Below are 57,671 nucleotides of genomic sequence, written 5' to 3' on the forward strand. Positions count from 1 at the left end.
TAAGCATTCGCCGAGGACCGCAGTTTCAGGCCTTCTTTCGAGACCGGCGCTTCCATTTCGCAGCCAGAGCCTCGACGTTTTTGCCGAGATTTCTGGCATCGACCTGGCTGGGGTCGTAGTCTGAACTTCCCCACCATTCCAGCAGTTCTTGATGTCGCTCATGGTTGACGTCGGCAATAGCCTCACGGAACTGTTCATAGCCCCAAGGGCCGCCAACATCCTCAGGCGGGCACCTTCCGACAGCCTCGAGAAGGAACGGATCATCAAAGCCGGGGGTAGCCGGAAAGGTCTTTTCGATTTTCACTGTGTGCGTCCAGCCGTCGCCGAAGTCATAGAGATACTTGAATGACTTCGCGCCGATATCTTCGATGGCGGCAAGAAGCGTTTCCTTGCGAGCATCGATGGGGTCATCAAAGCCGCCATCAGGCACGCCGAATCCGATGTCACGGATCCTGAACTCATAGAGATGACTGTTGGTCCAGCCGAAAGCTTCCTGGAGAACATCATGAAGCCGGTCGAGCCGAATGCGGAACGGCACGACAACGCGCCGCATCACCAAGGGGTCGACATCGTCAAGCGTAATTTTCAGGCGAACGAGAGGACCAGCCATCAGGCCGCCTGTTGCAGAGATTTTGTTGCGGGATTCCGCCAATTCCAGGGGAGAAGTTCATCGAGCCGGCTGGCAGGATGATCGGCGATGCGGGCGAGAACATCTGCAAGCCAGGTCTGTGGATCAATGCGGTTCATTTTCGCAGTGACGATCAGGCTGTAGATTGCTGCCGCCCGTTGTCCCCCTCGATCGGAACCGGCAAATAGCCAGGCTTTTCGTCCGAGAGCGACACCGCGCAGCGATCGCTCCGCGCAATTGTTCGACAAGCAGATACGGCCATCGTCGAGGAAGCGGGTGAAGGATTCCCAGCGGTTCAGCATATAGTCAAATGCCTTTGCCAGGTCGTTGTCGCGCGGCAACCTGGCGCGGTGTTCGCGTATCCATATTTCCATGTCGTCGATCAACGGCTTTGATAATTGCTGGCGGATTGCCTTCCGCTCATCGGCAGTGTGGCCATTGATCTGGCGTTCGATGTCGAACAGCGCGTCGATCCGCTGCACCATGTTCAAGGCGATTGGTGAGATAACGGCGGCACTTTTACCCTGCGCTTTTCGGCGCGCATTGGCCTCCAGATCGGCTTGCGCAAAGAATGGCCGCCTGGCATGTGCCCAACACGCCGCCTCATAAATCGGGCCCGGACTTCGATCAGGAAGATAGAGCTGGCCATAGCCCGTATAGGCGTCCGCCTGAAGGATACCGCTATAATTGGCCAGATGTGCCTGTGGATGTTCGCCGGCCCGGTCCCGGGAATAATAGAACATCACCGATGGTGGGGCCGTTCCGCCAAACGGACTATCGTCCCTGACATAGCTCCATATTCGACCGGTGACGGTTTTGCCGAGAGAAAGAACCGGCACGGTCGTGTCATCACCGTGGATCCGTTCAGACGCGAACGTATGGCTTTCAATCCGCCGCACCAGCGGGTCGAGAACCTGGCAGCACGCGCCAATCGCGTCTGCTGCAGTCGACAGACTGATCGGCACACCTTCCAGGGCAAAACGTTCGACCTGGCGATTGAGGGGAATGTGCTGGCCGAACTTGTCGCAGAGCATCATCGCCAAAAGCCCCGGACCAGCCCACCCTCTCGGTATGACATGGAAGGGTGCAGGTGCCTGGCTGATCTTCTCGCAGTCACGGCAGGTGAACTTTTCCCGCACCGTCTGAATGACCTTCCAGCTCCGCGGTACGCTCTCCATCGTTTCGGTGATGTCTTCGCCGAGCTTGCGAAGCCGTTCACCGCCACAGCAACTGCAGGCAACCGGCCCTGGCACCACGACACGCTCACGCGGCAGATGCTCCGGAAAGGGCTTCTTGACCGGCCGCTTGCGCGTAAAGCCGGTGACCGCAATCGCAGATGCTGCAGCAACGGCCATTTCAGCGGCAAGCTCATCTTCGGTTGCCGTCGCTTCGGCGTCCTCAAGCATCAGTTCCATCTGCGCAACCAGCCGTGCCGTCCGTTCCGACTTCTGACCGCGCAGTTCCCGTTGCAGCTTTTCGATATAGACTTTCTGGCGAAGAATGATGGCCTGATCGTCGGCCTCCCTGGCCTTGGCAACAGCCAATTCGGCCAAAGCAGCAGCACGCTCCGCCCGCGCTGTCGCCAATTCTGCTTCAAGAGCAGCAGCATGATCGCGGTGATTTTCGAGGCCGGGTTCCATGCTCGAAGTGAATCACAAAACCCCTGATTTGCATAGCTTTTCTTGATGCCAATCGCGGCAAATCCCGGCCAAAAATCGCTATCCAGCGCTCGTCGGACGCCATGTCTGCTGCGGGTTTCGCCAGTCAATTCCCTCAAGCAAATAGGACATCTGGCCAGCCGTCAGCGCAATCGCTCCGCCCTCAGTCACCGGCCAAATAAAACGGCCGCGCTCGAGCCGCTTTGCATATAGCGAAAGCCCAATTCCGTCATGCCAAAGAGCCTTGATCAGTCGACCACTTTTCCCGCGGAAAACAAAAACGTCCCCCTTGAACGGATCACGACCAAGACCCTCCTGCACGATCAGAGAAAGCCCCTGCATTCCCTTGCGCATATCGCAATGGCCGCTCGCAATCCAAACCCGCACGCTCGAACTGATCGGGATCATTTGAGCGCGCGCATCACTGCTGCGGCAAGATCACAAGGCGCCCCGGACGCAATCCTCACATTGATACCGTTCGCAAAGTCCACAACGATGGTCGCCGCACTACCATCGCCGCTGCCAGGCACGTCCAACACAGTCGCCGGCAGGAAAGCCGGCCCATCTTTCACAGTCAGCGCTTGGCGCCGCCACGTGTACAGCAGCCCTGTCGAAACATCAAAACGACGCGCTACCTCCGAGACATTTGCCCCTGGAGCAAATGCTGTCTCCAGAATTTCCAGCCGTTGGTCCGGTGACCAACGACGACGCCGTTCTTGACCCGTCAGCAAAATGGCCTGTGCCATAGTTCCTCATTGCGCTCTTAAATCCACTCTCAAGAGCGCAAAATCACGGTATCGCCAAAAACTCGCAAGGCGGTCCACGCCGGAGGGATACAAAGCTTCGCGTTTCCGCCGGTTGCTCCCACCACGCCATTTGGCTTATCAAAAACAGCCGAGGCTCTAATCGCAGCCGGATGAAACTTCAGTGGCAGGTCAGCTCGCAATCCATAGCGCTGCGCAACTTCATTGACTGTCGTCCCAGGCCTCAAGCTTTCCGAAACGATCTTCGCCTTGACCTCGTTCGGCCAATGTCGGTGAACCTCACGTCCAGGCTTCCTGGTTGTGAGAAACTCCAATGTAGTCTCCATGGAGAAACTCCCGTTCTTCATCCATGGAAAGTCGATCACAGATCAGACGGCGGCTGCCAATGTGAGGTCAGACCACCGATTACGTTTGAAGGGTTCAGATCACTGCCAAAAGACCATGAACCGAACCTCAGATCCGGATGACTGGTGGTATCAGCTCGCCAGGATTTTAATCAAATCTTCCGCGACGTTGTCCCAGCTTCTCAAATTGCTGGTTTTAATTTTTTCTTCGAGGGCGACTCTAACCTCAGGCTGACAAATAAGCTCTTTACATGCTGCCTCGATACTATCGATCGAATTCGGATCGCAGTATTTTACCAAGTCGCCACCTACCTCGGGTAAGGATGTCGTGTTGGATATGACCGCGGTCTTTCCGTAAGCAAGGGATTCACCAACCGGTAACCCCCAACCTTCATAAATGCTGGCCATAATAGTAAAGGAGCAATTGCGGTAGAGAAAGGCTAGTTCGGTATCCGACGGCCGATCTACCACTTGAACCCAGCCATGCAGATTTCCTGTTCCCTTGAGAAATGTGTCGAATTCGTATCTCAACCAGCCGGATCCGCCTGCGAATACCAGACGAGGGACTTCTATTCCCTTCAATTCGGACAATCTGGCCCATGCGTTGGCAATTCTCCAGCCATTTTTGCGTGGTTCAATGGAGCCTACGCAAAGGACAAAGGGGATTGTAGCGACACTGCGAATTTCGTCCCGTAAAGCACCGACTTCTTCAATATGAGCATAATCAGCGTATCGTTCGTTGACGATATGATCATCCGCGCCGCTCGGGAGCCCGGTTATTTTCGCAGGCAAACCTTCCTGAGCCAATGGCAGGGATCGACTTGGTATGTTGATGCCTTTGCTTTGCAGGAACTTGTCAAGATCGGTCTTCGTCGAATCCGATATTGTAATGTAACAGGTTGTATAGTCGAAGCTTTCAACAAGCGCATTGTAGAACATATTTGGCATATTTCCCGCCGTTACATGCGGCATGACGACAGGAACCAGATCGTATACGAAAGTGTGGACTTTGAGACCTAGCGTTTTCGCTTTCCGGAATATTTCGGAATGTTTTGGAAGCCAGGAACTGTCGATGACAATTAAGTGATCTCCCGGCCGGGCCAAGTCAAAGAAATCCAAAAACTCGACACTTTCTACAGGTTTCGGGGTCGGGCGCCGCAATTCTTTCCAAGTTTTAGCGGTCAGACTATATTTCGTAAAGCGTCGGTCCATGTTCATCACGGCGAAAAAATCAAACTTCAAACGATGGAATAGATACTTGTGTTTCTTCGACTTGTATTTCTCTATCGGTGCAAGATACGACCCAGCGACGCCCTTTTTGCCCATCGCCGCAGCAAGAGATGCGGGTGATCGGAAGCAAAGTGGGTCAATATCGGTCAGTTTTATGCACTTATACTTTCCGAACCCTCTTTCCAGAAACGAGATGTGCGCATTTTCGCCGCCGAGAATGCGCAGATATTTCTCAATTACCGTTGCGACAACCCGCTGAATTCCCGAGTAGCGTTCAAAAGCTCTAACATACTCGTGTAGAGCGGATACATCAAAAAAGTATCTCGTAGTGTCTTTTTCTTGATGATTTGAATTCATGTTTAGGTTCTCTTTGAGGGCGGCGTTGGCTTCAGAGGTGTGCAATCTCGAAAGTCGAGAATTTGAATTTGATGGAGTAGAGAAGCATGCCGTCAATTGCTCAGAATATTTGTGACAACATAATCTCACTTTTCTCGGTTAGAGATTGGCAGAGTTATGCCACATGTCTGGCAGTTTCGTGCAGACCATATCGACATGATTTGCTGGCGCATTTCCCCAATGGCGAATGAACCGTTCAACCATACTCTCCCACACATCCGGTCTGTCAACATGATGCAACTCTGGGGACACCTGACACAATTTCAAACCGGCTGCTTTGAGCACGTTGATTGTTTCCTGAGGCAACGGATTGCCAGTAAATGAATCCAACCAAACCCAATCGATCTTCTTGTCCTGTTGGCGGAGATGAGACACCAAATTCAAAGCAGTCTCGACGCTTTCAATCTCGGACACGCGAACAGCAAATTTTGACAACCCATTGAGGGCGAATTTTCGGATGTAAGGAAGGCTCTCATCGAGGATAAAGTATTCTTTGACGTTATGTTTTTCCAAAATTGGTATTAACTTGGGCTCCAGGCCTTCCTCTTTCACATTTGCAATGAGGAATGAATGCTTGTACTCTCTGAGCCACTCGTCCAATGTTACGGCGTCGTTATTGAAAGGATCATGGAATACAACAATCTTGTCCCCATGGTTACGTAGATCAATTTCTACACCATATGTATTTGGTGTAGCAACGAGTTCTTGGATCAGATTTTGACGATGCTTTATTATAATCATACCCGGTCATCCCGTTTTAATATTAATGATCTGCGCAGGTCGAAAATATATGCTACCGTTCGGCGAATTAGCTTCATTTTGGTTTTCCAGCTGCCACCGCCTTTGGCAACGCCATGTATCCGTTCTGCGAAAATAACCGGAACTTCCACAATAGAATATTCGTTCACTTGGGCCTGATAGAGCAGAAACAGGTCTAGGGAGAAGTCGTGAGGCGCCTTTTCACTGATGAAATTTTGGTAGAAGCTACGAGGGAAAATCTTGGGTTGGGCGTTTACATCGCTAAGCCGGACCCGCAGAGCGAACTCTGCTAGAACCTGCATGCCGAACGTGAAGAAGGCTTCCAGAAAGCGTCTGTTCTTTCGTCGGCCTTTTACAATGACCTTCGGGTTTTCATATTGACGCAGTCGGTCAAAGCCAACCAGAACATCATTGGGGTCGGTTTGCATATCCGCGTGAGTCCAGGCAAGAACATCTGCATCTGTAGAAGCCAGTCCAAAGAGGATCCCGTAACCATATCCCTGATTTTTGGGGACCTTTACAGAGCGAATTGGCGAACCAGCTTCAAGTGTGTTTGCGAGCACGGCATCGGACCCATCGGTGGAGCCGTTGTCGACCAAGATGACGTCTACATCGTTTCGTTCCCCAATCGTTTCCCTCAAGCGGGAGATAATCAGAGGAATATTGTCTCGCTCGTTGTAACAGGGAATTATAATCGCGAGCTTCATCGTGTCCAAGGCTCCCTTGCCGTGAACTCCGTCCAGTAGGACAAAGTATTCTCATAGGCCTTATAGTCCTCTGGCGTACCCCAACAAATGTACCGCGATATTTCTGTTACACGGACGTCTGCATTGGCGTTCACCATATATTTGAATACCTGATCGACATAAAATTCATTGTTGATGCGGTCATTTGCAGCAATCATCTCATCGGCAGTTTTCACAAAATCGCTGCCTCGACGAAACCAGAAAGTCCCCACCACGGCATGGTCGTTTACCGGGTTGCCGCTAATTGGCTGTTTTATTGAAACCCCCGTAACCTTGTCTCCTTGCACCCTGATCCAGCCATAGGATTTCGGATTTTGAAGAACGGCTTCATTATTACGAAAGGTGAATATAAGGGCATCGGCTGATTGGGCTTGCTCTTCGAAATATTCCCGCGACACGTCCATGCCGTTGTCGCATGCGGCGATTAGCAGGGGTTCATCATTGTCAATCACTTCGCGCGCTAGGAGGCAGGTGCTCGCCTGCCCCTCGGTGAGCCTCTCGATCGAAATGAATTGAGCGTGGGGAAACCTTTTTTTCAAAATGACATCGACGCCATCTTGAAGGTGGAAGTCGCGGACAATGAAAATCAGCTTTGTATCTCTTCCGGCAGAATTGACAGGCAAATCGTCAACGGCCGCGACCACCATCGGGACTGTTTCGTTGCGCAACCTGCTGGATACAGGAATGACGGGTTTATGCTGGGTGTATCCAGCAACGGAGAAGCGCGAACCGGCGCCAGCCATGGGGATGAGGATGTTCACGGCAAACGCCTCCGTGCGACGGAATTCCAATAGAGATATTCATCTAGATCCTCAGGCGTTCCCCACTGGCAAAAATAGTCGATGTTCGCCGGCACTCCTACACGCAGCCCGTCTCTTACAAGGTGATTGTAGATCATGCTGACGTAATATTCTCCATTGAGTGAGTCGTCCGCGGCCATCAGGCGATTTCCATAGTCCTTCAAAAGTCGCCCCGAACCGAAGAAATAAACGCCTGGCGAATGAAGGGTTTTGGTTTTGTCGGCTTCGAAGGAGTGTTTTTCCCTGATTTCAGATAAAAGTCCGCTATCGTTGATACGACAACTCGCATAAAGATTTTTTGCTGGCAGAAGGTGAGGGTGGAAACCGGTGTAGCATGGTATCGCGCCGGCGAAGTTTCCGGCGTCGAGGTATTGCAGAAACGCAGCATAATCCCAACTCATGTAATAGTCGCAATAACTGACCAAAACTGGGGAATTATCATCTATTTTATCCGCAGCGGCCATCAACGCTGCCACCGGACCGAGTTTTTCGCCCTTGATAGTCGCAATCTCACCCTTCGGCTTCAATTCTTTCAGAACGGACGCCATGCGCGTCTGTTCAATATGTTCCTCCCTGCAGATGAAGAGTGGAGTTTCTTCACCTGGAAACATGCGTAGGACCCATTCTATCATAGGTCTTCCGTGAACCTTAATCAGGGGTTTTGGGTCCGTGTACCCAACCCTTGCAAACCTGGACCCAAGACCAGACATGGGGATCACTAACTGTAATTTCATTCGGTTATCAGCCTCTGCCTATACTTTTCCGTCTCAAGGTTCAGCAACACGTCTTTCTCTGAGCTTCTAATGAAATTGACCGTTAATCCCAATTTTATAATATTATGAAGTATAAAATCGCAGGCGAGCATTGTTTGTCGTCCGGCGCGACTATGCGCCAAGTCTATATTACTCTGATAAACCGCTTGATCGGGGAAAAGAAGCCCGTAGCGAAACGAGGGAGGAACCGCGACATCCGCAGCCGGGAACTGAAGTCCTCCATTGAAATGTTCTCGTATCTTATCGTTTACTGATTGATGCAGGATCGATGCATTTTTTTCATCGTCGGCCCATACGATCAGCCCATGATTTTGCAAAAATAGAATCTGCTGATCCAATTTGTTGGTGCGCGCCATTATGGCCTTCGTCAAATGCAAACCTGGTGTTTCGTACTCAATCCATAAGGCATGTGGGAAGAGCTTGCCAATGATCGCTGGACCTTCCTCCGAACAATTGAGGATGTTCGACCATACAGAATGGCTGTGTACCACACATCGACCGAGAAGCGCGTGAAAGCCGGTCTCAATGGATGGCCTCACCGTCTTGTCGGCGCTGAAAGAGCTTTCGGCTAGCAGTTCACTATAGGCTCCTTCAGTTTCGCATGTCGACAAGCCCGCCTTCACCTGGCGCCAATTGACTGCCAAAAAGCCGCTTTCTGCGTCCACTTCGGCAAGCGAGCGACCAGACGCCTTGATGTACATTTCATCATCATTCACCTTCAGTGACGTGTTTCCGCCGCCACCTTGAATATATCCGACCTCGCTTCCTAATTGGCGAGAAATTGTTACCAGCGTTTGAAGGTCAGCTACCATATTCTGATTCCCAGCCGTGAAAGATGCAATAACCAATCAAAAGTTGCATTAGGCCCTGCCAGCCGCCACGCCACTTCGGATCGTAGATACCGAACTGCTGTAGACCCTCAACATATTTTTCGCCGAGCGCGAGAATATCCTCGACTTCCGGAGGGCGATCAAAGTCCAGAACTTGCAAGTCGTTCTCGTCATAATAGTGGCTGACTGCGCCTGGCAGCATTTCCAGGAGATCTGTGATGATGGGGTCAAGGAAATATTTATTGGACAGCGTGACGCGCAGCCATTCGTCAGCCGCGATCTCAGGGTTTCCTATGTCCTCTGCCGCTATGGCTTGGCGCAACATGTGGGAAACGATTATGTCTGCATACCGCTCCTGAGTGACGATATATTTCTCGGAATCCTTCCTTCTCTCTTCAATGGATCGGATAACTTTTTCCTTGGTGTAGTTCCGCTTTTTCATGTCGCGAACGACTTTGCGATGGAGAAGCAAAGTGGGATCCGGCTTTACGAATATTTTCAGGTCAAATAAGTCTCGGGCAGGTTTTAGATAAAACGAGTGAAGCCCTTCCATGACCATCACCGGACGAGGGCTTATCGGCAACTCGTTGGTGAATTTTCCGGTATTGTGGTCGTAGTGCCTGCGCCAGATCAGCTTGTTTTCGCGAAGAAGCTTCAGGTATTGAAGTTCGTTGTGAAGCTCGTTTGCACGTGGGTCCAAATGCGTCAGTTCATGCCATTGGGAATGTCCGCGTTGCCATTTATGCATGTCGTCGCCGCAGATGACGGCAAGCTGCGAGACCCCAAACAAATCTTGGATACAGGAGGAGATGGTTGACTTTCCAGCTCCGGAGTCGCCTGCAATACCAAGCATAAACGGGCGCGCCATGATGCTGCGGCGCTGAGGGATATAGACGCCCTGATAAAAGACGACGACACAATTGACAAGCAGCAGGGTCTGCAAGCCTGTGAATGCGGAATTGAGTGCGATGGGCGCATCAATTCCCAGGCGGGATAAAGTCGCGTACAGAGATTCGCGAGTGACAAAATCTCCAACCTGCAAGAGTGTCGTGAAATCCGAATCGATAATGAGAGCGAAATATAAAAAGTACGCAGCCTGCAAGGCAATTATAACCGGAAAGTATGATCTTGGTGATCTTACGTAAAAATAGATGAAAAACGGCAGTACCCAGTAATACCATCCCTGAGACGGCGGGATGAACAAGAGTATTATTCCAAATGAAAATCCAATAAATATCAGGAATACATCTCGATTCCTTATCTGGATGTGTGTGGCATATATGATGAGCGCCATAAGAAGGGCGGGGATGAGGTAGAATTCGACTCCATTGCTCAGTGAAAATGCGGCAAGCCCAACCTTGTTTTGCTGAGCGTTCATAAAAACCATATGAATGAAGCCATCGCTTAACAAATATGGTGCGTTTATAATCAAGAAGGAGAGACACATGGTCACGCCATATTTGAGTACCGGTGCAAATCGTGTGTGATCTTGCCAAAGATAAACCAGCACGAACGGGGCCATGAGCAGCATGTGCATTTTTGTGGAGATGGCCAACCCGAGAATGAGTGCTGAAATGAATGAGCGGTTTGAAAACAGAAAATAGGTGGACAGAATAGCGAGAGCCACCGGCACTGCATCGAGTTGGCCATGTAGATAGTTAATATAAAATAATAAAGGTGATGCCCAGTACAGCCATAAGACCAATTCAACCCGTCGCCGATGCCAGCGGCTCAGGGTTATAAATATAGCTATATCTGCCAACAGAATTGGAATTCGATATATAAAAAGTTCAATATTTAGCAGATTGTAATTTAAGCCGATTTGGCTCAGTAGCCAATGCGGAAATGCCATAATGTATAGCATAGCTGCGGGGTACGGAAAATTGGTAGTGTTTCCTGAACTCCAAAATAAATCATAGGGATTTACTGATGGAGATGAGGCGAAACTGCCAAGAAATGGAATAAATAGCTTTGTCAGGTATTCAGAGCCAAACAAACACGACGCAATAATTTTCAAGGCTAGTATGAACCAGAAAGCCTTTGAATGAGTGATGGTAGCTGTCCATCCTAACACTCGAATTCTCAGATTATCCCCGGTTTTCTGGATATGACTAATCATCGGAACACCAAATAGCGTAGGCCCACGAAATTAGTGCATGTCGTCAATACGATGGTAAAGAAATTTGCAATTAAAGGATGAACCTGCATTCCTGTTACAAGAAACTTCAAAACCAAAATTCCCGCTATCATTGATAGTGCATAAACGACAAAATAGCTCAGCACCAATCGAAGGCTGGACGCCTCCTGCTTTCCGAAAGCCCACCTTTTGTTAAAATAGTATCCAAATGCTACACCGGAGAGGAATCCAGCTACGAAGGCAATGGAATACGTGTAGCCAAAAACAGTGAACAGAAGGACGTAGACGGAGTAGTTAACGAGAGTTGAGATGCCGCCAACGATCAGGAACTTGAAAACAGGGCTATTGGTTATTCGGTTCGAAATCATCGCGCTCATTGGTCTTGCAGCTTGATCAATCGAGCCTGGATGCCTGCTGCAAGAGCTCCCTGGACGTCTTTACTAAAACTATCACCCAACATGATAGTGTGCTTAGTGGAAGTCCCCAACTTTTCCAATCCTTTAAGGAACATCCTTGGATCCGGTTTTTCGGCTCCGATTTCTTCAGACGTTACGAGTGAAGAAATTGCTCCATCTATTCCGAGTGCATGCAACTTTTTAATTTGAACATGCGCGGTCATATCTGTGACGACACACACAGGCAAATTTCTTGCGGCACAACGAATGAGAAACGCGTCCGCAGACGCATCAATCTTCATGTTGGATAGAAATGTCGTCCAATAGACTTCATCGAGGTCGAGGGCTGCCGAAAACGGTCGTGGAACCTTCGCATCTTCGCACATCATCTGGAAGGCGAAGAGACGTGAACGGCATACACCCTGTGGATATAGTCGAGCTGTTACGAGGTTCCTCGCTTCACGATACGTTTGATTATAGGCTAGCTCCGAGAGGCCTAAGCTATTTCTGGCAAAACATTGAGCGAGAGCTGCTTGATGGCACGGCTCATAGCGATACAGCGTATCATCCAGATCGAGCAACACGCCTTGATACCGATCGATATCGATATCCGCGTATTCCACAGGCTGTTTCAAGATATGCTCTATTGTTTCCGACTGTGGAGCAGAGGTGTTCATTGATTTTTTCGCGCAGTTAGAGTCTTGAAGAGGGTGTATCAGCTTAGTTTTTTAAGAAAAAGGTGGACTGATACTCGGTTCAATAACTTGGATATCTCCATTATACGCTCCTGCCATGGAGTTGTGCTGATCGTGTAACGGTTACATGAAGTTTTAAACTACACGTCATTCAATGCATCAAAGGTAGCGTTCTCACCTTTTACCACCTAGACCATTCGCCGAACAACATCTAGAAAATTTTTATATATGCCGTGCTCAATGAAAATCACACCCGCTTATGCGGCCTGATAGACGTCCGCAGTTCCACCAGCCGCTCCAGCGTCTCAAGGCTTCGTTCAGGGCAGGCGGCGGAAAGGGCAAGGGCCATGGTTTCCATGGCGATGAAGGTGGGGGCGTGGAGCGCCACGCCTTCGTTTTTGGCGCGGGGCAGGAAGAGACTGGCGTTGGCGTGTTTTTTGAGCACGCTGTCTTCCTGGCCGAGCAGCATGATGATCGGGATGTCGAGGCGGCCGGCCTCGGCTATGGCGGTCTGGGCTTCGCGGTGGGCGCGGCCGTGCAGGAGCATGATGAGGACGTGGCCGTTTTCAAGCTCGAGCAACTGTTCGGCAAGCGCGATGCCGGTGGCGTTGAGCGCATAGGAATGGACGCCCGAGCGTTGGAATAGCCTTGCCGCATAGGTGGCGATGATGCCGGAGGCGCCGATGCCGAGAACGCCGATGCCGCGCGCTTGCGAGAGGAGCCGCACGGCCGCCGCCATGGCTTCGCGGTTTTCTGCGCTTGAAAGCATCTCCAGCGTGTTTTTCTGATTGTCGAGCACGAAATCTATCGCGGCATCGCAGTTGCCGGATATGGATTTTGTCGTCGCCGCCATTTTTTCGACGGGCGAATCCGTCACGCCCAGATAGGCCTCCAGCGTTTCCTTGAGATCGACCAGCCCCTGGAAGCCAAGCGCCTGTATGGCGCGGATGACGGTCGCATCGGATGTATTGGTCTCGAAGCCGATTTCCAGCGCCGATTTGGCGAGAACCGCATGGCGGTGGCCGTCAATATATTCGGCAACGGCAAGCAGGCCCGGCGACAGGCGGTCGCGGCGCTTGCGCAGCTGCTCGCCGAAACGGTCGGTGCGCCGAAGCCTTGATGTATGGGTTTCGCCAGCCGGCATGAATTCTTCCGTGAAGCTGAGTTTTCTACTCTTCTTCACGAATTAGCAGCGCGCCACGCCGGCAGGCAAGCGCTTTTGTCCGTAGTGGTGGTTGCTGTCACTTTTCCTGCGCTGGCCGCACCGTCAAATGGGACTGGACGGCGGAGACCATGAGGCTGAGTGCGGCATAGGAGTTGGAAATCGCTTCTTCGCGCGGCAGGAGGATGTACCGACCGTTGCGGCAGGCCTCAAGAAAATTGCAGAAGCCCGGCATCACGGCTTCCATCATGTCGATTTCCGCCTGCGGCGAAGCGCCGGTATCGGAGCGATAGGGATCGAAGATGATATCGGCATCGAGTTCCGGCAGGCGTTCGGCGCTGATCTCGATACGGTCGCCATCCGGAATGGCGTCGATGATGGCGGGGAAACGAAACCCCGCATCCCGCAGCACCCGCCCGAGCGCGCGATAGGTGTGGTAGACGCTGATCTTGCCGTTGAGCGGCTGGAACACCGAAACGGTAATGGCGCCGGTATCGACAGATGCCTTCAGCGCCTCGATCTGTGCCCGATAGCGCCGGTCCAGCACGGCAAGACGCGCCTGCGTGCCCGTCAGCTCGGCCAGCACTTTGTAAATATGCGGTGCGCCGTCTTTGGTATTGTCGATGGCGACGGTGGGTGCGATCTGCGTCAGTTTTTCAACGGGAGTGGCGCGATCAGGTTCGGTCAGGATGAGATCGGGCTTGAGGGCGATAATCGCCTCCAGATCGGCATTGATGGAGCCGATATAGGCGATGTCGCTATTGTCGAAATCAACACCGGTCAGAATGGCGCTGGAGCGCAGATAGGGTTTGCCGTCCGCCCCCATGCGGCCATGGCTGCCCACAGGCGTCACGCCCAGCTCGATCAGCGGAATGGTGAGGTCGATATCGTGCAGCGTCACGATACGTTTCGGCTTTGCCGGAATGGAAACGCTGCGGCCGAGGTCGTCGGTAAAGCTTCGGCTGGTCTCCTCGGCTTGAGCGGTGACTGTGCCGAGGAGAAAAGCGGCGGCAGGGAGAAGGGCGAGAAGTGTTTTGCGCATGGGGGGACCTATAGGCGATGCCGATGAAACCAGAGAAGGGCAAGCAGCGTGGGTGCGCCGACGGCGGAAAGAACGAGGCCGGTCGGCAGCTCCAGCGGTGAAAAGGCGGTTCGCGCGATGGTATCGGACGCTGCGACCAGAATTGCGCCTGTCAGGCCTGCACCCATGACAACCCCGGGATAGGAGCCACCGGGCAACAGAAGCCGGGCGATATGCGGCCCGATCAGGCCGACAAAACCGATGCTGCCGGTGAAGGAAACGCAGGCTGCGGTGAGGGTGACGGCAAGCGTGACATGAAGCATCGAAAGGAGACGGCCATGGACGCCAAGCGCCGTCGCCGCGTGATCGCCGAGCGCCTGCACCTCGGCGGCGCGCGCTGTCAGGAGCAGAAGGCCAAGGGCGATGACGAGGACGACGGAGAGGATTGAAACGGCGGACCAGCTTGCGCCCTGCAGATTGCCGGCCATCCAGATCATCGCTGTCTGCAAATTGCGAATATCGAGCGATGCCATGAGGATAAGCAGCAAAGCTGATAAAAACCATGAAAAGCCGATGCCGGTCAGCACGAAGCGCAGGCGCGAGGTGGCGCCGGAGAGCGTGAGAACGATTATGGCACTTGCCATGCCGCCGGCAATGCCCGCAACGGGGCGCAACATGACCGGCAGGGAAGGCAGCAGGAACAGGCAGCCCAGCACGGCAAGGGACGCACCTTCGCGCACGCCGAGCAGGCCGGGATCGGCAAGGCCGTTGCGGGTCGTGGCCTGCATGATGGCGCCGGCAATGCCGAGCATGGCGCCGGCCACCATCGCAAGCGCCAGACGCGAGAGCCGGAAGTCGAGAACCACGACCGCGTCGGTCATGGCGGGATCGGTGTTGGTTGCGGAGACAAGCGACCACAGGGCGGCGGTGGGGATATGCTGGCTGCCGGCGGTGAGCGACCACAGGGCGACAAGCATGAGGCAGAGGAAAAGCGCCAGCAGAATGGCGAGCCGCGACGGCATGACGCGGACGGAAAAGCGCCCCAGTCGGAGAACCCGGTAACGGTTCATTTCAGCACCCTGCGCACCAGCCAGAGAAAGACCGGCGCGCCGACAAGGCCGGTCATCGCGCCCGTCGGTAGTTCTTTGGGCAGGAGAATGAGGCGGGCGGCGAGATCGGCGGCGATCAGGAGAACCGCGCCGCCGAGTGCTGCGATGGGTATCGCAAGCAGAAGCCGCCCCGTTTTCAGGCGCGCGACGAGCGGCGGCACCACCAGGCCGACGAAGCCGATGGGGCCGACGACGGCGATGGCCGCGCCGCAGAACAGCGATATGGAGACAAGCGCCAGAATCCGGGTCGAACGGACCGGCACGCCGAGCGCTGCAGCCGCGCTGTCGCCCAACCCCAGAAGATCGAGCCGGGGAGCGACGGCGAAAGCGAGGATAAGCGCGATCGCGGCCGCGGGCAGGGCGGGGGCGATGGTTGTCATGGAAACGCCGGCGGTGTCGCCCACCAGCCAGAAACGCATCTGCTGCAATGTTTCTTCATTGAGAATGAGGATGGCGGAGGTGAGGGTTGCGGCAAGCGTGGAAAGCGCAATGCCGCAAAAGACGAGTTTTGCCGGTGTCAGCCCCTGCCGCCCGGCGGAAGCAAGGAGAAGTACGAGCGAGAAGCTGATCCCCGCGCCCGTCGCCGCCAGCAATGGGCGGAACAGCGGCGTTGCAATCAGCCCGAGCGGCATCACTGTCGCGAGAACGACAGCGAGGCTTGCCCCGGCATTCAACCCCAGAATATGCGGCTCGCCGAGCGGATTTCGAAGCAGGGTTTGCAGCAGAAGCCCCGCTGTTCCAAGGCAGGCCCCGGCCTGCATCGCAGCCAGCAAACGCGGCAGGCGCAGGCGCATCAAAACCTGCTGGTCGAAATTGCGGGCGTCATAAGCAAATATCAGGTCTTGCAGAACGTGCGGCGCAATGGGGCGCGGGCCGGTGGCCATATGCGCCAGCACCAGAAGCAACAGGGCAAGCAGCAGGAGAAGTGCTGCCGCAAGTGTGCGGCTATATGCCCGCTCTCGAAGGGCAAGGGTGCTTGCGCTGCTGGTGCCGGTAAGGTTCATGCCGCGCCGGCCCGTCCGGGCAGGGGAAGAAATACCGGCCGCGCCGTCACCGGATGCGTGAGTTGGGCAGCTGCCATATCGAAGACATCGGCAATGATGCCGGCATCGCAGGCCGCCGCCGTTTCCAGCCGGTGTCGCAGCCGCCCGTCTTTCAGGAAAATCAGGTGATCGGCATATTGCAGGGCGAGATTGATGTCGTGCAGCACCGCGACGATCGTGCGGTTGTGGCGGATGACGAGGCCCGCCAGCATGTCCAGCACCTCTATCTGGTGGTGCAGATCGAGAAAGGTCGTAGGCTCGTCGAGAAGAATTATATCCGTCTGCTGCGCCAGCGCCATGGCGATCCAGGCGCGCTGGCGCTGGCCGCCTGAGAGGCTGTCGACTGCTCTTTCCGCCAGTCCGGACATGCCCGTCACGGAAAGCGCCTCTTCCACAGCGCGGGCGTCTTCCTCGCTCCATTGCTTCAGAAATCCCTGATGCGGGTAACGGCCGCGGGAGACGAGATCGAAAACCGAAAGCCCCTCCGGCGCATGGTTCTGCTGCGCCAGCATGCCGAGCTTTTTCGCCACCTCCTTGGTCGGGTGGCGGAAGATATCGCTGCCGTTGAGAAGAATATGGCCCCGTGCGGGCCGGTGCAGGCGGGCAAGCGCGCTGAGAAGCGTGGATTTTCCAGAGCCGTTCGGGCCAAGCAGAACGGTGAAGCGGTTCGGTGTGACATCGATGGACATATCCGCAAGCACCGGCGTGTCGCCATAGGCAAGCTCGATTGCCTGCGCCGCAAGGCCTGTATCCGTGCTTATGGGTCTCATGCCGTCGTTCAAATTCGTCACCGTCTGAATGCGTTGCCACCAGAATTATTGATGACTGTAGTAGTCAAGTATATAGCGTTCGAAAAAGCGGTTTTTGCCGGTCGATTTGAACAAAAAGCGGCTGTCATGGGCTGAAATGACACGCCAGGAAGCGCGAATGCACCCTTCGGTACCGACGTTTTGCCCCGCTGAAGCGGAAATAAAGTTGACTACTACATTCATCAATTGAAAGAGCGATGCATCGTCGCGATGACGATTTGGGACAGCCGGGGACAAGACACGATGCATGACGGTTCGATGATCATTGGGATGCGCTCGCGGGCACTGCTGGCATTTCTTCTGGCCGGGGTCGCCCTGCCTGCTTTCGCGCAGGAGAGTGCGACGCCGAAGAAAAATGCTGATGGAACGACGGTGCTCGAAACCATAACCGTCAATGCGGATGTCAAAAAAGGTGCGCGCGGTTATCAGCCGGTGACGACGGGCACGGCGACGCGCACCGAAACGCCGCTCCTCGATATTCCGCAATCGGTCAATGTGGTGACGGCTGAGGTGCTGCGCGACCAGCAGGCGCGCTCGCTGGACGATGCGCTGGCCAATGTCAGCGGCGTCACCCAGGCAAATACGCTCGGCGGCACGCAGGATGCCGTCATCCGCCGTGGTTTCGGCGATAATCGCGACGGGTCCATCCTCGTCAACGGGCTGAAGACGGCGCTGCCGCATTCCTTCAACGATACGGTCGAGCGGGTGGAAGTGCTGAAAGGCCCGGCCTCCACGCTTTACGGCATTCTCGATCCCGGCGGCATGGTGAATGTCGTGACGAAGAAGCCGGAAGACACGTTCACGGGGCAGGCCTATTCGCGCTTTTCCGCTTATGGGGCGGGCAAGTATGGCACATCGGGCGGTTTCGATGTCACCGGCCCGATTGCGGGCACGGATTTTTCCTATCGCCTGATCGGCGAAGGGGAAAACAGCGATTACTGGCGTAATTTCGGTGAGAAAAAGAACTGGCTGATCGCACCTTCGCTGAAATGGAGCGGCGAGGACACCGATATTACGGTTTCCTACATGCATGAGGACTACAGCGTGCCGTTCGATCGCGGCACGATCTTCAATCCGGCGACCGGCAAAGCGATCAATGTCAGCCGCCGCCTGCGCCTCGATGAAGCCTATAACATCACCGATGGTAAATCCGATCTAGCGAGCATCGCCATAGACCGCCAACTCTCCGATGACTGGAAGCTGTCGCTGAATTACGCCTATAGCCGCAACGAATATTCGGACAATCAGGCGCGCGTGATGGGTTATAATTCCCGCACCGGGCAGGTGACGCGACGGGCCGATGCGACGCAATATTCGACGATCTACAATCACGCGCTGCGAGCGGATCTGACGGGCGAGGCCGAAATCGGTGGGCTGCGCAACGATCTGCTGTTCGGCGCGTCTTACGATTACAGCGATACCCTGCGCACCGACATGCTGCGATGCGCGAATTCCACGAATTTCAACATCAACAATCCGGTTTATGGCCGCCTGCCGGTCTGCACCACGGTAAGGGCGGTCGACAGCGACCAGACGGAACAGCTTTCCACCGCCTCGATCTATATGCAGGACGCCCTGCATCTTAACGATCAATGGATCGCGGTCGGCGGTTTGCGTTACCAGTATTACGACATCTATGCCGGCAAGGGTCGTCCTTTCGTCGTCAATACCGAGAAGGATGGCGGCGAGCTCATTCCCAATGCCGGTCTGGTTTACAAGCTCACTCCGGATGCCTCGCTCTATGCCAATGTGGCCAAGACCTTCCGTCCGCAATCATCCATCGGCGCCTATTATGGCGGGCTCGATCCGGAAGAGGGCATTTCCTACGAAGTGGGCGCGAAGTTCGATCTTTTCGCCGGGCTGAACGCCAATATCGCCCTGTTCAATGCCCGCAAGCGCAATGTCGCCTATTCGGAAGATGTCGGCGGCGTCTCGACGGTGAAGGCCGCCGGCCTCGTCCGTTCGCGCGGTGTGGAGGTCGATATTGCCGGCAGCCTGACCGACGATCTCGATCTCATCGCAAGCTATGCCTATACGGATGCGCTCGTGCTCGAAGATCCCATCTATGCCGGCAAGCGCCTGCCGAATGTGGCGCGCCACACCGGCTCGCTCTTCCTTGCCTATGATGTCGGCGAGGTCGGTCCGAACGGCAATACGCTGCGCATCGGCGGCGGTGTGCGGGCGGTGGGTGAGCGCGCCGGCATCAACGACAATTCCTATAATCTGCCGGGCTATGCGGTCTTCGACGCCTTCGCCACCTACACGCTTCAGTTCGAAAAGCCGGTGACGCTGCAGCTCAATCTGAAGAATATCTTCGACAAGACCTATTACACCTCGTCCATCGGCTCCACCAGCTATGCCAATGCCGTAGGAGAGCCCTTCAATGTCAGCCTCACGGCCAGCGTGAAGTTCTGACATCGCCAGTCATGAGAGCGGGGTGAACGCCCCGCTTTTTACTTCCACATGGCGCGCATCCGCGCACCCACATCGATGCGGATCTGCTGCGCGCTGCGCTCCGAAGCGGCGGCCGACACCAGTGGCCAGGTTGCCGTTTCAAAGAATTGCAGCAATGTCGCCGGGATGAAGCGGGTTCTTGCGGCGTAAACATGCCGGTCGCCCTGCTGGTTCTGCCCGCCGGTGAAGAAACGTTGCGGCGTGATCAGCGACAGGCTGTCCTTGGCGCGCGTCATGGCGACATAAAGCAGCCGGCGTTCTTCCTCCAGTTCCTGCGTGGTGCCGACCCCGAGATCAGAGGGAATGCAGCCGTCGACCACATTCAGAATGAAGACGGAGCGCCATTCCTGGCCTTTTGCCGAATGGATGGTGGAGAGGCTGAGATAATCCTCGTCAAGCAGCGGCACGCCGGCCTGATCGCTGGTGGCGTCGGGCGGATCGAGCGTCAGCTCGGTCAGGAAGCGCTCGCGTGAGGGGTAGCCGCCGGCGATCTGCTCGAGCTGGAGCAAATCGGCCTTGCGGGTGTCCGCATCCTCATGGATGCGTTCCAGATGCGGTTCGTACCACAGTCGCGCCTGCCCGATCTGGCCCGGCCAGTCGTTCGGCGCCTGTAGCAGGCCCACCAGCATTTGCGTGAAGGTCGTCCAGTCGTCGCCGGTCTTCGGCGGCGGCGGAATTTCGGCAAGGGCAAGCAGCGGTTCGGGGTCTTTCGCAATCGCATCGAGAATATTGCCGGCCTTCTTCGGGCCGATGCCGGGCAGCATCTGTAGCAAGCGAAAACCGGCGACGCGGTCGCGCGGGTTCTGCGCGAAGCGCAGCACGGCCAGCATGTCCTTCACATGGGCGCTGTCGAGGAATTTCAGGCCGCCGAATTTGACGAAGGGGATGTTGCGGCGGGTCAGTTCCACCTCGAGCGGGCCGCTATGGCTGGAGGTCCGGAACAGCACGGCCTGCTGTTTCAGCGTCATGCCGGTTTCGCGATTAGCGAGAATCTGGTCGATGATGAAATTCGCCTGCTCGGTTTCGTCCTTCACCGTCACAAGCTTCGGGCGCTCCAGCGACTGCCGCTCGGTCCAGAGGTTCTTGGTGAACCGCTCGCGCGCCAGATCGATGACGCCGTTGGCGGCCGCCAGGATCGGCTGCGTCGAGCGATAATTGCGGTCAAGCGTGATGATGTCGGCAGCAGGGCTGAAGGACGCCGGAAAATCGAGGATGTTTCGCACCGTCGCCGCCCGGAAGGAATAGATCGATTGCGCATCGTCACCCACCACGGTCAGTCCGCGGCCACCGGGTTTCATCGCCATCAGCACCGATGCCTGAAGCCGGTTGGTATCCTGATATTCGTCGACCATCACGTGGTCGAAGCGGTTGCCGATATCGTCCGCAAGAACGGGGTCGCTGACCATCTGGGCCCAGTAGAGCAGGAGATCGTCGTAATCGAGCACGTTCTGGACCTGCTTGGCCTCGACATAGGCTGCAAACAGTTCCTTAAGTTCGCTCTCCCAGTTGGCGACCCAGGGATAATGCTGGCGCAATATCTCCTTGAGCGGCGTCTGGGAATTCACCACGCGCGAATAGATCGCGAGACACGTACCCTTCGTTGGAAAGCGGCTTTCGGTTTTGGAAAAGCCCAGCTCGTGCCGGGCGAGGTTCATCAGGTCGGCGCTATCCTCGCGGTCGTGGATGGTGAAATCGATGTTAAGCCCGATCTGCTCGGCATAGATGCGCAACAGGCGCGCGCCGATGCCGTGAAACGTACCGGACCAGGCCAGCGCGTCTGTCATGATTGCCGAATTCGCCCCGATAACGTGTTTGCAGATACGCTCGACCCGTCGCGACATTTCCGTGGCGGCACGTCTGGAAAACGTCATCAGCAGGATGCGGCGGGGATCGGCGCCATTCACAATCAGATGCGCAACACGGTGGGCGAGCGTATTGGTCTTGCCCGAACCGGCCCCGGCGATGATCAGCAGCGGCCCAGCCGTGTGCCCGTCTGCCAGCCCAACGCCATGCTCCACCGCCCTGCGCTGCTGTTCGTTGAGCTTTTCCAGATAGGCAACCGCCATGCCAGCAATCCTTAGATAACCTGCCTGTCCTCACCGGTGAGAACCTTCTTGTTCAGAGGCAGTCGTCGGAATGTCCGGCCATTGTCTGCCCTGTCGTCGCAATGATTAGCAAAGACTCAAACAGCAATCCAGAACAAATGCTGAACGCATTGTTCCGGTGGTTTGCGCGCAGTCGGTGGTGAGATTTGTCGGCCCAAAAGGTCGCCCGTCCCCTGCCTGCGATTGGCCGCTGCCGGGCAGGCAAAATCCCCGAAATTGCGCCACGGGAGAAGGCGGGGCGGCCGTGGATGGGCCGCCCGGTGTTGCCGTCGGGCGGTGATCGTTACAGGAAACTGCTTTCGAACAGCTCGCCTGAATAGGCCGAATGGGTAACGCCTGCTTCAAGGTCGGCCTTGGTCAGCTCATCGACAAAATCGCCGTTCTGCATGACCAGCACCCGGTCGCACATATGGGCGATCACCGCGAGGTCGTGGCTGACGAGAACAAAGGTGAGGTCGCGTTCTTCGCGCTGGTCGGCAAGCAGGTTCAGGATTTCCGCCTGGATGGAGACGTCGAGCGCGGATGTCGGCTCGTCGAGCAGCAGGATCGGCGGTTCGAGGATCAGCGCGCGGGCGATTGCCACGCGCTGGCGCTGGCCGCCGGAAAGTTCATGCGGGAAGCGCTCGGCGAAATGTGCGGGCAAGCCCACCTGTTGCAGGGCGGCAGGCACTTTCGACCAGCCATCGCCAAGTCCCATGGCGCGGATCGGTTCGGCGAGCGCCCGGCCGATGCGGTGGCGCGGGTGCAGCGAACCGTAGGGGTCCTGGAACACCATCTGCGCCAGTTTCAGTTCGTCGCGACTGCGGGTCTTGCCGACCGGTTTACCGTTAAAGCTGATGGAGCCGGTCCAGCCGGCCTCCAGCCCCGCCAGCGACCGCAGCAAGGTCGACTTGCCGCAGCCGCTTTCGCCGACGATGCCGAGCGTTTCACCCCTGTTGACCGTGAGGCTGACGCCGCGCACGACGTGATTGCGGTTTTCCTTTGCGCCATAGACGACGTCGAGCTTGTCTACCGTGATCATCGCATCACCTCCGCATCGATGGCCTGACGGTCCAGCACCTTGAGACGCCGCACCGGATTGCGGGGATCGGGCATCGCCGCGATCAGGCCCCGCGTATAGGGATGTTGCGCATCCTCCAGCTTCGTCAGCGTTTCCACGACGCGCCCGCCATACATGACCAGCACGCGCTCGCAGAAGGCCGCGACCATGCGGATGTCATGGCTGATGAGGATCAGGCCGGAATTATTCTCCCGCACCATCTCGTCCAGAAGCAAAAGCACATCCTTGCGGACGCTGACATCGAGGGCCGAGGTCGGTTCGTCGGCAATGACCAGCTTGGGCTTTGCGAGCAGCATCATGGCGATCATCACGCGCTGTCCCATGCCGCCCGATATCTGGTGCGGATAAAGCGCCATCACGCGGTCGGGATCGTTGATGCGCACGCGCAGCAACATGTCGCGTGCTGCACCTCTCGCTGCCTTTCCGGTCAGCGCCAGATGCAGTTCGGCGGCCTCCGCCACCTGCTTTCCGATGGGCAGCACCGGGTTCAGCGAATAACGCGGGTCCTGCATGATAAGCGCCATGTCGCTGCCGCGGATTGCGCCCATCTGCCGCTCGGATTTTTCGAGCAGCGGCTCGGACAGGAAATCCATCCGCTCCGCCGTCACCGTGGCGCTTTTCGGCAGGAGCCGCATGGCGGCCCGGCCGGTGGTGGATTTTCCCGAGCCGGACTCACCGACGATGCCGACCCTTTCGCGCCCGACATCGAAATTGACGTTGGACACGGCTGGAATGGTGTTGCGGCCGAAACGGACATTGAGGTCGCGGACCGAAAGGATGGGGGAGCTATCAGGAACGGGCATGACGCGGATCCAGAAGGTCGCGCAGCGTATCGCCGGCGATGTTGAAGGCAAGGCTCGTCAGCAGGATGGCGATACCGGGCATGACGGCGACCCACCAGTAGTCGAGCATGAACTTGCGGCCGCTGGAGATCATCGCGCCCCATTCCGGCAGCGGCGGCTGGGCTCCGAGACCAAGGAAGCCGAGTGAAGCGGCCGTCAGGATGATGCCGGCCATGTTCAGCGTCAGGCGAACGATGACCGAGGGAATGCACATCGGCGCAATGTACAGAAACAGGATGCGCAGCGGCGAGGCGCCATAGAGGCGGGCGGCGGCGACGTAGTCGGTATTGCGCACGACAAGCGCTTCCGCACGGGCAAGACGCGCAATCGGCGGCCATGCCGTCAACGAGATCGCAATGATCGCCGTGCCGAGGCCGGCGCCCATGGCGGCCGCAAAGGCAAGCGCCAGCACGAGCGAGGGGAAGGACAGGACGATATCGGTCGCGCGCATCAGGATCGCGTCGGTTCGTCCGCCGAAGAAACCGGCCATCACGCCAATGGCAAGGCCGATAGGACCGACGATGACCGAGACCGACAGTACGGTCTGGATGGTGATGCGGGTGCCGTATACGAGGCGGCTGAAAATATCGCGGCCGAATTCGTCGGTTCCGGCCAGATGTGTCCAGCTGGGAGGCTGAAGCGCGTTTTCCAGAGCCTGGCGCGCAGGATCGTAAGGCGCAATGAGCGGTGCGAAAATGGCGACCAGAACCAGAATGGCCAGAATGGCGAAGCCGAACATTCCAAGCGGTTCGTCCGCGAGCTTTCGAAGTGTCCGCGCGGTGGTGGTCGAGATGCGCGACAGGGCGCTGGGACGATCAACGGTATTGTTATGCGCGATATCGGTCATCGTGCGGCCTCCCGTGTACGGGGATCGAGCGTGGTGTAGGCCAGATCGGCGAGGAAGTTGAGCAACATGAAAATGAAGCCGATGACGATCGTGGCGGCCAGAATCGCATTCATGTCGCCGATGAGCAGCGCATTCGTCATGTATTGGCCGATACCGGGCCAGGAGAAGACGATCTCCGTGACAACGGCGCCTTCCAGCAGGTTGCCATAGGAGATCGCCAGCACGGTGATGAGCTGCACGGCGATGTTGGGCAGCACATGGCGGGTGATGGTGCGTGCGGGGCTGACACCCTTGGCCCTTGCGGCGATGACATAATCCTGGCTGAGCTGTTCGAGGGTAAAGGCTCTCGTCATGCGGGTAATATAGGCCATGGCCATATAGGCGAGGATGATCGCCGGCAGGATGATGTGTCCAAGCGCATTCCAGAAGATTTCCGTCTCGCCCGCAAGGAGGGTGTCGACGAGCATCAATCCCGTCTTCGGCTCAACGAGGCCTTCGTAAAAGACATCGACCCGGCCGGGGCCTGCGACAAGGTTGAGATTCGCGTAGAAAATCACCAGCCCGACGATGCCGAACCAGAAGACCGGTATCGAATGTCCCACCAGCGCAAACACGCGCGCGAACTTGTCGATGAAGGTGTCGCGGAAGAGGGCGGCGGCGAGACCGAGTGGGACGCCGACGACCGTCGAGATGATGATCGCCAGCGTGGCGAGTTCGAAGGTGGCGGGGAAAGCCTGCGCCAGATCGCGGGTAACGGGGTTGCCGGTCAGGATTGCAATGCCGAAATCGCCATGCAGCAGCCCGCGCAGATAGATGAAGAATTGCTGGTAAAGCGGCAGGTCGAGCCCCAGCCGCGCTCGCATGGCCTCATAGGCCTTGGGGTCGGCAAGTTCGCCGACGATTGCCCCGACCGGATCGCTCGGCATGACCCGGCCGATGATGAAGGTGATGCAGAGCAGGATGAAGAGGCTGACGATCAGTTGCAGAAAACGATGTCCAAGCCCGCGCAGTGAGATTTCCGTCATTGCTGGCCGCACTTCCATGTGAGAACGCTGTCGGCAGTGGAGCCTTTGCACGCTGCTCGCCGCAGACGCGCAATTCTCCTTTGCAAAAACTCTTGATGGTACTTCATCCCAACTCCTCCCTGAGCTAACATGAAAACATATGATGTGCGGCTATGTCATAATATGAGTAGCGAAGGGATTCGCATTCTGCAAGAGGGAAGAGTGGCATGATGGGCGACAAAACGAGGCCGCGGGAGAGGCGGGCACAACAGATCATCGATAATCTCAGCGCAGAAATTCGCAGTGGAAAACTGAAAAACGGTGATCAACTTCCCACCGAACCGGAGCTTGAGCGCAGCTACGGCGTGAGCCGCACCGTGGTTCGCGAGGCGATCGCGGATTTGCGTTCCGCCGGCTATGTCGTTCCCATCCAGGGCAAGGGGGTTTTCGTCAGCAATGCCAGTGAATGGGCCGGCGTGAAACTGACGCAATCCGAAGTCGGAACCATTGCGGAAACGCTGGAAATGCTGGAGTTCCGGCTTGCGACGGAAGGGGAGGCAGCGGCAATCGCCGCCTATCGCCGCACCGCCCAGCAGGAGGCCGCAATCTCTGCGGCGCACCGGAAAATGGCCCGCGCCATCGATGCGCGTGAAACCACCGTCGATGCCGATTACGAGTTTCACACGGCCATCGCGATCGCCACGAACAACCGCTTTTATCTGGAGGCTCTGCGTCAGTTCGGTTCGCGCTCGATACCGCGCGGGCAGTTCCCGACGCTGCCGGAAACCGGTGATGCGAATTATCTTCGCAAAGTGCAGGCCGAGCACGAGGCAATCCTGCGCGCCATCGTCGAACAGGATCCGGAAGCGGCGCGAAAAGCCATGCGCGAACATATGCTTGCGAGCCAGCGCCGATACAGGTTGCTGTCAGAAGCGCAATAGCATCTCGACACTCATCTTATTTCATGCGATGTCATATGATGACTTGCATGGAGAGAGGAGAGAATCGATGTATGTCGGCACCCAGGTTGCTGCGCGCGATGACGAGGATTTTAAGGTTTGGGCGCAGCTCGGCGTCAAAAATATCAACGCGGATCCACCCGGAAAGCCCGCGAGCTGGACTTTCGAGGACTTTGAGCGCCACCGTGACAAGGTCGAAAGCTTTGGCCTTGTTCTCGACATGGTGCAATTGCCGCTGCCGTCGCGGCCCATCGAGCAGGCGTCGTATCCCGATATCCTGCTTGCGGGCCCTGATCGCGACCGGCAGATCGATGCCGTCTGCACGATGATAGAGAATATCGCCAGGGCCGGTATCCCTGCCGCGAAATACAATCTCAACCTCATCGGCATTCCGCGCACAGAAATGGAGCGCGGCCGCGGCGGCTCGCTCAACGAGGCCTGGCGTTGGGACAAGGCGGACCATGATGCAGCGCCGGGTCTCGCGGGCGTTCTTTCCGAAGACGAGAACTGGGAACGCATCGACTATTTCCTCGAGCGTGTGGTGCCGGTGGCCGAAAGCAACCGCGTGCGCCTGGCATGCCATCCGCATGATCCCTATACGCCGCCGGGCTACAGGGGCGTCACCCGTGTTCTCGGCACGGTCGACGGGCTGAAGAAATTCGTGCAGATGCGCGAGAGCCCCTATCATGGCCTTAATTTCTGCCAGGGGTCGATCGGCGAGATGCTCGACAATCCGCGTGAAGAAATCGACGACATCATCAGGTGGTTCGGCAGCCGCGACAAGATCTTCAACGTCCATTTCCGCAATATCAGCGGCGGCAAACTCTCCTTCATGGAGACATTCCCCGATGAGGGCGACATGGACATGGTGCGTTCGCTGAAACTCTATCACGAACTCGGCTATCGCTACATGATCATGCCGGACCATGTGCCGACGATTGCCGGGCGCGATGCCGTCGGTGTCGCTTTCGCCTTCTGCTACGGCTACATCGCCGCCTTGATAGAAGCGCTTGATAACAAACATCTTTGACCATTCTGGCCCGCGACGCCCCGCTGCGTCGCGGGCTTTTTTCCCAAACGTGAATTACCGATCTGTAGGAGGAGCAGGTATGAGAAAATCATTGATCCGTCTCGCACTCACCACGGCCCTTGGCGCCATGCTGGTGCAGGCAGCGCCGGCCGTGGCCAAAACACCGAATGACCAGCTTGTCATCGGAACCTCGCTGGCTCAGGTGCTGTCGCTTGATCCGCATCAGGCCACCGAAGGAAAAGCCAACGAAATCATGTCCAACCTCTATGACCGTCTGATTTCGGTCGATGGTTCGGGCAAGGTTTCACCGCAGCTTGCCGAGCGCTGGGAGATAGATGACAAAGGCATCACCTTCCATCTTCGCGAGGCCAATTTCGCCTCGGGCAATCCGGTAACCTCGGCAGATGTCGTCTATTCGCTCAGCCGGCTGTTGAAGATGAACCAGGCGGCCGCAGCCAACCTCAAGCGCGTTGGTTATAATGCCGATAATGTCGACAAGCTGGTGAGCGCGCCTGATGAAAAAACGGTACGCATCGATCTTTCCGGCGAAACGACGTCCGAGCTGCTTCTTTACCGTCTGGCCATGGTCATCGCCAGCGTCGTCGACAGCAAGGAACTCAAGTCGCATGAAAGCAGTGGCGACTGGGGCAATGGCTGGCTGAGAACCAATTCCGCCGGTTCCGGTCCCTTTACGCTCAATCGCTGGTCGCCGAATGAGATCATCATTCTCGAGGCCAACAAGAATTATGTGGCCGGCAGCCCGAAAATGCGCCGCGTCATCGTGCGGCATGTGCCGGAAAGCCAGGTGGAGCGCCTGATGCTGGAGCGCGGCGATATCGACATCGCCAGTGCGCTGACGGCTGCCGACCTTGCAACCTTCAACAACAAGGAAGGCTTCCAGATCCAGCGCGTGCCGACGGGCGGTTTTTACGTCCTGTCCATGAATGCCGGCAAGGAACCTTTGTCCAACCCCAAGGTCCGCGAAGCGATTGCCTATGGCATCGACTACAAGGGCATGGAAAAGACCATCATGGGTCCCTATGGCCGGGCGCGCACGGTGCCGGTGCCGGAAAACTTCGAATACGCCATTCCGAGCCCGGACTGGAAGCTCGATGTGGAGAAGGCGAAGGCGCTCCTCAAGGAGGCCGGTTATGAGAACGGCTTCACGCTTAATCTGAAGACGATTGCGCAAACGCCGCGTATCGATCTCGCCACCGCGATCCAGGCCTCACTCAGCCAGATCGGCATCAAGGTCAATATCCAGCAGGGTAACGGTTCGGACGTGATTGCCGCCCACCGTGCGCGGGATTTCGATCTGCTCATTCCGCAGACCGGCGCCTATATGCCGAATGTGCTGGGCTCGATGGAGCAATTCTCCAGCAACCCCGACAATTCGCTGGCCGCCAACAACGCCGGCAATTTCGTCTGGCGCTCGGCCTGGGACATTCCGGAACTGACGGCGCTCACGGCAAAGGCTTCGCTGGAACCGGACGCCAAGAAGCGTGGGGAAATCTACACCCAGATGCAGGAAATGTTCGTCGCCCAGAAGCCGGCGGTGCTGCCGATGTTCGAGAGGTTCGAGCCGATCGTGCTGAATGCGCGCGTGAAGGATTATGTGGGCCACCCCAGCCAGACGACCCGGCTGGAAAAGGTTACGAAGGATTAAGGGCAAACTATAGTCTTTGGAACCTGCGACGGGCGGTTTTACCGCCCGTTTTTTTATTGGCGGTTAGGTCCGTACCCCTGAAAGCGTCCTCCATGACGCGCCTCCGGCTCTTCGCGGACACGAAACTAGTCGCAGCAGGTGGTTGTCGCACGCCATCCAGTAATTTCAGGGGGTTTTCTCAAGGACTTCATCGGTTTAGACCGACCGATGACTATTCCTTCCATCGGGCGAGAGTCGTGAACTCCGCTCACCCACCTCCCGAAGAATGCGTTGATGACCATGAACCTTGCACAGATAAAACTTCCGTCTCGGCCGCTGAGCCTCAAACGTGGCGTCATTTCAGTGCCGGCAGCCTATTATTTTTCCATTCCGGTGCTTCTGGTCATCACGGCCGTCATGCTCGTCGCCGAAGGTCCGGGCATATTGCGCGACTATCAGATCAGCAAAGATCCGCTGGAGATTGAAAACGGCGATATCAGCGGTAGCTGCAAGACGCGCAAGGCAATCTTCACGACCTGTGAGGCGGATCTTTCCTATGACCATGCGGGCGTGAGCTACAAGAAGGATGTCGAGGTCATGTTCGTCGATTTCCATTCCGGCGATTATGAAACCGGACTGGTCATCTCCGCGAAGAACCCGGAACTCGCTACGATTTCGCTGGGCCTCGACATGCTCTGGAACCGCATCATCACACTTGGGGTGTTCGTTGCCCTGCTCGGCTTCGGCAGTTTGGCGATGCTGTTCACGCTTATCCGGGTCCTGCGGGTTCGCCTGCAGCTGCGCAAACCCGCACCGTTGACCGTCATTCCGGTGGCGCTGACGGCGGTTGCCGAAAAGCGCAGCCGTCTCTTTGTCACCTATGCCGATACGGTCAGAGAAGACAAGACCAAGCGGCAGTCCTTCACCCATCTGGAGAGGGGGCGAATTCCGGTCGTCGTTGGCCATAACGGAAAACACGATGTTGCGTTGGCAGTCTGGCACGGCAAGACCGCGCTGCCGGTTCTGCTCGACGACCGGCTGGAGCGGATCGAGCTATCGGAGCAGGAAAGGGCGGAGGCTCTCGCATCGCTTGCCCCGATGCTTGCGAACCAGACACCGGAGGGCGCCTCGGCTCCGGGTGCGACGAGTGCGAAAGGGCCGAGCCTCCTGCGCAGACTGGGGACTTTCGTTGCCATCGTGGCCGTCATCGTCGTCGCGGTTATCGGTTACTGGCTGTGGTACGTCACCAGCGCCCCGTCGCAGTTCAACTCGCCCGGCATGGACCTCAACAACATGATGCCCGCAGCAATTAACGAGTGGGGATGCGCCCGTCTGCAGGAGCGTTTCTCCGATGGCCCGGCGCCTTTCGGATGCGCCGCAGCCGATTATCGAAGCTGGAAATAAACGGCTTTTCCTATAGTCCCGGCCGGGCCGCGCGCGAAAAAGCTTACGGGCTGCCGCGTGCGGCCCGTTCCTTTCTGTACGTTGCAGGACAGATCGTTCCATTTATCAATAGTTGCATTAGAGATTTATAAATAAACCACTCCCATAGTGCCACCGTGAGCGGTTCTTCAGAGGCTGGGAGAGTGCGTCATGTTCACGGTTCTGGAATGCGTTGTCGTACAACACGACCGGGCGGTCGTGCTTCTTGCGGCTGTTATCTGCCTGCTTGGCATGTTTGCTTTTTTTCATCTTTTATTGCGCGCGGAGGAAAGTCCGGCTGGCCGCAAGCCCTATTGGGTGCTGGTTGCCGCCTTTGCCGGAGGGCTCAGCGTCTGGGCCACGCATTTCGTCGCCATGCTCGCCTATAAGGGCGCGGTCCCGATCGGTTATGATTTCGCCTTCACGGCGTTTTCGGCGGTTCTTGCGGTTTTCGGTTTCTGGCTGGCGCTCACCAGCCGTTCGCAGGCCGCTTACAGCCCGGCGATCGTCGGCACGCTGGTCACGCTCTCGGTTGCCGTCATGCATTTCGTCGGCATGGCGGGAATGGATGTCGCCGCCACGATCAGCTATCGGTGGGGGCCGGTGCTGGGTGGTTTTGCGGTTGCCTGGGCGTTTTTTCTCCTCGCCTTTTTCCTTTTTCGCCGCCTCGGCTCCTGGCAGCGCATCGCCGCGCCGGCTGGATCGGCGATTTTCGCGATCTGCGCGCTGCATTTCACGGCCATGTCGGCCACGGTGCTTTCGCCGGATCCGTCCGTATCCGGGCCTGATCCCGACAATGTCGCCCGGCTGATCATGATCTGCGCCATCTCCGGCGTCACGTTCCTGATCCTGTCCACCACCGCCGCCGCTGCTCTTGTGGATCGTTACCTTGTCGATCTCAAGGGTCTTGTGGATGCGACGCTCGATGGTCTCGCCGTCGTTCGCGATGGGCGGATCGTGGAGCTTAACACCCGTTTTGCCGGCCTTCTGGGCCGGGAGGAAGCGTCGCTGGTCGGACAAAACCCCGACGATCTCTTCAAGGCCATCGACGGACAACCCGCCTATCTGCCGCGCCATGCACCGGTGGAGGCGGTGCACGAGCGCGCCGGGCAGGCGCAGATATTCGAACTCGGCGTACGAACGATCGAATATCGCGGCCGCCCCTGCGAGGTGATGGCCATTCGCGACCTGACGGAAAAGCGCGAAGCGCAGCGGGAAATCGAATATCTCGCCCGCCACGACGTCCTGACGGGCCTTTCCAACCGCACCATGTTCCAGACCCGTCTTCACCAGCAGATCGAGCATTGCGACGAGGAGGACGAATTCGCGCTGCTGGCGCTCGACCTCGACCGGTTCAAGGCGGTCAACGACATATTCGGCCATGCCGAGGGGGATCGCGTTCTGAAAAAGGTCGCCGCCATTCTCGATGAATGCGCAAGGGCAGGGGATGTGGTCGCCCGTCTCGGCGGCGATGAATTCGTCATCCTGACTACCCGGCATACAAGGGCGGAAGAGGCGCGCCTGCTGGCCGAGACGATACTTGGCATGTTCGCATTGAAGATGAATGTTGCCAACGATCCGACCTCCGTTGGCGTCAGCATCGGCATCGCCGTCTTCCCGCGGGACGGAAAGGACGATGAAAGCATCATGCACGCCGCCGATCTGGCGCTTTACCGCGCCAAGATGGGCGGGCGTGGCATATTGGCTTTCTACGATCCGGTAATGGATCAGGAGGCGCGCGAACGCCGCCAGCTCGAAACGGATCTGCGGCTTGCCATCAATCGCAACGAGTTGCTGTTGAATTATCAGCCGGTGCTGTCAGTCGAATGCGGCCAGGTCGTGGGTTACGAGGCGCTGGTTCGCTGGCAGCACCCGACACGGGGCGTGGTGCCGCCGGATGTTTTTATTCCGATTGCCGAAGAGAGCGGTATCATCATCTCGCTCGGCGAATGGGTGCTGCGCGAGGCCTGCCGTCAGGCGGCCGGCTGGGCACCGCACCTGAAGATCGCGGTGAACGTTTCGCCATTGCAGTTTTCGCTGGCCAATCTCGGTCATGTCGTCTGCACCGTGCTGATGCAGACCGGACTTTCGCCCAACCGGCTGGAACTGGAAATCACCGAAGCCGCGCTTCTGAAAGACCGAAGGGCGACATTGATCATCCTCAACCAGTTGAAGGCGCTCGGCGTCGCCATCGTCATGGACGATTTCGGCACCGGTTATTCCTCGCTCAGCAACCTGCAGAGCTTCCCCTTCGACAAGATCAAGATCGACCGCAGCTTCATCGCCGCCATGAGCGACGATGACAATGCCCGCGCCATCGTGCGCGCGGTGATCGGCCTCGGCCGCAGCCTCGATCTGCCGGTGACGGCGGAGGGAATTGAAACGGATGCGCAATACCGCATGGTGGTCGACGAGGGCTGCGCGCAGGCGCAGGGTTATCTCTTCGGCAAACCGGATGTCGCGCCCGCTCAGGTCGTCAGCGCCACCACACGGAAGAAACATTCCGTTTGATAAGAGATGCGGCGGCACAATGGTGTCGTCGCCCTCCTTTCCCATCTCCGATGGAACGAGAGCCAAGGCAGATCGTTAGGTTAGCGTGTGGCGCGTCCATGCCGCTGTCAGCCCGACCGGGCGATATGCCTGCTGTGTCAGCGAATGCGCCACGGATGGACATCTATCTATGGGAGAGACCGCGATGACAGACCGCCTCGAGCCACAGGACCCGCGCAGCCAGTATCCGCGCCCGCCTTTTTCGACCCCGACCCAGGAAATGCCGGGTCTGGTGACGAATATGACGCCTTTCCCGGACCACGGTGAAAAGACCTATCGCGGCACCGGCAAGCTTGCAGGGCGCAAGGCGCTGATAACCGGCGGCGATTCAGGCATTGGCCGTGCGGTCGCCATCGCTTTTGCGCGGGAAGGCGCGGATGTGGCGATCTCCTATCTTCCGGAAGAAGAATCCGACGCCGAGGAGGTCGTGGCGCTCATCGAGGCGGAAGGCCGCGTGGCGGTCGCGCTGCCTGGCGATATTACCGACGAGGCCTGGTGCCGCGAACTGGTCGAGAAAGCGGCCGGTGATCTCGACGGGCTGGATATTCTGGTTATCAACGCGGCAAGGCAGCAATATCGCGACGATATAGAGGAACTGTCGACCGACGATTTCGACCGCACCATGAAGACCAATCTTTATGCGCTGCACTGGATTGCGCAGGCGGCGGTTCCTCACCTCAAGCCGGGGTCATCGGTAATTACCACGGCGTCGATCCAGGCCTATGAGCCCTCCGCCATCCTGCTGGACTACGCCACCACCAAAGCCGGTATCGTCGCCTATACGAAAGCGCTTGCAAAGCAGCTTATCGAAAAGGGTGTGCGCGCCAATTCCGTCGCTCCCGGCCCGTTCTGGACGGTTCTTCAGCCGAGCGGCGGCCAGCCGGACGAGAAGGTGAAGAATTTCGGCAAGGACAGCGATTTCGGCCGCCCCGGACAGCCGGTGGAACTGGCGCCCGTCTATGTGCTGCTGGCATCGCAGGATGCGAGCTTCATCAATGGCGAGGTTTATGGCGTGACCGGCGGCAGGGGCATTGCCTGAGGCGATGCCCGCCAATGCCGGATGGGCCTTTGAGGATTTCGAGATGAAACGGCAGGCAGAACGTTCAGACAGAAGTTTGAAGAGCTTCGATGTTCGCGACCGGCTGATACTGGCGCTTTATGCGCAGTTGAAAGCGGAGCGGCAGACCCGGGAGGCCATGGAATGGGTTATCCGCAATGGCGGGCTGTCGCCGGAGGTGCTGGAAGCCATGGCGTCCGACCCGGTGCCGGTTCTGGCGGAGGCGGATGTGCCCGCCATCGAGCGCATTCTGGCCAAGGGCCGACGCGGAGACATGTCCTCCCGCAGCGATGACGAGGGACGACGGACATGAACCGGAGAGCGAGCTGGAGAGGCCATCTGAGCTTTGCCGATTTCAACTGCGAAGTCGGTCTTTATTCCGCACTGACCTCGGCGGAGAAAATCTCCTTCAATATCGTCAACCGCAAGACCGGCCACCGCGTCGAGCGGCAATATGTCGATAGCGATACCGGCGAGGCGGTTCTTCGCGAAGATCAGGTCAAGGGATACGAACTCGACAATGGCGACCACATCGTCATCGAGGGAGACGAGATTGCAAAGCTGATGCCGGAAAGCGACAAGGTCATCCGCGTCAGGCACTTCCTGTCCTGTGACGAGATCGACAAGCTTTATTTCGACAAGTCCTATTATCTCGCGCCGAGCGGGGAGGACGGCGAAGAGGCGCTGACGCTTCTTGCCAGGGCAATGGACGACGAGAATGTCGCAGCTCTCGGCGAAGCGGTGCTTTTCCGCCGCAACCGTGTCCTGCTGATCCGTCCGAGCGGTAAGGCTCTCGTCGCTACGACGCTGAATTTCAGCTACGAGGTCCGTTCGCAGACATCCGTCTTCAAGTCGATCCCCGATATCGAGTTCGATGAGGAAATGCTGGAGCTGGCCGGTCACATCATCGAAAAGCGTGCGGGCACATTTGACCCGGCAGACTATAGCGATCGGTATAATGACGCACTCGCAGAACTCGTGAAAGCCAAGATCGAAGGCCGGGAAATCGCCAAGCCGCCGCCGCGCAAGGAAGACAATATCATTGATCTCAAGGAGGCCCTGCGTCGCAGCGCCGGGGCCGAAGCGGGCAGCAGAAAAAGGGCGACGGCAGCGGGCCGGAAGGCCCCGCGGAAAGCGAGCTGATCCATGGGATTGCAGACCTATAACGCCAAGCGCAGTTTCGACAAGACGCCGGAGCCAAAAGGGACGACGGCCAAACAGCAGGGCTCGAGCTTCGTGATACAGAAACACGATGCCCGCCGTCTGCATTATGATTTTCGGCTGGAAATGGACGGTGTGCTGAAAAGCTGGGCGGTGACGCGCGGGCCGAGCCTCGATCCTGAGGACAAGCGGCTTGCCGTGCATGTCGAGGACCATCCGCTCAGCTATGGCGATTTCGAGGGCGTCATCCCGAAAGGACAATATGGCGGTGGCACCGTGATCGTCTGGGATCGCGGCACCTGGCATCCGATCGGCGACGCCCGGAAAGGTTATCGCAAAGGCCATCTGGAATTCGAACTGGACGGCGAAAAGCTCAAAGGCCGATGGCATCTGGTACGCATGCACGGAAAGCCCGGAGAAAGCCGGGAGAACTGGCTGCTTATCAAGGGCGATGACGAGGAGGCGAGGCATAAGGGCGGCGCGGATATTCTCGAAGAACGGCCGGAATCCGTAAAGACCGGGCGCAGTGTCGCGGAAGTTGCAGCCAAACCGAAGGATACATGGAACTCCAAAACGGTATCGAAAAAGACCGTGGCTTCTGCCTCCGGCAGGAAACAGGCGCATGCGCTGCCAAAAGGCGCACGCAAACTGGCCATGCCATCTTTCGTGCCGCCGGCGCTCGCCACGCTCAAGCCGAAACCGCCCAACGGAGATCGCTGGCTGCATGAAATCAAATTCGACGGCTATCGTCTGCAGGCGCGCGTCGATGGGGGCAAAATTCAATTGCTGACCCGCAGCGGGCTGGACTGGACGGAGAAATTCGGCCGGGCCGTGACAGGAGCGCTCAGGGCGCTGCCGGTGGAAACGGTGTTGATCGATGGCGAAATCGTCGTCGAACGCGACAGCGGGGCCTCCGATTTCTCCGCCTTGCAGCAGGATCTGAGCGAAGGGCGCAGCGACCGCTTCGTATTCTATGCCTTCGACCTTCTTTATCTCGATGGCAGCGATCTGCGCGGTGCGGCATTGAGCGAACGAAAGGCGCTGCTCGAAAAGTTGCTGCCGGCAGATGACCCTCATCTCAGCTACAGCCAGCATTTTGAGGAAAGTGGCGCGCTTGTTCTGGACCATGCCTGCCGGCTCAGCCTCGAGGGTGTCATTTCTAAAGTCAGGAACAGCAAATATGTTTCGGGCCGCAAGGGCGAATGGGTAAAATCCAAATGCTCGATGCGACAGGAATTCGTCATCGGGGGTTATACCGTCTCCTCGACATCCGACCACGCGATCGGATCGCTGGCGCTCGGCGTTTATGAAAATGGCAAGCTGCGCCATGTCGGCCGTGTCGGGACAGGTTATACGGGTGAAGTGGCGGAGATGCTGCTCGGCCGGCTGAAGCCGCTTGAGCGCAAGGAAAGCCCGTTCGGTGAGAAACTCACCGCGCTTGCCCGCCGCGATCTTCATTTCGTCAGGCCGGAACTGGTGGCGGAAGTGGAGTTTCGTGCATGGTCTGGAGATGGCAATCTGCGTCACGCCTCCTTCCGGGGGTTGCGCGAAGACAAGCCCGCAGCAGAAATCGAACGCGAGGAGAAGGCCGTGTCTGATATCCAGGCGCCGCAATCGAAGATCAAGTTCACCCATCCGGACCGGCTTTATTGGCCGGAGGACGGCGTGACGAAGGAGGGGCTTGCCGACTATTATGCGCAGGTCTGGCGGCACATGGCGCCCTTTGTCGTTAACCGGCCGCTGGCATTGTTGCGCTGCCCGGAGGGCCTAGAGGGGCAGCGATTCTTCCAGAAACACGCCTGGCGCGGCATCAACAAGGCCGTCGAGCAAATCAAGGATCCCAAGGACAAGGGCGGAGAACCGCTGATCCGCATCACCGATTTCGATGGCTTGATGGCGCTCGTGCAATCAGCCGCGCTCGAAATCCACCCATGGGGCGCGACCACCGCCAATTGGGAAAAGCCGGACATGATCACCATGGATATCGACCCCGGCGAGGATGTGGCGTGGGAAGAGGTGATCGAAGCGGCGCTGGAGCTGAAGCGGCGTTTCGAGGAAGCCGGGCTTGCCGCTTTCGTCAAGACCTCCGGCGGCAAGGGCCTGCATGTTGTCGCACCCTTGAAGCCGCAGGCGGGCTGGGCCCCGGTAAAAGCCTTCGCCAAGGCCATGGCGGCGGATATGTCGAAGGCCGAGCCGGAGAAATATCTCTCCGTCGCCACCAAGGCGAAACGGCAGGGCCGCATTTTTATCGACTATCTGCGCAACGGAAGGGGCAATACGGCGGTTGCGGCCTATTCGACACGTGCCCGGCCGGGAGCCGCCATTTCAGCACCGCTCGAATGGTCGGAACTCACTGCCGAGATCGGCCCCGCCCATTTCACCGTCAACAATATCGGCGCGCGTCTTTCCGCGCTGAAAAAAGACCCGTGGGACGGCTTTTTTGCTGCTGCCGAGCCGCTTCCGAAAAAGGCCCGCTGAAGGCAGCGAGCCTCAGCTTCTCTTTTCGGAAGCAAGGCTTTTCTTCAGGGCATCCATGATGTTGATGACATTGCCGCCGGCGCGGGCCTTCGTGCCGGTTTTCTTTTTCGAGGAGGAGACCTCGTCGCCCTTGGTCTTCAGCAGGGACTTGATCTTTTTCTGAATGGGGTCCTGCACCAAAGCCGGTTTCCAACCCGTCACCTGTTTGCCGATGCGTTTTTCCATGGCGTCGAGCAATGGCCGGTCGATTTTCATCTTCGGCTCCAGCGCGTCAATGCTTTCGCGCACCTCTTCGCCATAATGCAGCGTCCACAGGATGATGCCTTTCCCCGACGGTTCGAGGAGCACAGCCCTTTCGCGACGGTAGATTACGAGGCGCGCAATACCGAAAACATCGTTCACCTTCATGGCTTCGCGAATGACGCTGAAGGCTTCGGTGCCGATCTTGTCTTCCGGGCGCAGAAAATGCGGACGGTCGTACCAGATCCAGTCGATCGATCCTTTTGGCACGAAGGTCTTGATATCGATCGTCCGGGTGCTTTCCAGCGCTACCGCGTCGATCTCGTCATCCTCCAGAATAACGTAATCGTCCTCGGCGCGGGGAAAACCTTTTACCTGGTTTTTGGCGGCGACCGGTCGGTGGGTGATGCTGTCGATATAACGGCTTTCGACGCGATTGCCGGTTTTGCGATTGAGGATGTGGAAGGTGTATTTGTTGCCTTCCGTCGTCGCGGGCGTCAGCGAGACGGAGGCCGTCACCAGCGACAGCTTGAGATAACCCTTCCAGAAAACCTGTCGTGCCATGTCCGCGATCCGCATTGGTCCCCCGGAACAACAGCCACGGGGTGGCTTTTGTTCCGGGAGGAGCGGCAAATCGGGGCAGGGATGGAGCGTCACCCGAACAGCGACGTCAGCCCGTAAACCGCGGCGGAGATCAGCGCAGCCGCCGGCATGGTCACGATCCAGGCGATGACGATGTTGCCGGCAAGGCCCCAGCGCACCGCCGAGACGCGGCGGGCAGCGCCGACGCCGACGATGGCGCCGGTGATCGTGTGGGTGGTGGAGACCGGAATGCCGAGCCACGTCGCACCGAACAGCGTCAGCGCACCGCCGGTTTCGGCGCAGAAACCCTGCATCGGGTTCAGCCGGGTGATCTTCGATCCCATCGTATGGACGATGCGCCAGCCGCCGAACAGCGTGCCGAGCGCCATTGCCGACTGGCAGGAAATCACCACCCAGAAGGGCACGTAGAAGCTCTCGCCCAGATGTCCCTGGCTGAAGAGCAGCACGGCAATGATGCCCATGGTCTTCTGCGCGTCGTTGCCGCCGTGTCCCAGCGAATAAAGCGAGGCGGAGATGAACTGCATGACGCGGAAGGTGCGGTCCACGGCAAAGGGCGTCTGCCGCACGAACAGCCAGGAGACGGTGAGTACCAGAAGCAGGGCGAGGAAGAAGCCGATGGCCGGCGACATGAAGATGGCGCCCACGGTTTTCAGCAGGCCCGACCAGACGATGGAATTGAAACCCACCTTCGCAAATCCAGCACCGACGAGCCCGCCGATCAGCGCGTGCGACGAGCTGGAGGGAATGCCGAAAATCCAGGTGACGATGTTCCAGACGATGGCGCCGATCAGCGCCGCGAAGATCACCTGCGGCGATACGATGGCCGGATCGATGATGCCGGTGCCGAGCGTTTCGGCCACATGCAGGCCGAAGAACAGGAAGGCGATGAAATTGAAGAAGGCCGCCCAGGCGACCGCATATTGCGGGCGCAGCACACGGGTGGAGACGATGGTGGCGATGGAATTGGCGGCATCGTGCAGGCCGTTCAGAAAATCGAAGAACAGCGCGATGGCGATAAGGCCGATTAGCAGCGGCAGGGCAAGTGCGACATCCATCAGACGTTCTCGATAACGATGCCGCTGATCTCGTTGGCCACATCCTCGAAGCGGTCGACGACCTTTTCGAGTTCGCCGTAGATCTCGCTGCCGATCATATAGGCCATGGCATTGCCGCTTGCGCCGTGGCGGCGGAAGAGGTCCTTGAGACCCAGATCGTGAAGTTCGTCGGAGCGGCCTTCAACGCGGGTCACCTCTTCGGAAATGGATGACAGGCGATGCGCATTCGTGCCGACCTTGTTGAGAAGCGGAATGGCTTCCGCGATGAGGCCGGCTGCGCGCACGATCTCATGCCCCATTTCCTTCATGAGCGGATCGAATTCCGTTTGCTCGAAAAGACGGATGGTCTTGACGGTCTTGTGCATCATGTCGATGGCGTCATCCATCGACTGGATGAGATCCTTGATGTCGCCGCGGTCGAAGGGGGTGATGAAGCTGCGCCTGACGGCGAGCAGCACCTCGCGGGTGATGTCGTCCGCCTGATGTTCAAGGGCGACGATGAGGTCGCAGTTCTTCTCGACGTCGATGCCGCTCAATAGTTGGTCAAGGGCCTCGGCCGCTTTGATGACGGTTTCGGAATGTTTGCTGAACATGTCGAAGAAACGGTCCTCGCGCGGCATCAGCTTGCGAAAAATACTCATCATGCGAATTGGCCCTCAATGGCGCTTTATTAGTTGTGTGGGGTGATTGTCATAAAACTGTCATAAATGCACGCGGGGCATTGATGCAACCCGGAAAATCAGCACTATCAACGGATATGAAACCCACCAAGAAAAGCCGGAAAACCCGCCCGGCTCGTGCACTGACATTGCTCCAGCAGCTTGCTGCGGTTCCGGAAAAGCTCTTCACAGGCGCTTTCCGGCAGCAATATGCCGCGCTTTGCTTCCGTTATGCCGGCAATGGCGAGGATGTCGAAATCCTCCTTGTCACGTCCCGTACCAGTGGACGCTGGATCATTCCGCGCGGCTGGCCGATGAAACGCAAGAAGCCGCACGAGGCGGCGGCAATCGAGGCGTGGGAGGAGGCGGGCGTGCGCGGCCGGGTGAAAAAGAATGCGGTTGGCCGCTATACCTATCTCAAGATGCTCGACAATGGCGATGTCGCACCCTGCATGGTCGATGTATTCCAGATAGAGGTGAAGGAGGCGGAAACCAGTTTCAAGGAACGCGGGGAACGCCTGCTGGAATGGGTGCGCCCGGATGAGGCGGCAAGGCGCGTTCGCGATATCGAACTGAAGTCGATTCTTGTCGATTTTCGTCCGAAGGGCAAAAAGAAGCGTCAGGGAAGCGAGCGACCCTGAATGCGAGGCCGACGGATGGACCTGGAGCATTTCCCGTAAAGCGGAATCGCTTTTACGTCTGGAAAATGCGTGAAAACAAAGGGTTAGAGCATTTCCCGTAAATCCTTGCCACAGTACACGACAGAAAGGTAATCTGATACGGCAATCGCGGTGTTTGCGGTGGTGCGCGATGTTTTCCACCTCCGTCATTCCGGCCTTGAGCCGGAATCCAGCCAGCCCAAGTCCTTGGGCTGAAGAGAGTTTCTCGCCGCGTAGACACGCGTCGGCTGGATTCCGGCTCAAGGCCGGAATGACGGAGGTGGGCGTGCAACGGCACAGGAAACCGTTGCGTCGTGTACTGTGGAACGCTTCATCACGGGAAATGCTCTAGGCCGAGGCCGCCGGTCGGTGCTGCATGGCCGTTTCCGCCGCCTCGTCCGGCGCTTTCGGCAACAGGCGGGTAAAACGCCTGACGATGCTGTCTATATAGGACAGGATGGTCGGCACCACGATCAGGGTCAGCAGCGTGGAACTGATGAGACCGCCAACCACCGCATGGGCCATCGGCGCACGCTGCGCGCCACCGCCGCCGACGGCGAGACCAAGCGGGATCATGCCGAAGATCATCGCAAGCGTCGTCATGATGATCGGGCGGAAGCGGATGACGCCGGCATTTTCCAGCGCCTCGTTCAGCGATAGCCCACGCCGCCGTTCGCGATTGGCGAAATCGACCAGCAGGATGCCGTTTTTGGTCACGAGGCCCATCAGCATGATGAAGCCGATCAGCGAGAACATGTTGATCGTACTGCCGGCCACCATCAGCCCGATGAGGACGCCGACAAGCGAAAGTGGCAGGGACGCCATGATGGCGAGCGGTTGCATGAAACTGCCGAATTGAGAGGCGAGCACGATGTAGATGAAGATGACGGCCATGGTAAGCGCCGTGACCATGTGGCCGATGGTCTCCTGCATGGTTTCGGCGTCACCGCCGAAGCGGATGCGATAGCCGTTCGGCAGGTCAAGACCGGCGGTCAGGCCCTGCAACGTCTCCGTCACCTCGCCAAGCGTGCGGCCGGCGATATTGGCCGAAACCAGTATCTCGCGGCGATTGTCGATACGGCGGATTTCGGCGGGGGCCAGCATGATGCCGATATCGGCAACTTGATCGAGGCGCACCATCAGCGGCGCGCCACTCGCGGCCGTGCGGCCGGTTGCGATCATCAATTCACCGAGACCTTCCGTGTCGGACCGCCGCTCGACGGGCAGGCGGATGACGATATCATAGCTGTTGCCATCCGCATCCGTCCATTTCGACACATCCTCGCCGCCGATGAGGGGGGAAAGCGCTGCGGCAAGATCGGAGCGGGCAATGCCGAGATCGCTCGCCGCCGCAGGCTTCAGGCGGACCGAAAGAATGGAGGTCACATCCTTGGCGCTCGAGGTCACATCCACGAGGCTGGGAATTTTCTTCATGTCTTCGACCAGACCGGTGGCGATTTTTTCGAGGACCGCCCGGTCGTCGCCGAGGATGCTGAGCTGCACCGGGCTTTCGCCGCCGCCAAGGCCATTCTGCAGGATCGTGACCTCTATGCCCGGTATGGCTGACAGGCGTTTGCGAACCGGTTCGGCAAGGGAGAGTGGAGTCCGGCTCCGCATATCGAGCGGCACCAGCCCCACCAATATGGCGGCGCGATGTTTTCCGGCGGCGCCGCCGGTATTGACGGTGGAATAAAGCGTCTCGACTTCCGGAAATTCCTTCAGGGCCTTTTCCACCTGCCGCACCTTCGTTGTCGTATAGTCCAGCGAGGAGCCGACCGGCGCGGTAATATTGACCTGAAAGCGGCCCTCATCGGCATTCGGAACGAATTCCGTGCCGACCAGCGGCACCATGAACAGGCTGCCGATAAAGACGCCGGCCGTGGCAAGCAGGGTGACGAGCCGGTGCCGCAGGGTCCAGCCGATTGCACGGCGATATTGCCCGGCCATCCATTCGAAGCCGCGGTCGAAACGGGCGATCAGGCGGCCCACCGGCCCGCGCTTCGCATCGGGCTGGGCGTCGGGATCGTACCATATGCTGGACAGCATCGGGTCGAGCGTGAAGGCGACGAAGAGCGAGATCAGGACGGCGGCGGAAACGGTGACGCCGAATTCGTAGAAAAACCGGCCGACAATGCCGTCCATGAAGGCCACCGGCAGGAAGACTGCCACGATTGTCGCCGTTGTTGCGATTACCGCAAGCCCGATTTCATTGGTGCCGTCGAGGGCCGCGCGCAGATGCGATTTACCCATGTGAAGATGGCGGGTGATGTTTTCGCGCACCACGATGGCGTCATCCACCAGAATGCCGATGGAAAGCGTCAGCGCCAGCAGGCTGAGCGTATTGAGCGTGAAGCCGAGGAAATGGATCACCGCGAGCGTGCCGATGATTGCTATCGGCAATGTCAGCCCGGTAATCACCGTGCTGCGCCAGGAGTTTAGAAACAGGAAGACGATGGCTACGGCGAGCGCCGCACCTTCGATCAGTGTCGTCTGAACCTGACTGACCGATTCGCGGATCGGTATCGACGCATCCGTGACGATGCGCAGCTGTACGTTCTGTGGGGCAAGCTCGGCGTTGAGCGCATCGAGGCGCTTCCTCACATCAGTCGCGACCTGAACCGTATTGGCGTCCTGAACCTTGACGATGTCGATCGCCAGCGCCGTCTGGCCATTATAGAGGGCGCGGTTTTCGGCATCGGCCGCTCCTTCGGAAAGTGTGGCGACATCGCGAAGCGCAATGGCCGCGCTGCCGCGCCTTGCCACGACCATATCCAGCAGCGCCTGCGGTTCCTCGATACGCCCCTGCACCTGGATCGTGCGTTCGGAGACGGGATCGACGACGCTTCCGGCCGGGCTGTTGCTGTTGCCGTTGCGCAGCGCATTCACCACCTCGTTGATGCCGATCCCGAGGGCGCGCATGCGCGTCTCGTCGATTGTCACATCGATCTGCCGTTTGCGGGCGCCGACCAGCGTTGCCTGGCCGACGCCGGCAACGGTCGTCAGCTGCCGCACCACCTTCTGGTCGGCAAGGCTGGTGAGAGCGGGCACATCGAGCGATGTCGAACTGATCGCTACGGAAAGGATCGGCTCGGCGGCGGGATCGAACCTCGATATGACGGGCTTTTTGGCGTCTTCCGGAAAATTCGCCTCGATGGCGGCGATCTTGTCACGCACCTCCTGCGCGGCGGCTGAACTGCGCACCTCGAGCTTGAATTTCGCGACGACGACGGAGCGCCCCTCATAGGAGGTGGAGGTGACCTCATCGAGACCACCAATGGCGTTCAGCGCGTCCTCGACCGGGCGTGTCACCTCGGTTTCCACCGTCTCCGGTGTCGCGCCCGGATAAGAGGTGACGACCACCACCACGGGAACGTCGACATTGGGATATTGGTCCAGGCCAAGCCGTTGCAGGGAGAAAGCGCCCATGACCAGAAGCGCCACCATCATCATCGTGGCGAAAACGGGTTGGGTAACGGATATGCGGGTCAAGAACATGTCAGCCTGCCTTGTCGACGGTGACGGCCATATCGGACCGCAATTGTGGAAGCGGCGCGGTCAGGATGGTCTCGCCATCCTTCAGCCCGGCGGCGATCTCGATCAGGTTGCCGCCGTTCCAGCGCGCTCCCACCGTGACCGTCTGGCGGCGAAGATGGCCGTCCTGCACCTTGAGCACATGATAACCGGCCTCATCCTTGCGCAGCGCGATGGCGGGAACGACGAGCGCATCGTTTTTCTCGCGCAGCAGGATCGATCCGCTGGCGAACATTCCGCCCCACAGCCGGCCGTCACGATTGGCAAGCCGCAGATAGACGGCGACGAAGCGGGTGCCGTCTTCGGCAACCGGGCTGATGCGGTCGACCGTGGCTTTGACGATCTGGCCGCCAAGTCCGTCAATCTCCAGTTCCGCCGTCTGGCCGAGGGCGACGCGCGGAACATCGCGCGTGGCGACAAGAACCTTCGCCTCCAGCACGCTGGTATCGACCAGCGTGAGAAGCTCGCCATCCGCACCGACACGCGATCCCGCCTCGGCCAGCCGCCGGGTGACGGTGCCGCCGAAGGGCGCGCGGATTTCGGCATTGCGAAGGGCGAGGCGAGCAATATCCGCCTGCGCCGAGAGGCTCTGGAGCCTTGCCGTCTTCACCGCGACATCGCTTTTCGCCTTGTCGAGCTGTTCTGCCGAAGCGATGTTTTTCAGGGCAAGCTGTTCGGTTCTCGTCAGGGCCTGCATTGCCAGCATCAGCTCGGCCTCGGCCGCATCCCGGTCGCTCTGCCTCAGCAAAAGCGTCGATTGCAGCTCGTCGGTTTCGAAACGCACGAGCAACTCGCCCGCCTGTACCGCGTCTCCGTCGCGGACATTCATCTCGACAATCTTGCCGGCTTCACGGGCGCGGATCACCACACGGGTGATGGGCTGAAGTTCGCCGCTGATGCCAAGCCGCTCCACCATCGGGCGCGTGCCGATCTTCGCCGTTTCAGTCGCCGTCAGTTCGAACGGAGTGCCTGCCGGGCTCATCGCGGCAGTCTCGACGAGCCCGTTCACGATGCCTTTGACACGCTCATTCGCATCGACGCTGCCGCGCGCCGGATCGAGAGCGGTGACAACGAGAACGCAACCTGCAAGCGCGATCCCCGCCTTGATGGTTCTCTTCACCCACATGCTGAAATCCTTTCCATACCGGTACCGCCGCTCAGGCGGTCGCATTGCCTCTCTTGAGGCGTATGGCATCTGGATAGGTGTCCATAATTGCAGCAGCATTACCCTTGCGAACGCAGCCGCTTAGACAGCAGGGTCGGATGTTCCATCGCCCTGATTTCATGCCTTTTCGGAGGGGAAACCGCCATGCACCGGGTTGGAAATGCTCCGGCGTCTTGTTTGCCGCAATACTGCCGCAACCTTTCTGGCAGACAAGGGAATGCGAAGGGACGGTGACGCATGAGACTTCTGTTGATCGAAGACGAAAAGGCAATGGCGGATGCGCTGACGGCGACGCTCGGCAGGCAGGGCATCGTCATCGACCATACGATGTGGCTCGGCGATGCGATGGAACTGACGCGCCAGCATGTCTATGACGCCATTCTGCTTGATCGCCGCCTGCCGGACGGGGAGGGACTTGCCTTCATTCCGCAGCTGCGCCATGCCGGCATCGACACGCCGATCATTCTTTTGACGGCATTGAACGAACCGGAAGACCGCATCGCCGGACTGGATGGCGGCGCCGACGACTATCTCGGCAAGCCGTTTCTCGTCGGTGAGCTGCTGGCGCGGGTGCGTGCGGTTCTGAGACGGCCGGCAAACCTTGCGCCGGCCGAAATCACCGCCGGCCGCATCGTTATCGATCCGCTCCATCTCAGCGTCACGATCAATTCCGCTCCCTTCGATCTGCCAAGGCGCGAGCTTGCGATTCTCGTTGCGCTGGCAAAGCGCAAGGGCAAATCCGTGCTGCGTTCCACGCTTGAGGCGGCCGTCTACAATTACGAGGAAGAGATCCAGTCCAATGCGCTCGACGCGCATATATCGCGGCTGCGAAAACGCCTGCTCGATGCCTCCGCAGGCGTTGGCGTCCATAATATTCGCGGCATCGGTTATCTGTTGAAGGAAGAGGCATGAAAGCGCAGGGCACCTCCAACTCGTCCTTGTGGTGGAAGTTGAGCTGGCAGCTCAGCGTCGTCGTCTCCGCCATGATTGCCGTGGTCATCATCGGCCTCTGCTTTTACGGCATGACGATGCTTTCGCCCAATATTGCGCTCTGGGACGATCTGTCGGCAACACTCGATGAGTCGCTTTCGCTCGATCCGCAAAAAGGATTGGTCGTTACCAATGGCCCGGCATTGCAGGCCCTGAAGGCGGAGAACTCAACGCTCTGGTTCGTGGCTTCCACGCTGGACGGGCGGGTGGCGAGCTATGGCGCCGTGCCCGCCGTTTATGAGGAATTGTCGCCGTATCTGCATTTGCTGACGGATGCCGATATTCGCGGAGGAAAGGGCATCTCCGAGGTCGCCCTGGTTGAAAGCATGGAGACGAAGTGGGGTTCCGTCAGGGTCATGTTCGGCGGAACCACGCATATGAGGGGGCAGTTTTTGGCGCTCCTTGCCGGAACCTACAAGATTTACGTTCCCCTCCTGGCTGTCATCTTGCCTGCCGTGTTCTTCTCGGTTCCCCGCATCGTGCGCGAGGCGCTTGCCGGCCTCAATTCCGTCGTAAAAAAGGCGCCCGAGATCGACCCGCGCCGGCCGGGCTCGAAGCTTCCGGTCGAGGATGTGCCGCGGGAGGTGGTGCCCCTGATCCTTGCCTTCAACGGCATCCTCGAACGGCTTGAAGAGCAATTTCGGGCGCGGCAGCGTTTTCTCATCGATGCGGCGCATGAGCTGAGAACGCCGATTGCGATCATGCAGACCCGGATAGAGGGCCTGCCGGGGCCGGAGCAGCAACGCCTAATGGAGGATGTCGCGCGGCTTGGGGAGACCACCGAACAGCTTCTCGCCTTCGAAAGAAACGATCAGGTGAACGACCGGCGCGAAACGCTGGACCTCGTCGAGACGGCGCGCACTGTCGTTGCCGATCTCGCGCCGCTCGCGCTTGCGGCGGGCTACGATATCTCCTTCGAAACGCAGGTCGCGCGATATGAAATACTGGGCAACCCGTTCACGCTGCCGCGCGCCATCAGCAACATCGTGCGCAACGCCATCGACCATGGCGGGAACAGGGGGATGATCCACGTCTCGATTCTCGCCAGTGGCGAGATCGCGGTTTCCGATGAGGGACAGGGGATAGCCGAAGATCAGCGGGAGCGGATTTTCGAGCCCTTTTATCGCGTTACGCCGCGCAGTACCGGGGCAGGCCTTGGCCTCAGCCTCGTCAAGCAGATCGTCGCCAACCATAACGGGCGAATCTTTCTGGACAGCAGCGCCTTCGGAAGCACCTTCCGGTTGCGTTTCTGATCCTGCGTTGCGCGCGCTTTCAGGGGCGGGCAATTGTAATGTTGCCGCAATTTTCACTGTCGTACCGTGTGGGGCACAGGATCAACCATGCCAACTGGAGTACGTGCAGTGAAACAACAGTGCAGTCTGTTTGCCAGGGCTTCCGGCGACAGGGCCTCCCGCGGTCGCGGCGTCGCCTTCGCCACCTTGCCCTTTGCCATCATCATGTCCGGCTGCACGTCCGTGCCGCTCAAGGAAGGCGGTACGCTGACCTCCTATGCGCAACTCAGCCCGGTCAAGGGCAAGTTCACCAAATCGCGCACCTTTGTGGACGCCAACGGACTGGCCGGCGTCAAGACCGTCGCCATCGTGCCGACCACCTTCTCCTTTGCGGCCTCGTCACGGGTCACATCGGAAAAGGACCGTGTCCTTGTTTCGAATGCGCTGGATCGCGCCATCTGCGTGGCGCTCAGCGATAAATACCGGATTGCCGCGCTGGGCCAGCCGGCGGACATGACGGTTCGCACGGTCATCACCGATCTGGTGCCGACCGACAAGACCATGGCCGGGGTATCGACGGCCGTGACGCTCGGCAGCGGCTTCGTCCTGCCGGTCAGCGTGCCGCGTCTTCCATTCGGGCTTGGCGGCCTGGCCGTCGAGGCGGAGGCGGTGGATAGCACCGGCGTCCAGCGCGCCGCAGCCGTCTGGTCCAAGGGCGCGAATTCCATCACGGGCAAAGCCCGCGTCTCGGAAATCGGAGATGCTTACGAGCTAGCCGCCGATTTCTCCAACTACTTCTCGCGCATTCTGGTGACAGGCAAGGTCTCGGACGGGCTGAACCTCTCTATCCCCTCCGGCCATCGAATCCGGTCCGCCCTGGGTGGAAAACCGAAATATGTCGAATGCGATGCCTATGGCCGGTCGCGCGGCCTGCAGGGCATGGTGGCCGACAAGTTCGGTGCGCCACCCGAATGGACCGACAGATCCGCAAAGGCCGCGTCGCGATAACATCAGCGGTTGATATGCGAGACGGTCGCGATCCCGCTCGCAGAATGAGCGGTTTGCGCCCATAGCGTTTGCGCCATCGTCTTGAGTTGCAGCGATTCCACCCATCTGTCGGTGGAATCGCTGCCGTCCCGGCCGGTGATGGCATAGGGGCTGGGGCCGAGTTCACAGGTGAAGACCAGCTCACCATTATCTGGCGCAAGCGATCGCCAGTGGCGGAATCCATAGTCCCACCAGTTCAGAAACAGATCGACCCATGGGCGGTGATGGGCGAAGGAAATCTCGATCTGGATTTGCTCGCAGGAGCCGATCCGTCCGTGAAAGGCCTGCGCATTGCGAAGGATGCGGCGGATCTGCCGCTGGCTTTCATCTTCGACTGGAAAGGCGAATTCGCGGGCAACGAGATAGTGGGACAGATCGGCCAGCAGCGGCAGTTCGGGCCGCCGTTCCAGAAGGTCGAGCGTGAACAGGAGATCGCTGGTCATCCGGTTGCGATGGGTTTCGATGAAGACGGGAACGCCCGCCTCTTCGGCAAGCCGCATCCAGCCGTCAAGAAGCGGCAGACAATCTTCCACCCGGCGCGGACGGATATCCGCCTGCAGATCGATATGGCTGACGGGAAACTCCTGCGCCAGCGCCAACGTCTGGCGCAGATCCTCGATACTGCGCGGAAAGCAGACGCCTTCGATCCTAAGGCCCGTGCCGCGGATCGCCCTGTTGAGACGCTGCACATCCGCACGGTCGGTATAATGCGCGCTGACGCCATCGAAACCCGCTGCGGCGATCCGGGCTATGTTTTCCTCAAGGCTGGGTTCATGGCTGTCGCCGGAGAGCTTTTCCATGGCCCACAGGGATTGAAAGACGAGCAGCTTCTGCATCAGGCCGCCCGCGCGCTTTTCAACAATGATTTGAGATTGACGCTGGGGTCGGCAAGGGTCGTCGGATCTGGATTGGTGCCAGCGGCGATCAGCATCTCGGCCAGTTTTATGTCCCTGGCGACGCTGTTGCCGACGCCCAGCCCGGCGGCGGCGACTAGGCGGCCGTCCTGAAGGTAGAATTCCAGTTCGCCATCGCCCAGCGAACGGGTGACGCTCTGATGCTCCGGCTGCGGCAGGCCCGCGACCTGAAGGCCGAGATCATATTGATCCGACCAGAACCAGGGCAGGGCGGCGAAGGCCTCGTTTGCGCCAAGAATGTTATGCGCTGCGACCTCTGCCTGGCTGCGGGCATTGCGCCAGCTTTCAAACCGGATATGTCCGCCGGCGGCTTGCGAGACGGCCGCGCAATCGCCCGCCGCGAAGATATGGGGATCGCTGGTGCGCAGGAAAGCATCGGTCAGAATGCCGTTTCCGATCGCAAGCCCAGCCGTTTGCGCCAATGCGACATTGGGCAGGACGCCGATGGCGGAGACGACTATATCGGCCGGTACGCGCGCGCCTTCGGTAAGCAAAACTGCTCCCGGCGTGATTTCCGAAACGCCCTTTCCCAGATGGAAATTCACGCCCTCTTCGAGATGGCGCTTGTGTATCCTTTCGGCAAAACGCGGGGGAACCGCACGGCCGAGCGGCCGTGTTGCGGCCTCGATAATGTTGACCGCAAGCCCCTTGCCGCGCAGAACCGCCGCAAGTTCCATTCCGATCAGCCCGCCGCCGATGATCGCAATCCGGGCGCCGCTATTTGTGCGGGAGAAAATCGCCTGCGCATCCGCGTGGGTGCGGAAATCCAGCGCCAGCCCCGCGCCGGGGCATGTTAATTTTCGCGGATGTGCCCCGGTTGCAAGCAGCAGCCTGTCATAGCCGAGCGCCCGCCCGTCATCAAGCGTCACAAGGCGGTCTTTCACATCGATCCGGGTCGCCGATACGCCCTGACGATAGGAGATGCGGGCAGCCTCCAGTGCTCCGTCGCCGCAGATGGGTTTCATCCGCACCGCCCCTTCGAGCGGTTTGGAGAGCGGGGGCCGTTCATAGGGTGGGTGCGGCTCCGTGCCGACCAGCGTGACGTTGCCTGCAAAGCCCGCTTCGCGCAGCGCAAAGGCGGCACGTGTGCCCGCCTCGCCGGCGCCGACGATGACAATTGCGTCCATGGTATCTCCGTAAGAAGGGACCGGCGCGCTTTTCAGGGTGCACCGGCTGGGGGAGGATCAGTTTCGGCTGGCGTAGTCGGTCATGTTCTTCCGCGTCACCAGTTCGAACGGAACCATGACCTGTTTGTCGACCGGCGTGCCGCGTATCAGGGCGACGGCGGCATCGAGCGCGCTTGTCGATTGCCCCTTGGCGTTCTGGAACACCGTGGCGTCGAGATCGTCAGCGGCCATGGAGGCGAGACCGTCCGGCGTGGCGTCGATGCCGATGACGATCACATCGTCCATCGAAACGCTGGCCGCCTTCAGCGCCTGAACCGCGCCGATCGCCATCTCGTCATTATTGGCGAAGACGACGTCGATCGGTCGGCCGGCGGTGATCCAGTTTGTCGTCATGTCCATCGCGGTTGTCCGTGTCCAGGCGGCCGATTGCTCGTCGGCGATGGTGACGGCCCTGCAGTCGCCGGATGTGAGCGCCTGCTTGAAGGACGAGGTCCGGTCGCGCGAGGCCTGATGGGCGAGATCGCCCATCAATATATAGGCCTGCGCGTCGGCGGCCTTTCCCTTCTCCTTGAGCAGCGAACAGGCCGCTTCGCCGGCCAGCCGCCCCGCATCGGTTTCCCGTGAGCCGACATAGGCCTGCTTTTCCGGCAGTTTGGCGACATTGTCCGGTTCGAGATTGAGGTAGACCAGCGGAATGCCCGCCTTGGCTGCGGCATCGCTGATGCCGGGTGCGGCCGAGGTGTCTGCCAGCGTCACGATGATCGCGTCGACGTTTGCGGCGATGAAATTATTGACCTGGTTGAGCTGCTTGGAAATATCGGCCTGCGCGTCCTCGACCTGGATCTTGACGCCGTCGATCTCCGATGCCCGGGCGCCAAGCCCTTCGCGCAGCAGGGTCTGGAAATTATTGTCGAAGCTCTGCATTGAAACGCCGATGGTCTCGGCCGATGCCGTGCCGGCGAAAAGGACCGCCAGAGCGGCCATGGTACAGATGGATTTCATGTTTGTCCTCCCTTGGGGCGCCGGGCCGCCCGGGTGCATTCCGGAGGCCCTTTCGGGCCTGCTCGAAAGCCCGGCCTAGCCGATGGTGATGCGTACTTCGCCGTCCACCACCTGCGCCGGATAGGTCTTCAGGTTTTCGCAGGCGGGCAGCCGCAGCGCCTCGCCGGTGCGATAATCGAAGGCGCCGGAATGCTTGGGACATTCCACCTCGAAATCCATCACCAGCCCTTCGGCGAGATGGATGGCCTCATGGGTGCAGAGGCCGGCTGTGCAATAAACGCTGTCATCCGGACCGCGGTAGATCGCATAGGTGCGTCCGGCGTGGTCGAAGCGGATCGCGCCTTCCTGTTCGATGTCTTCCAGTTTGCAGGCTGAAACCCAGTTCATTCGGCTGCCTCCCCGATGGTGTTGCGCGCCTTGCGGGCCGCGAGTTTTTCTTTGCGTTTGCGATAGCGTTCCTGCATGCGGGCTTCTCCCTCGGCCGAGCCGTCGTGCCAGGTGCCGAACCACCTATCGAGCGGGATGAGGGCGTCGCCGTAATTCACCTCGAAATATTTGTGGTGGAGGTAATGCGCATAGGCATGGCTATCGACCAGCTTGTCCTCGCCGATCTCAACCTTGTCGAAGCCGACATGGCCGGGGATCGCGCCGAAACCCGCATAATGCAGCTGGTAAAGCATGAGGACCGGGTTGGACGGCAGGACCAGGTGATAAAAGGCGGTGCCGAAATAAAGCAGATGCTCGACCGGATGCATGGATAGCGACGACCAGGGCGACGGGTTCACCGAATTGTGGTGGACGGAATGCACCCATTTATAAAGCAGCGGCGTGTGGATGAGCCGGTGAATGCAGAAGAAGTGAAATTCGTGGATGATCGGCACAACGAGCGCCACGGCTGCGAGCGTCCATGGATTTTCGGCAAAGCTGAGCCATGGCGCATAACCATTGGCATAGGCCCACAACATCGCCACTTCGATGGCGGTCCAGATCGTCACGCCGGAAAGGAAGGTGCGCAGGATGTTGTCGAGGTTCTGGCTCTCGAACCAGAAGGCCTTGCTCTTCTGTTCGGCGGGAAATTTGCCGTTATATTTGAAGCGGTTTTCCTGCCGCTTCAGAATATAGAGATGGAGTTCGAAACCGCCGTAGAAGAGAAAGACGCAGACCGCATTGACCGCATAAAGCCAGGCGATCCAGCCGAAGCCGAGCGTGGCCATGGTTTCGACGGGCGGAATGACAAAGGCCCAGTAGCCGACTGCAGAAAGCGCGAAGATCGCATTCCACGGAAAAAAATAATGCGGGAGCCACTTCAGCACCGCCACGAAGCGCGGCGGAAAGGCAAAGAGCGGTGCTGTTTCCACCGGCTGGTGGGGCGCCCAGTCGCCGCGCTTGTTACGCGTTCCATATTTCAGATCGTCCATAGCGCTCTCCTTCGGACGATCGCTCCCGATGCGCCCGCGCAAGTTTTCACGATGAAGAAGGGCGTTTACACGCCATGGCCGCCGGCACTCTCGCGCTCTGCGGCTTTCCTCCCTGAAGAGAAATTAGCAGGGCGGGCGGTGAACGCCGAAGCCTTCGTTGATCAAATCAGATCAAAGGCTTTCGGCGGTGATGGTGACGAAGCGAATGGGCGCGTTATCGGGCTCAATATCGGTGAGACCGATCCGGCGAAGGACGAGATCCAGCGCCCGGCGGGCCTGCGCCTCGGGGGCCTGATCAAGCACGATATCCATGATGCCGTCATTCAGCGCCTTGCGGGTATAATCGGTCAATTCATGGCCGACGAAGAATATCTCGCTGCCGCGCGGATGCCGGCGAAGAACGTCGATCAGGGCGGCATTCGCGCCGCCGGCATTATAGAGTCCGGCCATGTCGGGATAGAGATCGAGCGCCATGCGCAGGGCCTCGGCGCCGTAATATTCGTCGTCGCGGGTAAAGCCCAGCCATTCGAAGCGATGTTCACTGGGATGATCTCGGAAGTAATCGGAAAAGCCGCCGATACGGTCGCGGTGGACCTGATAGATCGGATGGCAGAGCGCGATGACCGGGCCGGGCTGGCGCGCCATGCGGGTGATGAAATGCGCCGCCGTCCGTCCCGCCGCGCCGTTGTCGATGCCGATGAATTCGCCCTTTTCCGCCGAAGCGCGCGTGACGACATGCACGACCGGCACGCCGCGCGCCACCGCCGCCTCGACGGCGGCGCTAACCGCCGGGCTGCTCGGACTGGCGAGGATAAGGCCCGCGCGCGCCTTTGCGGCGGCGGTGATGCGGCTCGCCAGCTCGTCCGGCTTCATCTCTTCGGCGAAGCTGCGGTGGACAACGACGAGCGGGTCGAGCGTTGCCGCAATTCTTTCGAAGGCCTTGGAAAGCCGCCGGTAAAAGGTGGTGTCCGGGCGTACCATCAGCACTTCTATGCGCAAGAGGCCTCGGTGGGTCTCCGGCAGGGTGCGCGGATAATCCAGTGTGCGTGCGGCAAGAACGACCTTTTCCACGAGTTCGGCACGAACGCCGCCGCGCCCGTTTAGCACCCGCTCGACCGTGGCGGTTCCAACGCCTGCGAGGCGGGCGATATCGCGGTAATTCGGCCTGCTCACATTCGCTTTCCTGATATTGATGTGTCTGTCGTCTTCAAGACAGACCGAGTTTCTGAAGGCCGCATTCGCGGACGATTTCGGCGATATGGCTGAACTGCGCCGAGAGCGGATTGCTCTTGCGCCACACGATGCCGATGGTGCGCGACGGGCGCGGTTCCGCCAGCCGGAACACAGAGACGGTGGATTGCCGTGTCTCCATATCGACGGCCATCTGCGGAATAAGCGTGACGCCGATGCCGGCGCCGACCATCTGTACGAGGGTGGAGAGCGAGGAGCCTTCCATCAGCACGCGCGGCGGCGCATTGGTCGTGCTGCAGAAGGAAAGCGCCTGATTGCGGAAACAATGGCCTTCTTCCAGCAGCAGCAGGCGCATTTCGCCCAGCTTGTCGGCGCTCGGCACCGGCATGCCCGCATCCTCCATCGGTCGCACCAGAATGAATTCCTCTGAAAATAGCGGAACCTCCTCCAGCGCCGGCTCCGAGACGGGCAGGGCGACGATCGCCATGTCCAGCCGGGCTTCCAGAAGGTCCTCGATGAGTTTCTGCGTCACCGCCTCGCGCGGGCGTGCTTCGAGTCCGGGATAATGCCGCGTGAGCGTCTTGATCACCTGCGGCAAAAGATAGGGCGCGACGGTGGGAATGACACCGATGCGCAGGCGACCGCTGAGAGGGCCGTGCCCCGCACGCGCCAGATCCTGTAACTCGTCCACCGAACGCAGGATGGCCCGGGTGCGTTCGGCGAATTCCTCGCCAAGCGCGGTCAGCCTGATCTGGCGGCTGCCGCGTTCGACGAGCGGCGCACCGATCAATTCCTCCAGTTCCCGGATCTGCAAAGATAGTGCAGGTTGGGAAATCGCGCACGCCTCCGCCGCCCGGCCGAAATGGCCGATCTTGGCCAGAGCGTCGAAATAACGGAGATGTTTCATGGAGAGCGCAATCATAAGCTCAGCATATCGCAGCCTTTAGAATATACAATTGGAAATTATGGAACCCGGCTGTTAGTCATCTTCATGACAGAAAGAAGCTGTAGCTGTAAGAGGTTACCAGCGTCGCTGCACGGTTTTCCCATGACCTGCCGCTGGCTCTGGCTCTCAGCGCTGCACATGTCGAATTGATTATTTCGTTTAATTGTTAAACCCATCGGAGGGCGAAATGGACGCAACTTCAAAACCGGCTGGCAAGTGTCCTGTCATGCATGGAGGCAATACGGCCTCGGGTAAATCGGTAACCGAATGGTGGCCGAATGCGCTGAACCTCGACATCCTGCACCAGCACGACACCAAGACCAATCCGCTCGGCACCTCCTTCAACTATCGTGAAGCCCTGAAGACGCTCGATGTCGAAGCGTTGAAAGCCGATCTGCGCGCGCTGATGACCGACAGCCAGGACTGGTGGCCGGCCGACTGGGGCAGCTATGTGGGCATGATGGCGCGCGTTACCTGGCATGCGGCGGGTTCTTACCGCGTGACTGACGGCCGCGGCGGCGCCAACACCGGCAACCAGCGTTTTGCGCCGCTCAATTCCTGGCCGGACAACGTGAATACCGACAAGGGCCGCCGCCTCCTGTGGCCGATCAAAAAGAAATACGGCAACAAGATTTCCTGGGCAGACCTGATCGCGCTCGCCGGCACCATTGCCTATGACGTCGCCGGTCTGAAGACCTTCGGCTTTGCTTTCGGCCGCGAAGATATCTGGGCTCCGGAAAAGGACACCTATTGGGGTGACGAAAAGGAATGGCTGGCGCCGAGCGACGGCCGTTACGGCGACGTGACCAAGCCCGCGACGCTGGAAAACCCGCTCGCCGCCGTGCAGATGGGCCTCATCTACGTCAACCCGGAAGGCGTGAACGGCAAGTCCGATCCGCTGGCGACGGCGGCGCAGATGCGCGAAACCTTCGCCCGCATGGGCATGGATGACGAGGAAACCGTGGCTCTCACCGCCGGCGGCCACACCATCGGCAAATCGCACGGCAATGGCAGCGCCGCCAACCTCAGCCCCGATCCGGAAGCAGCAGGCCCGGAATTTCAGGGTCTCGGCTGGATCAACACCAAGGGCCGCGGCATCGGTCGCGACACCGTGGTATCCGGCATCGAGGGCGCGTGGACGAGCGAGCCGACCAAGTGGGACAACGGTTTCTTCGATATGCTGTTCAAGCATGAGTGGACTTTGACCCACAGCCCCGCCGGTGCATCGCAATGGGCGCCGATCACCATCGCCGAGGAAGACAAGCCTGTCGACGTCGAGGATGCCTCGATCCGCACCATTCCGATGATGACTGATGCCGACATGGCCCTGAAGGTCGACCCGATCTACCGCGAGATTTCGCTGAAGTTCAAGGACGATCAGGACCATTTCTCCGAGGTCTTCGCCCGCGCCTGGTTCAAGTTGACCCACCGCGACATGGGGCCGAAGTCCCGTTATTTCGGCCCGGACGTTCCGGCGGAAGACCTGATCTGGCAGGATCCCATCCCCGCAGGCTCCACCAGCTACGATGTCGCCGCCGTCAAGGCGAAGATCGCGGCTTCTGGCCTTTCCGTTGCCGATCTGGTCTCGACAGCCTGGGACAGCGCCCGCACCTTCCGCGGTTCGGACAAGCGCGGCGGCGCCAATGGCGCGCGCATCCGCCTCGCACCGCAGAAGGACTGGGAAGGCAACGAGCCCGCCCGCCTTTCCCGTGTGCTCTCGGTTCTGGAACCGATTGCCCGTGACACCGGCGCAAGCATTGCGGATGTGATCGTTCTGGCCGGCAATTACGGTGTGGAGCAGGCGGCGAAAGCGGCCGGCTTCGACATTGCCGTGCCTTTCGCGGCCGGCCGTGGCGATGCTTCCGCCGAACAGACGGATGCCGACAGCTTTGCGCCGCTGGAGCCGCTGGCAGATGGTTTCCGCAACTGGGTCAAGAAGGACTATGTCGTCAGCCCCGAAGAACTGCTTCTGGACCGCG

50 protein-coding genes and 1 pseudogene (1 of these 51 cut by a window edge) are annotated in these 57,671 nt (G+C 58.7%); 15 read left to right on the forward strand and 36 right to left on the reverse strand.

The annotated features are described in order from the left end of the window. Positions 1-25: 25 nt before the first annotated feature. From AGR7B_RS22770 to AGR7B_RS22860, 19 genes and pseudogenes are all read right to left on the reverse strand, one after another. A complete protein-coding gene (locus AGR7B_RS22770) occupies positions 26-610 on the reverse strand; it encodes a plasmid pRiA4b ORF-3 family protein (protein ID WP_080857986.1) in 585 nt (194 codons plus the stop codon). After that, complete coding sequence (gene tnpC / locus AGR7B_RS22775) at positions 610-2,268, reverse strand: IS66 family transposase (RefSeq protein ID WP_080857987.1); 1,659 nt, start codon at positions 2,266-2,268, stop codon at positions 610-612. The genes AGR7B_RS22770 and tnpC overlap by 1 nt, the downstream gene beginning before the upstream one ends. 78 nt (positions 2,269-2,346) lie before the next feature. Continuing rightward, positions 2,347-2,694 (reverse strand): IS66 family insertion sequence element accessory protein TnpB, encoded by a 348-nt coding sequence (gene tnpB / locus AGR7B_RS22780; RefSeq protein WP_080857988.1) that lies wholly within the window; start codon positions 2,692-2,694, stop codon positions 2,347-2,349. After that, complete coding sequence (gene tnpA / locus AGR7B_RS22785) at positions 2,691-3,032, reverse strand: IS66-like element accessory protein TnpA (protein WP_080857989.1); 342 nt, start codon at positions 3,030-3,032, stop codon at positions 2,691-2,693. The genes tnpB and tnpA overlap by 4 nt, the downstream gene beginning before the upstream one ends. Positions 3,033-3,238: 206 nt before the next feature. Continuing rightward, positions 3,239-3,397: pseudogene (locus AGR7B_RS26555) on the reverse strand (transposase); the annotation flags it as partial. Positions 3,398-3,526: 129 nt separating this feature from the next. Further along, positions 3,527-4,981, reverse strand: a complete 1,455-nt coding sequence (locus tag AGR7B_RS22795; RefSeq protein ID WP_080857990.1) for a glycosyltransferase family 4 protein — start codon at positions 4,979-4,981, stop codon at positions 3,527-3,529. 138 nt (positions 4,982-5,119) lie between these two features. Next, positions 5,120-5,761, reverse strand: a complete 642-nt coding sequence (locus AGR7B_RS22800; protein ID WP_080857991.1) for a PI-PLC domain-containing protein — start codon at positions 5,759-5,761, stop codon at positions 5,120-5,122. After that, positions 5,758-6,486 carry a glycosyltransferase family 2 protein gene (locus tag AGR7B_RS22805; RefSeq protein ID WP_080857992.1) on the reverse strand — a complete coding sequence of 243 codons (729 nt, stop codon included), beginning with the start codon at positions 6,484-6,486 and terminating at the stop codon, positions 5,758-5,760. The genes AGR7B_RS22800 and AGR7B_RS22805 overlap by 4 nt, the downstream gene beginning before the upstream one ends. After that, positions 6,483-7,286 carry a glycosyltransferase family protein gene (locus AGR7B_RS22810; RefSeq protein ID WP_080857993.1) on the reverse strand — a complete coding sequence of 268 codons (804 nt, stop codon included), beginning with the start codon at positions 7,284-7,286 and terminating at the stop codon, positions 6,483-6,485. Before AGR7B_RS22810 ends, AGR7B_RS22805 begins: the two co-directional genes overlap by 4 nt. Continuing rightward, positions 7,283-8,059 carry a glycosyltransferase family 2 protein gene (locus tag AGR7B_RS22815; protein ID WP_080857994.1) on the reverse strand — a complete coding sequence of 259 codons (777 nt, stop codon included), beginning with the start codon at positions 8,057-8,059 and terminating at the stop codon, positions 7,283-7,285. The genes AGR7B_RS22810 and AGR7B_RS22815 overlap by 4 nt, the downstream gene beginning before the upstream one ends. Then, positions 8,056-8,910 carry a class II aldolase/adducin family protein gene (locus AGR7B_RS22820; RefSeq protein ID WP_080857995.1) on the reverse strand — a complete coding sequence of 285 codons (855 nt, stop codon included), beginning with the start codon at positions 8,908-8,910 and terminating at the stop codon, positions 8,056-8,058. The genes AGR7B_RS22815 and AGR7B_RS22820 overlap by 4 nt, the downstream gene beginning before the upstream one ends. After that, complete coding sequence (locus AGR7B_RS22825; protein WP_080857996.1) at positions 8,900-11,047, reverse strand: hypothetical protein; 2,148 nt, start codon at positions 11,045-11,047, stop codon at positions 8,900-8,902. Before AGR7B_RS22825 ends, AGR7B_RS22820 begins: the two co-directional genes overlap by 11 nt. Then, complete coding sequence (locus tag AGR7B_RS26560) at positions 11,044-11,442, reverse strand: GtrA family protein (RefSeq protein WP_080857997.1); 399 nt, start codon at positions 11,440-11,442, stop codon at positions 11,044-11,046. The genes AGR7B_RS22825 and AGR7B_RS26560 overlap by 4 nt, the downstream gene beginning before the upstream one ends. After that, positions 11,439-12,137 carry an HAD family hydrolase gene (locus AGR7B_RS22835; protein ID WP_080857998.1) on the reverse strand — a complete coding sequence of 233 codons (699 nt, stop codon included), beginning with the start codon at positions 12,135-12,137 and terminating at the stop codon, positions 11,439-11,441. The genes AGR7B_RS26560 and AGR7B_RS22835 overlap by 4 nt, the downstream gene beginning before the upstream one ends. A 265-nt stretch (positions 12,138-12,402) precedes the next feature. Further along, on the reverse strand, positions 12,403-13,299 hold the full coding sequence (locus tag AGR7B_RS22840) for a MurR/RpiR family transcriptional regulator (RefSeq protein WP_080857999.1): 897 nt from the start codon (positions 13,297-13,299) through the stop codon (positions 12,403-12,405). A 97-nt stretch (positions 13,300-13,396) separates the two neighbouring features. Next, on the reverse strand, positions 13,397-14,359 hold the full coding sequence (locus AGR7B_RS22845) for an ABC transporter substrate-binding protein (protein ID WP_080858000.1): 963 nt from the start codon (positions 14,357-14,359) through the stop codon (positions 13,397-13,399). Between the two features lie 8 nt (positions 14,360-14,367). Continuing rightward, entirely contained in the window at positions 14,368-15,408 is a 1,041-nt protein-coding gene (locus tag AGR7B_RS22850) for a FecCD family ABC transporter permease (RefSeq protein WP_080858001.1), read from the reverse strand. Next, entirely contained in the window at positions 15,405-16,451 is a 1,047-nt protein-coding gene (locus AGR7B_RS22855) for a FecCD family ABC transporter permease (protein WP_080858002.1), read from the reverse strand. Before AGR7B_RS22855 ends, AGR7B_RS22850 begins: the two co-directional genes overlap by 4 nt. Continuing rightward, positions 16,448-17,260 carry an ABC transporter ATP-binding protein gene (locus AGR7B_RS22860; RefSeq protein ID WP_208616055.1) on the reverse strand — a complete coding sequence of 271 codons (813 nt, stop codon included), beginning with the start codon at positions 17,258-17,260 and terminating at the stop codon, positions 16,448-16,450. The genes AGR7B_RS22855 and AGR7B_RS22860 overlap by 4 nt, the downstream gene beginning before the upstream one ends. 282 nt (positions 17,261-17,542) lie before the next feature. On the opposite strand from AGR7B_RS22860, the gene AGR7B_RS22865 reads away from it, so the two are divergent. Next, complete coding sequence (locus AGR7B_RS22865) at positions 17,543-19,714, forward strand: TonB-dependent siderophore receptor (protein WP_080858004.1); 2,172 nt, start codon at positions 17,543-17,545, stop codon at positions 19,712-19,714. A gap of 38 nt (positions 19,715-19,752) precedes the next feature. Here AGR7B_RS22865 and AGR7B_RS22870 read toward each other — a convergent pair whose 3' ends face one another. The 5 genes from AGR7B_RS22870 to AGR7B_RS22890 form a co-directional block, all read right to left on the reverse strand. Beyond that, entirely contained in the window at positions 19,753-21,819 is a 2,067-nt protein-coding gene (locus tag AGR7B_RS22870; RefSeq protein ID WP_080858005.1) for an ATP-dependent helicase, read from the reverse strand. 322 nt (positions 21,820-22,141) lie between these two features. After that, complete coding sequence (locus tag AGR7B_RS22875) at positions 22,142-22,879, reverse strand: ABC transporter ATP-binding protein (RefSeq protein ID WP_020809290.1); 738 nt, start codon at positions 22,877-22,879, stop codon at positions 22,142-22,144. After that, positions 22,876-23,721 carry an ABC transporter ATP-binding protein gene (locus tag AGR7B_RS22880; RefSeq protein WP_020809291.1) on the reverse strand — a complete coding sequence of 282 codons (846 nt, stop codon included), beginning with the start codon at positions 23,719-23,721 and terminating at the stop codon, positions 22,876-22,878. The genes AGR7B_RS22875 and AGR7B_RS22880 overlap by 4 nt, the downstream gene beginning before the upstream one ends. Then, positions 23,708-24,607, reverse strand: a complete 900-nt coding sequence (locus AGR7B_RS22885) for an ABC transporter permease (protein ID WP_020809292.1) — start codon at positions 24,605-24,607, stop codon at positions 23,708-23,710. The genes AGR7B_RS22880 and AGR7B_RS22885 overlap by 14 nt, the downstream gene beginning before the upstream one ends. Then, entirely contained in the window at positions 24,604-25,632 is a 1,029-nt protein-coding gene (locus AGR7B_RS22890; protein ID WP_003521789.1) for an ABC transporter permease, read from the reverse strand. The genes AGR7B_RS22885 and AGR7B_RS22890 overlap by 4 nt, the downstream gene beginning before the upstream one ends. A 206-nt stretch (positions 25,633-25,838) precedes the next feature. Between AGR7B_RS22890 and AGR7B_RS22895 the strand changes: the two genes are divergently transcribed. From AGR7B_RS22895 to ligD, 9 genes are all read left to right on the forward strand, one after another. Next, positions 25,839-26,552, forward strand: a complete 714-nt coding sequence (locus AGR7B_RS22895) for a FadR/GntR family transcriptional regulator (RefSeq protein ID WP_080858006.1) — start codon at positions 25,839-25,841, stop codon at positions 26,550-26,552. Between the two features lie 67 nt (positions 26,553-26,619). Then, positions 26,620-27,600, forward strand: coding sequence for a mannonate dehydratase (locus tag AGR7B_RS22900; RefSeq protein ID WP_080858007.1), 981 nt, complete (start codon positions 26,620-26,622; stop codon positions 27,598-27,600). Between the two features lie 127 nt (positions 27,601-27,727). Beyond that, entirely contained in the window at positions 27,728-29,266 is a 1,539-nt protein-coding gene (locus AGR7B_RS22905) for an ABC transporter substrate-binding protein (protein ID WP_223215586.1), read from the forward strand. Between the two features lie 279 nt (positions 29,267-29,545). Next, positions 29,546-30,649 (forward strand): hypothetical protein, encoded by a 1,104-nt coding sequence (locus AGR7B_RS22910; protein WP_121490457.1) that lies wholly within the window; start codon positions 29,546-29,548, stop codon positions 30,647-30,649. 189 nt (positions 30,650-30,838) lie between these two features. Beyond that, entirely contained in the window at positions 30,839-33,178 is a 2,340-nt protein-coding gene (locus AGR7B_RS22915; protein ID WP_080858009.1) for a bifunctional diguanylate cyclase/phosphodiesterase, read from the forward strand. A 184-nt stretch (positions 33,179-33,362) separates the two neighbouring features. Then, positions 33,363-34,256: an SDR family oxidoreductase gene (locus tag AGR7B_RS22920; RefSeq protein WP_080858010.1), complete on the forward strand. Its 894-nt coding sequence runs from the start codon at positions 33,363-33,365 to the stop codon at positions 34,254-34,256. A 43-nt stretch (positions 34,257-34,299) separates the two neighbouring features. Continuing rightward, positions 34,300-34,587 carry a hypothetical protein gene (locus tag AGR7B_RS22925; RefSeq protein WP_031233563.1) on the forward strand — a complete coding sequence of 96 codons (288 nt, stop codon included), beginning with the start codon at positions 34,300-34,302 and terminating at the stop codon, positions 34,585-34,587. Beyond that, positions 34,584-35,417: a non-homologous end joining protein Ku gene (ku, locus tag AGR7B_RS22930; protein WP_080858011.1), complete on the forward strand. Its 834-nt coding sequence runs from the start codon at positions 34,584-34,586 to the stop codon at positions 35,415-35,417. Before AGR7B_RS22925 ends, ku (AGR7B_RS22930) begins: the two co-directional genes overlap by 4 nt. A gap of 3 nt (positions 35,418-35,420) precedes the next feature. Beyond that, positions 35,421-37,913, forward strand: a complete 2,493-nt coding sequence (gene ligD, locus AGR7B_RS22935) for a DNA ligase D (RefSeq protein ID WP_080858012.1) — start codon at positions 35,421-35,423, stop codon at positions 37,911-37,913. Between the two features lie 12 nt (positions 37,914-37,925). Here the strand turns inward: ligD and ku (AGR7B_RS22940) are convergent, their stop codons facing one another. The 3 genes from ku (AGR7B_RS22940) to AGR7B_RS22950 form a co-directional block, all read right to left on the reverse strand. Continuing rightward, positions 37,926-38,717, reverse strand: a complete 792-nt coding sequence (gene ku, locus AGR7B_RS22940; RefSeq protein WP_162934239.1) for a non-homologous end joining protein Ku — start codon at positions 38,715-38,717, stop codon at positions 37,926-37,928. An 89-nt stretch (positions 38,718-38,806) separates the two neighbouring features. After that, positions 38,807-39,811 carry an inorganic phosphate transporter gene (locus AGR7B_RS22945; protein WP_003521775.1) on the reverse strand — a complete coding sequence of 335 codons (1,005 nt, stop codon included), beginning with the start codon at positions 39,809-39,811 and terminating at the stop codon, positions 38,807-38,809. Then, complete coding sequence (locus AGR7B_RS22950; protein WP_080858014.1) at positions 39,811-40,455, reverse strand: DUF47 domain-containing protein; 645 nt, start codon at positions 40,453-40,455, stop codon at positions 39,811-39,813. Before AGR7B_RS22950 ends, AGR7B_RS22945 begins: the two co-directional genes overlap by 1 nt. Before the next feature lie 113 nt (positions 40,456-40,568). Here AGR7B_RS22950 and AGR7B_RS22955 point away from each other — a divergent pair, with 113 nt between their 5' ends. Continuing rightward, the gene (locus AGR7B_RS22955; RefSeq protein WP_080858015.1) at positions 40,569-41,111 is read left to right on the forward strand and encodes an NUDIX hydrolase; all 543 of its coding nucleotides are present in this window, start codon (positions 40,569-40,571) and stop codon (positions 41,109-41,111) included. Between the two features lie 366 nt (positions 41,112-41,477). On the opposite strand, the gene AGR7B_RS22960 is transcribed toward AGR7B_RS22955, so the two are convergent. Next, positions 41,478-44,624: an efflux RND transporter permease subunit gene (locus AGR7B_RS22960; protein ID WP_080858016.1), complete on the reverse strand. Its 3,147-nt coding sequence runs from the start codon at positions 44,622-44,624 to the stop codon at positions 41,478-41,480. A gap of 1 nt (position 44,625) precedes the next feature. Beyond that, positions 44,626-45,786, reverse strand: a complete 1,161-nt coding sequence (locus AGR7B_RS22965; protein ID WP_080858017.1) for an efflux RND transporter periplasmic adaptor subunit — start codon at positions 45,784-45,786, stop codon at positions 44,626-44,628. Between the two features lie 276 nt (positions 45,787-46,062). Here AGR7B_RS22965 and AGR7B_RS22970 point away from each other — a divergent pair, with 276 nt between their 5' ends. The 3 genes from AGR7B_RS22970 (at position 46,063) to AGR7B_RS22980 (ending at position 49,055) form a co-directional block, all read left to right on the forward strand. After that, entirely contained in the window at positions 46,063-46,737 is a 675-nt protein-coding gene (locus tag AGR7B_RS22970; protein WP_020809306.1) for a response regulator transcription factor, read from the forward strand. Further along, positions 46,734-48,068 carry a sensor histidine kinase gene (locus tag AGR7B_RS22975; RefSeq protein WP_080858018.1) on the forward strand — a complete coding sequence of 445 codons (1,335 nt, stop codon included), beginning with the start codon at positions 46,734-46,736 and terminating at the stop codon, positions 48,066-48,068. The genes AGR7B_RS22970 and AGR7B_RS22975 overlap by 4 nt, the downstream gene beginning before the upstream one ends. 108 nt (positions 48,069-48,176) lie before the next feature. Further along, on the forward strand, positions 48,177-49,055 hold the full coding sequence (locus tag AGR7B_RS22980; protein ID WP_080858019.1) for a DUF3313 domain-containing protein: 879 nt from the start codon (positions 48,177-48,179) through the stop codon (positions 49,053-49,055). 2 nt (positions 49,056-49,057) lie between these two features. Here AGR7B_RS22980 and AGR7B_RS22985 read toward each other — a convergent pair whose 3' ends face one another. The 7 genes from AGR7B_RS22985 to AGR7B_RS23015 form a co-directional block, all read right to left on the reverse strand. Continuing rightward, entirely contained in the window at positions 49,058-49,930 is an 873-nt protein-coding gene (locus AGR7B_RS22985) for a sugar phosphate isomerase/epimerase family protein (RefSeq protein WP_121490451.1), read from the reverse strand. Continuing rightward, positions 49,930-51,135, reverse strand: a complete 1,206-nt coding sequence (locus AGR7B_RS22990) for an NAD(P)/FAD-dependent oxidoreductase (RefSeq protein WP_080858021.1) — start codon at positions 51,133-51,135, stop codon at positions 49,930-49,932. The genes AGR7B_RS22985 and AGR7B_RS22990 overlap by 1 nt, the downstream gene beginning before the upstream one ends. A 57-nt stretch (positions 51,136-51,192) precedes the next feature. Next, positions 51,193-52,137 carry a substrate-binding domain-containing protein gene (locus tag AGR7B_RS22995; RefSeq protein WP_080858022.1) on the reverse strand — a complete coding sequence of 315 codons (945 nt, stop codon included), beginning with the start codon at positions 52,135-52,137 and terminating at the stop codon, positions 51,193-51,195. 75 nt (positions 52,138-52,212) lie between these two features. Continuing rightward, positions 52,213-52,524, reverse strand: coding sequence for a Rieske (2Fe-2S) protein (locus AGR7B_RS23000; RefSeq protein WP_020809312.1), 312 nt, complete (start codon positions 52,522-52,524; stop codon positions 52,213-52,215). Beyond that, on the reverse strand, positions 52,521-53,555 hold the full coding sequence (locus AGR7B_RS23005) for a sterol desaturase family protein (protein ID WP_065657654.1): 1,035 nt from the start codon (positions 53,553-53,555) through the stop codon (positions 52,521-52,523). The genes AGR7B_RS23000 and AGR7B_RS23005 overlap by 4 nt, the downstream gene beginning before the upstream one ends. Before the next feature lie 171 nt (positions 53,556-53,726). After that, the gene (locus AGR7B_RS23010; RefSeq protein WP_080858023.1) at positions 53,727-54,728 is read right to left on the reverse strand and encodes a LacI family DNA-binding transcriptional regulator; all 1,002 of its coding nucleotides are present in this window, start codon (positions 54,726-54,728) and stop codon (positions 53,727-53,729) included. 34 nt (positions 54,729-54,762) lie between these two features. Beyond that, positions 54,763-55,668 carry a hydrogen peroxide-inducible genes activator gene (locus AGR7B_RS23015; RefSeq protein WP_080858024.1) on the reverse strand — a complete coding sequence of 302 codons (906 nt, stop codon included), beginning with the start codon at positions 55,666-55,668 and terminating at the stop codon, positions 54,763-54,765. Positions 55,669-55,879: 211 nt separating this feature from the next. Between AGR7B_RS23015 and katG the strand changes: the two genes are divergently transcribed. Next, a protein-coding gene (gene katG, locus AGR7B_RS23020) for a catalase/peroxidase HPI (RefSeq protein WP_080858025.1) crosses the window boundary here: on the forward strand, positions 55,880-57,671 show its 5' portion. 380 nt of this gene lie beyond the right edge of the window; the window shows 1,792 of its 2,172 coding nt (coding positions 1-1,792); its start codon is at positions 55,880-55,882; the stop codon falls past the right edge of the window.

Source organism: Agrobacterium deltaense RV3 (genome assembly GCF_900013505.1).
Lineage (GTDB): Bacteria > Pseudomonadota > Alphaproteobacteria > Rhizobiales > Rhizobiaceae > Agrobacterium > Agrobacterium leguminum.

What these genes read in the sequence shown, in the direction of transcription:
- AGR7B_RS22865 (WP_080858004.1), top strand. Translation starts at nt 17,543, where the DNA reads ATGCATGACGGTTCGATGATCATTGGGATGCGCTCGCGGGCACTGCTG.
- AGR7B_RS22885 (WP_020809292.1), bottom strand. Translation starts at nt 24,607, where the DNA reads ATGACCGATATCGCGCATAACAATACCGTTGATCGTCCCAGCGCCCTG.
- AGR7B_RS22795 (WP_080857990.1), bottom strand. Translation starts at nt 4,981, where the DNA reads ATGAATTCAAATCATCAAGAAAAAGACACTACGAGATACTTTTTTGAT.
- AGR7B_RS22985 (WP_121490451.1), bottom strand. Translation starts at nt 49,930, where the DNA reads ATGCAGAAGCTGCTCGTCTTTCAATCCCTGTGGGCCATGGAAAAGCTC.
- AGR7B_RS22965 (WP_080858017.1), bottom strand. Translation starts at nt 45,786, where the DNA reads ATGTGGGTGAAGAGAACCATCAAGGCGGGGATCGCGCTTGCAGGTTGC.
- AGR7B_RS26560 (WP_080857997.1), bottom strand. Translation starts at nt 11,442, where the DNA reads ATGAGCGCGATGATTTCGAACCGAATAACCAATAGCCCTGTTTTCAAG.
- AGR7B_RS22920 (WP_080858010.1), top strand. Translation starts at nt 33,363, where the DNA reads ATGACAGACCGCCTCGAGCCACAGGACCCGCGCAGCCAGTATCCGCGC.
- AGR7B_RS22950 (WP_080858014.1), bottom strand. Translation starts at nt 40,455, where the DNA reads ATGATGAGTATTTTTCGCAAGCTGATGCCGCGCGAGGACCGTTTCTTC.
- AGR7B_RS22860 (WP_208616055.1), bottom strand. Translation starts at nt 17,260, where the DNA reads ATGAGACCCATAAGCACGGATACAGGCCTTGCGGCGCAGGCAATCGAG.
- AGR7B_RS22845 (WP_080858000.1), bottom strand. Translation starts at nt 14,359, where the DNA reads ATGCGCAAAACACTTCTCGCCCTTCTCCCTGCCGCCGCTTTTCTCCTC.
- tnpB (WP_080857988.1), bottom strand. Translation starts at nt 2,694, where the DNA reads ATGATCCCGATCAGTTCGAGCGTGCGGGTTTGGATTGCGAGCGGCCAT.
- AGR7B_RS22820 (WP_080857995.1), bottom strand. Translation starts at nt 8,910, where the DNA reads ATGGTAGCTGACCTTCAAACGCTGGTAACAATTTCTCGCCAATTAGGA.
- tnpC (WP_080857987.1), bottom strand. Translation starts at nt 2,268, where the DNA reads ATGGAACCCGGCCTCGAAAATCACCGCGATCATGCTGCTGCTCTTGAA.
- AGR7B_RS22770 (WP_080857986.1), bottom strand. Translation starts at nt 610, where the DNA reads ATGGCTGGTCCTCTCGTTCGCCTGAAAATTACGCTTGACGATGTCGAC.
- AGR7B_RS23005 (WP_065657654.1), bottom strand. Translation starts at nt 53,555, where the DNA reads ATGGACGATCTGAAATATGGAACGCGTAACAAGCGCGGCGACTGGGCG.
- AGR7B_RS22815 (WP_080857994.1), bottom strand. Translation starts at nt 8,059, where the DNA reads ATGAAATTACAGTTAGTGATCCCCATGTCTGGTCTTGGGTCCAGGTTT.
- tnpA (WP_080857989.1), bottom strand. Translation starts at nt 3,032, where the DNA reads ATGGCACAGGCCATTTTGCTGACGGGTCAAGAACGGCGTCGTCGTTGG.
- ligD (WP_080858012.1), top strand. Translation starts at nt 35,421, where the DNA reads ATGGGATTGCAGACCTATAACGCCAAGCGCAGTTTCGACAAGACGCCG.
- AGR7B_RS22855 (WP_080858002.1), bottom strand. Translation starts at nt 16,451, where the DNA reads ATGAACCTTACCGGCACCAGCAGCGCAAGCACCCTTGCCCTTCGAGAG.
- ku (WP_162934239.1), bottom strand. Translation starts at nt 38,717, where the DNA reads ATGGCACGACAGGTTTTCTGGAAGGGTTATCTCAAGCTGTCGCTGGTG.
- AGR7B_RS22870 (WP_080858005.1), bottom strand. Translation starts at nt 21,819, where the DNA reads ATGGCGGTTGCCTATCTGGAAAAGCTCAACGAACAGCAGCGCAGGGCG.
- ku (WP_080858011.1), top strand. Translation starts at nt 34,584, where the DNA reads ATGAACCGGAGAGCGAGCTGGAGAGGCCATCTGAGCTTTGCCGATTTC.
- AGR7B_RS22915 (WP_080858009.1), top strand. Translation starts at nt 30,839, where the DNA reads ATGTTCACGGTTCTGGAATGCGTTGTCGTACAACACGACCGGGCGGTC.
- AGR7B_RS22825 (WP_080857996.1), bottom strand. Translation starts at nt 11,047, where the DNA reads ATGATTAGTCATATCCAGAAAACCGGGGATAATCTGAGAATTCGAGTG.
- AGR7B_RS22875 (WP_020809290.1), bottom strand. Translation starts at nt 22,879, where the DNA reads ATGATCACGGTAGACAAGCTCGACGTCGTCTATGGCGCAAAGGAAAAC.
- AGR7B_RS22880 (WP_020809291.1), bottom strand. Translation starts at nt 23,721, where the DNA reads ATGCCCGTTCCTGATAGCTCCCCCATCCTTTCGGTCCGCGACCTCAAT.
- AGR7B_RS23015 (WP_080858024.1), bottom strand. Translation starts at nt 55,668, where the DNA reads ATGATTGCGCTCTCCATGAAACATCTCCGTTATTTCGACGCTCTGGCC.
- AGR7B_RS22835 (WP_080857998.1), bottom strand. Translation starts at nt 12,137, where the DNA reads ATGAACACCTCTGCTCCACAGTCGGAAACAATAGAGCATATCTTGAAA.
- AGR7B_RS22960 (WP_080858016.1), bottom strand. Translation starts at nt 44,624, where the DNA reads ATGTTCTTGACCCGCATATCCGTTACCCAACCCGTTTTCGCCACGATG.
- AGR7B_RS22800 (WP_080857991.1), bottom strand. Translation starts at nt 5,761, where the DNA reads ATGATTATAATAAAGCATCGTCAAAATCTGATCCAAGAACTCGTTGCT.
- AGR7B_RS23000 (WP_020809312.1), bottom strand. Translation starts at nt 52,524, where the DNA reads ATGAACTGGGTTTCAGCCTGCAAACTGGAAGACATCGAACAGGAAGGC.
- AGR7B_RS22970 (WP_020809306.1), top strand. Translation starts at nt 46,063, where the DNA reads ATGAGACTTCTGTTGATCGAAGACGAAAAGGCAATGGCGGATGCGCTG.
- AGR7B_RS22895 (WP_080858006.1), top strand. Translation starts at nt 25,839, where the DNA reads ATGATGGGCGACAAAACGAGGCCGCGGGAGAGGCGGGCACAACAGATC.
- AGR7B_RS22925 (WP_031233563.1), top strand. Translation starts at nt 34,300, where the DNA reads ATGAAACGGCAGGCAGAACGTTCAGACAGAAGTTTGAAGAGCTTCGAT.
- AGR7B_RS22995 (WP_080858022.1), bottom strand. Translation starts at nt 52,137, where the DNA reads ATGAAATCCATCTGTACCATGGCCGCTCTGGCGGTCCTTTTCGCCGGC.
- AGR7B_RS22945 (WP_003521775.1), bottom strand. Translation starts at nt 39,811, where the DNA reads ATGGATGTCGCACTTGCCCTGCCGCTGCTAATCGGCCTTATCGCCATC.
- AGR7B_RS22910 (WP_121490457.1), top strand. Translation starts at nt 29,546, where the DNA reads ATGAACCTTGCACAGATAAAACTTCCGTCTCGGCCGCTGAGCCTCAAA.
- AGR7B_RS22990 (WP_080858021.1), bottom strand. Translation starts at nt 51,135, where the DNA reads ATGGACGCAATTGTCATCGTCGGCGCCGGCGAGGCGGGCACACGTGCC.
- AGR7B_RS22805 (WP_080857992.1), bottom strand. Translation starts at nt 6,486, where the DNA reads ATGAAGCTCGCGATTATAATTCCCTGTTACAACGAGCGAGACAATATT.
- AGR7B_RS22850 (WP_080858001.1), bottom strand. Translation starts at nt 15,408, where the DNA reads ATGAACCGTTACCGGGTTCTCCGACTGGGGCGCTTTTCCGTCCGCGTC.
- AGR7B_RS22890 (WP_003521789.1), bottom strand. Translation starts at nt 25,632, where the DNA reads ATGACGGAAATCTCACTGCGCGGGCTTGGACATCGTTTTCTGCAACTG.
- AGR7B_RS22840 (WP_080857999.1), bottom strand. Translation starts at nt 13,299, where the DNA reads ATGCCGGCTGGCGAAACCCATACATCAAGGCTTCGGCGCACCGACCGT.
- AGR7B_RS22955 (WP_080858015.1), top strand. Translation starts at nt 40,569, where the DNA reads ATGAAACCCACCAAGAAAAGCCGGAAAACCCGCCCGGCTCGTGCACTG.
- AGR7B_RS22975 (WP_080858018.1), top strand. Translation starts at nt 46,734, where the DNA reads ATGAAAGCGCAGGGCACCTCCAACTCGTCCTTGTGGTGGAAGTTGAGC.
- AGR7B_RS22900 (WP_080858007.1), top strand. Translation starts at nt 26,620, where the DNA reads ATGTATGTCGGCACCCAGGTTGCTGCGCGCGATGACGAGGATTTTAAG.
- AGR7B_RS22905 (WP_223215586.1), top strand. Translation starts at nt 27,728, where the DNA reads ATGCTGGTGCAGGCAGCGCCGGCCGTGGCCAAAACACCGAATGACCAG.